Origin of the sequence: Rhodococcus sp. DMU2021 (genome assembly GCF_019641445.1) — a bacterium.
GTDB classification, from domain to species: domain Bacteria; phylum Actinomycetota; class Actinomycetes; order Mycobacteriales; family Mycobacteriaceae; genus Rhodococcus; species Rhodococcus pyridinivorans.
On the sequence record NZ_JAIFKB010000021.1, the window covers coordinates 1 to 50,123 of the forward strand.

The 50,123-nt window shown below is 67.4% G+C and carries 50 protein-coding genes; 22 read left to right on the top strand and 28 right to left on the bottom strand.

Annotated features, from left to right (window positions below; translation table 11 throughout):
* Nucleotides 1-240: DUF6285 domain-containing protein (locus K3M35_RS22265; protein WP_259444362.1), on the top strand; the 240-nt coding region annotated here is incomplete at its 5' end.
* A 4-nt stretch (nt 241-244) separates the two neighbouring features.
* Here K3M35_RS22265 and K3M35_RS22270 read toward each other — a convergent pair.
* Genes K3M35_RS22270 through K3M35_RS22280 form a run of 3 tightly spaced genes read right to left on the bottom strand, consistent with a single transcriptional unit; the run spans nt 245 to nt 2,726 of the window.
* Nucleotides 245-1,861 (bottom strand): cation acetate symporter, encoded by a 1,617-nt coding sequence (locus K3M35_RS22270; RefSeq protein WP_016692584.1) that lies wholly within the window; start codon nt 1,859-1,861, stop codon nt 245-247.
* Complete coding sequence (locus K3M35_RS22275; RefSeq protein WP_006553118.1) at nt 1,858-2,232, bottom strand: DUF485 domain-containing protein; 375 nt, start codon at nt 2,230-2,232, stop codon at nt 1,858-1,860. Before K3M35_RS22275 ends, K3M35_RS22270 begins: the two co-directional genes overlap by 4 nt.
* Nucleotides 2,229-2,726 (bottom strand): nuclear transport factor 2 family protein, encoded by a 498-nt coding sequence (locus K3M35_RS22280; RefSeq protein ID WP_006553119.1) that lies wholly within the window; start codon nt 2,724-2,726, stop codon nt 2,229-2,231. The genes K3M35_RS22275 and K3M35_RS22280 overlap by 4 nt, the downstream gene beginning before the upstream one ends.
* Before the next feature lie 125 nt (nt 2,727-2,851).
* On the opposite strand from K3M35_RS22280, the gene K3M35_RS22285 reads away from it, so the two are divergent.
* The 5 genes from K3M35_RS22285 (at nt 2,852) to K3M35_RS22305 (ending at nt 8,037) form a co-directional block, all read left to right on the top strand.
* The gene (locus K3M35_RS22285) at nt 2,852-3,451 is read left to right on the top strand and encodes a TetR family transcriptional regulator (RefSeq protein ID WP_033097487.1); all 600 of its coding nucleotides are present in this window, start codon (nt 2,852-2,854) and stop codon (nt 3,449-3,451) included.
* Between the two features lie 86 nt (nt 3,452-3,537).
* Complete coding sequence (locus K3M35_RS22290) at nt 3,538-4,734, top strand: acyl-CoA dehydrogenase family protein (protein WP_220666989.1); 1,197 nt, start codon at nt 3,538-3,540, stop codon at nt 4,732-4,734.
* Nucleotides 4,731-5,471 (top strand): hypothetical protein, encoded by a 741-nt coding sequence (locus K3M35_RS22295; protein ID WP_220666990.1) that lies wholly within the window; start codon nt 4,731-4,733, stop codon nt 5,469-5,471. The genes K3M35_RS22290 and K3M35_RS22295 overlap by 4 nt, the downstream gene beginning before the upstream one ends.
* Entirely contained in the window at nt 5,468-6,343 is an 876-nt protein-coding gene (locus K3M35_RS22300) for an alpha/beta fold hydrolase (RefSeq protein ID WP_024102387.1), read from the top strand. Before K3M35_RS22295 ends, K3M35_RS22300 begins: the two co-directional genes overlap by 4 nt.
* A complete protein-coding gene (locus K3M35_RS22305) occupies nt 6,340-8,037 on the top strand; it encodes an AMP-binding protein (protein ID WP_033097484.1) in 1,698 nt (565 codons plus the stop codon). Before K3M35_RS22300 ends, K3M35_RS22305 begins: the two co-directional genes overlap by 4 nt.
* Nucleotides 8,038-8,075: 38 nt before the next feature.
* Here K3M35_RS22305 and K3M35_RS22310 read toward each other — a convergent pair whose 3' ends face one another.
* Together K3M35_RS22310 and K3M35_RS22315 are read right to left on the bottom strand one after the other, a co-directional pair.
* The gene (locus tag K3M35_RS22310; protein WP_019288841.1) at nt 8,076-9,374 is read right to left on the bottom strand and encodes an MFS transporter; all 1,299 of its coding nucleotides are present in this window, start codon (nt 9,372-9,374) and stop codon (nt 8,076-8,078) included.
* Nucleotides 9,375-9,449: 75 nt separating this feature from the next.
* Nucleotides 9,450-9,779, bottom strand: coding sequence for a GYD domain-containing protein (locus K3M35_RS22315; RefSeq protein ID WP_006553126.1), 330 nt, complete (start codon nt 9,777-9,779; stop codon nt 9,450-9,452).
* A gap of 127 nt (nt 9,780-9,906) precedes the next feature.
* On the opposite strand from K3M35_RS22315, the gene K3M35_RS22320 reads away from it, so the two are divergent.
* Nucleotides 9,907-10,314, top strand: a complete 408-nt coding sequence (locus K3M35_RS22320) for a TIGR03618 family F420-dependent PPOX class oxidoreductase (RefSeq protein WP_024102384.1) — start codon at nt 9,907-9,909, stop codon at nt 10,312-10,314.
* 25 nt (nt 10,315-10,339) lie between these two features.
* Here the strand turns inward: K3M35_RS22320 and K3M35_RS22325 are convergent, their stop codons facing one another.
* A complete protein-coding gene (locus K3M35_RS22325) occupies nt 10,340-10,921 on the bottom strand; it encodes an HdeD family acid-resistance protein (protein ID WP_220666991.1) in 582 nt (193 codons plus the stop codon).
* A 98-nt stretch (nt 10,922-11,019) separates the two neighbouring features.
* On the opposite strand from K3M35_RS22325, the gene K3M35_RS22330 reads away from it, so the two are divergent.
* Both K3M35_RS22330 and K3M35_RS22335 read left to right on the top strand, forming a co-directional pair.
* Nucleotides 11,020-11,832, top strand: a complete 813-nt coding sequence (locus tag K3M35_RS22330; protein ID WP_024102382.1) for a DUF72 domain-containing protein — start codon at nt 11,020-11,022, stop codon at nt 11,830-11,832.
* A 31-nt stretch (nt 11,833-11,863) separates the two neighbouring features.
* Nucleotides 11,864-12,343: a hypothetical protein gene (locus K3M35_RS22335; protein WP_024102381.1), complete on the top strand. Its 480-nt coding sequence runs from the start codon at nt 11,864-11,866 to the stop codon at nt 12,341-12,343.
* Between the two features lie 13 nt (nt 12,344-12,356).
* Here the strand turns inward: K3M35_RS22335 and K3M35_RS22340 are convergent, their stop codons facing one another.
* Nucleotides 12,357-12,869, bottom strand: a complete 513-nt coding sequence (locus K3M35_RS22340) for a MarR family winged helix-turn-helix transcriptional regulator (RefSeq protein WP_006553131.1) — start codon at nt 12,867-12,869, stop codon at nt 12,357-12,359.
* A 70-nt stretch (nt 12,870-12,939) separates the two neighbouring features.
* On the opposite strand from K3M35_RS22340, the gene K3M35_RS22345 reads away from it, so the two are divergent.
* Nucleotides 12,940-14,352 (top strand): FUSC family protein, encoded by a 1,413-nt coding sequence (locus K3M35_RS22345; protein ID WP_094979817.1) that lies wholly within the window; start codon nt 12,940-12,942, stop codon nt 14,350-14,352.
* Nucleotides 14,353-14,415: 63 nt separating this feature from the next.
* On the opposite strand, the gene K3M35_RS22350 is transcribed toward K3M35_RS22345, so the two are convergent.
* A complete protein-coding gene (locus tag K3M35_RS22350) occupies nt 14,416-14,814 on the bottom strand; it encodes an Lsr2 family protein (protein ID WP_006553133.1) in 399 nt (132 codons plus the stop codon).
* A 37-nt stretch (nt 14,815-14,851) separates the two neighbouring features.
* Nucleotides 14,852-15,928: a nucleoside hydrolase gene (locus K3M35_RS22355; protein ID WP_033097481.1), complete on the bottom strand. Its 1,077-nt coding sequence runs from the start codon at nt 15,926-15,928 to the stop codon at nt 14,852-14,854.
* 59 nt (nt 15,929-15,987) lie between these two features.
* Here K3M35_RS22355 and K3M35_RS22360 point away from each other — a divergent pair, with 59 nt between their 5' ends.
* Nucleotides 15,988-16,794, top strand: coding sequence for an acyl-CoA thioesterase domain-containing protein (locus K3M35_RS22360; RefSeq protein ID WP_006553135.1), 807 nt, complete (start codon nt 15,988-15,990; stop codon nt 16,792-16,794).
* A 19-nt stretch (nt 16,795-16,813) separates the two neighbouring features.
* Complete coding sequence (locus K3M35_RS22365; protein WP_006553136.1) at nt 16,814-17,464, top strand: cyclase family protein; 651 nt, start codon at nt 16,814-16,816, stop codon at nt 17,462-17,464.
* Nucleotides 17,465-17,513: 49 nt separating this feature from the next.
* Here the strand turns inward: K3M35_RS22365 and K3M35_RS22370 are convergent, their stop codons facing one another.
* Complete coding sequence (locus tag K3M35_RS22370) at nt 17,514-18,185, bottom strand: FadR/GntR family transcriptional regulator (protein WP_220666992.1); 672 nt, start codon at nt 18,183-18,185, stop codon at nt 17,514-17,516.
* Nucleotides 18,186-18,372: 187 nt separating this feature from the next.
* Here K3M35_RS22370 and K3M35_RS22375 point away from each other — a divergent pair, with 187 nt between their 5' ends.
* Nucleotides 18,373-20,157: a 2-isopropylmalate synthase gene (locus K3M35_RS22375; RefSeq protein ID WP_259444363.1), complete on the top strand. Its 1,785-nt coding sequence runs from the start codon at nt 18,373-18,375 to the stop codon at nt 20,155-20,157.
* On the opposite strand, the gene K3M35_RS22380 is transcribed toward K3M35_RS22375, so the two are convergent.
* The gene (locus K3M35_RS22380) at nt 20,126-20,857 is read right to left on the bottom strand and encodes a M50 family metallopeptidase (protein WP_006553139.1); all 732 of its coding nucleotides are present in this window, start codon (nt 20,855-20,857) and stop codon (nt 20,126-20,128) included. The genes K3M35_RS22375 and K3M35_RS22380 overlap by 32 nt on opposite strands.
* Before the next feature lie 53 nt (nt 20,858-20,910).
* On the opposite strand from K3M35_RS22380, the gene K3M35_RS22385 reads away from it, so the two are divergent.
* Together K3M35_RS22385 and K3M35_RS22390 are read left to right on the top strand one after the other, a co-directional pair.
* Nucleotides 20,911-21,609 (top strand): AzlC family ABC transporter permease, encoded by a 699-nt coding sequence (locus tag K3M35_RS22385; RefSeq protein WP_006553140.1) that lies wholly within the window; start codon nt 20,911-20,913, stop codon nt 21,607-21,609.
* Nucleotides 21,602-21,931 (top strand): branched-chain amino acid transporter permease, encoded by a 330-nt coding sequence (locus K3M35_RS22390; protein WP_006553141.1) that lies wholly within the window; start codon nt 21,602-21,604, stop codon nt 21,929-21,931. Before K3M35_RS22385 ends, K3M35_RS22390 begins: the two co-directional genes overlap by 8 nt.
* Here K3M35_RS22390 and K3M35_RS22395 read toward each other — a convergent pair.
* The gene (locus K3M35_RS22395) at nt 21,901-23,139 is read right to left on the bottom strand and encodes a glycosyltransferase 87 family protein (protein ID WP_006553142.1); all 1,239 of its coding nucleotides are present in this window, start codon (nt 23,137-23,139) and stop codon (nt 21,901-21,903) included. The genes K3M35_RS22390 and K3M35_RS22395 overlap by 31 nt on opposite strands.
* A gap of 232 nt (nt 23,140-23,371) precedes the next feature.
* A complete protein-coding gene (gene aztD / locus K3M35_RS22400) occupies nt 23,372-24,613 on the bottom strand; it encodes a zinc metallochaperone AztD (protein WP_019288836.1) in 1,242 nt (413 codons plus the stop codon).
* Between the two features lie 217 nt (nt 24,614-24,830).
* Between aztD and K3M35_RS22405 the strand changes: the two genes are divergently transcribed.
* Nucleotides 24,831-26,018, top strand: a complete 1,188-nt coding sequence (locus K3M35_RS22405; protein ID WP_006553144.1) for an ATP-binding protein — start codon at nt 24,831-24,833, stop codon at nt 26,016-26,018.
* Nucleotides 26,019-26,040: 22 nt separating this feature from the next.
* Here K3M35_RS22405 and K3M35_RS22410 read toward each other — a convergent pair whose 3' ends face one another.
* Both K3M35_RS22410 and K3M35_RS22415 read right to left on the bottom strand, forming a co-directional pair.
* On the bottom strand, nt 26,041-26,715 hold the full coding sequence (locus K3M35_RS22410) for a nitroreductase (protein ID WP_019288835.1): 675 nt from the start codon (nt 26,713-26,715) through the stop codon (nt 26,041-26,043).
* A 110-nt stretch (nt 26,716-26,825) separates the two neighbouring features.
* Nucleotides 26,826-27,833, bottom strand: a complete 1,008-nt coding sequence (locus K3M35_RS22415; protein ID WP_006553146.1) for an NAD(P)H-dependent glycerol-3-phosphate dehydrogenase — start codon at nt 27,831-27,833, stop codon at nt 26,826-26,828.
* Nucleotides 27,834-27,990: 157 nt separating this feature from the next.
* Here K3M35_RS22415 and K3M35_RS22420 point away from each other — a divergent pair, with 157 nt between their 5' ends.
* The 3 genes from K3M35_RS22420 (at nt 27,991) to K3M35_RS22430 (ending at nt 31,336) form a co-directional block, all read left to right on the top strand.
* Nucleotides 27,991-28,440 (top strand): helix-turn-helix transcriptional regulator, encoded by a 450-nt coding sequence (locus K3M35_RS22420; RefSeq protein WP_039958298.1) that lies wholly within the window; start codon nt 27,991-27,993, stop codon nt 28,438-28,440.
* Between the two features lie 5 nt (nt 28,441-28,445).
* Nucleotides 28,446-28,856, top strand: a complete 411-nt coding sequence (locus tag K3M35_RS22425) for a VOC family protein (RefSeq protein WP_006553148.1) — start codon at nt 28,446-28,448, stop codon at nt 28,854-28,856.
* Nucleotides 28,857-28,936: 80 nt separating this feature from the next.
* On the top strand, nt 28,937-31,336 hold the full coding sequence (locus tag K3M35_RS22430; protein ID WP_220666993.1) for an excinuclease ABC subunit UvrA: 2,400 nt from the start codon (nt 28,937-28,939) through the stop codon (nt 31,334-31,336).
* On the opposite strand, the gene K3M35_RS22435 is transcribed toward K3M35_RS22430, so the two are convergent.
* From K3M35_RS22435 to K3M35_RS22475, 9 genes are all read right to left on the bottom strand, one after another.
* A complete protein-coding gene (locus K3M35_RS22435; protein WP_024102367.1) occupies nt 31,326-32,567 on the bottom strand; it encodes a benzoate/H(+) symporter BenE family transporter in 1,242 nt (413 codons plus the stop codon). The genes K3M35_RS22430 and K3M35_RS22435 overlap by 11 nt on opposite strands.
* Nucleotides 32,568-32,579: 12 nt before the next feature.
* Nucleotides 32,580-35,309 carry a LuxR family transcriptional regulator gene (locus K3M35_RS22440; protein WP_220666994.1) on the bottom strand — a complete coding sequence of 910 codons (2,730 nt, stop codon included), beginning with the start codon at nt 35,307-35,309 and terminating at the stop codon, nt 32,580-32,582.
* On the bottom strand, nt 35,306-36,649 hold the full coding sequence (locus K3M35_RS22445; RefSeq protein WP_019288830.1) for an aromatic acid/H+ symport family MFS transporter: 1,344 nt from the start codon (nt 36,647-36,649) through the stop codon (nt 35,306-35,308). The genes K3M35_RS22440 and K3M35_RS22445 overlap by 4 nt, the downstream gene beginning before the upstream one ends.
* Before the next feature lie 101 nt (nt 36,650-36,750).
* On the bottom strand, nt 36,751-37,548 hold the full coding sequence (benD, locus tag K3M35_RS22450; protein WP_064061920.1) for a benzoate diol dehydrogenase BenD: 798 nt from the start codon (nt 37,546-37,548) through the stop codon (nt 36,751-36,753).
* Nucleotides 37,545-39,164, bottom strand: a complete 1,620-nt coding sequence (benC, locus tag K3M35_RS22455; protein WP_064061919.1) for a benzoate 1,2-dioxygenase electron transfer component BenC — start codon at nt 39,162-39,164, stop codon at nt 37,545-37,547. Before benC ends, benD begins: the two co-directional genes overlap by 4 nt.
* A 32-nt stretch (nt 39,165-39,196) precedes the next feature.
* The gene (gene benB, locus K3M35_RS22460; RefSeq protein ID WP_006553155.1) at nt 39,197-39,700 is read right to left on the bottom strand and encodes a benzoate 1,2-dioxygenase small subunit; all 504 of its coding nucleotides are present in this window, start codon (nt 39,698-39,700) and stop codon (nt 39,197-39,199) included.
* Nucleotides 39,701-39,714: 14 nt separating this feature from the next.
* Entirely contained in the window at nt 39,715-41,088 is a 1,374-nt protein-coding gene (gene benA, locus K3M35_RS22465; protein ID WP_006553156.1) for a benzoate 1,2-dioxygenase large subunit, read from the bottom strand.
* Between the two features lie 323 nt (nt 41,089-41,411).
* Complete coding sequence (locus K3M35_RS22470; protein ID WP_174556247.1) at nt 41,412-42,404, bottom strand: 2Fe-2S iron-sulfur cluster-binding protein; 993 nt, start codon at nt 42,402-42,404, stop codon at nt 41,412-41,414.
* A 2-nt stretch (nt 42,405-42,406) separates the two neighbouring features.
* Nucleotides 42,407-43,618: a cytochrome P450 gene (locus K3M35_RS22475; RefSeq protein WP_006553158.1), complete on the bottom strand. Its 1,212-nt coding sequence runs from the start codon at nt 43,616-43,618 to the stop codon at nt 42,407-42,409.
* A gap of 165 nt (nt 43,619-43,783) precedes the next feature.
* Here K3M35_RS22475 and K3M35_RS22480 point away from each other — a divergent pair, with 165 nt between their 5' ends.
* Nucleotides 43,784-44,707 carry an AraC family transcriptional regulator gene (locus tag K3M35_RS22480; RefSeq protein ID WP_138844917.1) on the top strand — a complete coding sequence of 308 codons (924 nt, stop codon included), beginning with the start codon at nt 43,784-43,786 and terminating at the stop codon, nt 44,705-44,707.
* Between the two features lie 77 nt (nt 44,708-44,784).
* Here the strand turns inward: K3M35_RS22480 and K3M35_RS22485 are convergent, their stop codons facing one another.
* From K3M35_RS22485 to K3M35_RS22495, 3 genes are all read right to left on the bottom strand, one after another.
* Nucleotides 44,785-45,279 carry a hypothetical protein gene (locus K3M35_RS22485; RefSeq protein ID WP_024102360.1) on the bottom strand — a complete coding sequence of 165 codons (495 nt, stop codon included), beginning with the start codon at nt 45,277-45,279 and terminating at the stop codon, nt 44,785-44,787.
* 90 nt (nt 45,280-45,369) lie between these two features.
* On the bottom strand, nt 45,370-46,983 hold the full coding sequence (locus tag K3M35_RS22490; RefSeq protein ID WP_024102359.1) for a 4-hydroxyphenylacetate 3-hydroxylase family protein: 1,614 nt from the start codon (nt 46,981-46,983) through the stop codon (nt 45,370-45,372).
* Nucleotides 46,984-47,017: 34 nt separating this feature from the next.
* Nucleotides 47,018-47,584 carry a flavin reductase family protein gene (locus K3M35_RS22495; protein ID WP_019288825.1) on the bottom strand — a complete coding sequence of 189 codons (567 nt, stop codon included), beginning with the start codon at nt 47,582-47,584 and terminating at the stop codon, nt 47,018-47,020.
* Nucleotides 47,585-47,838: 254 nt separating this feature from the next.
* Between K3M35_RS22495 and K3M35_RS22500 the strand changes: the two genes are divergently transcribed.
* Nucleotides 47,839-48,759 carry an AraC family transcriptional regulator gene (locus K3M35_RS22500; RefSeq protein ID WP_039584248.1) on the top strand — a complete coding sequence of 307 codons (921 nt, stop codon included), beginning with the start codon at nt 47,839-47,841 and terminating at the stop codon, nt 48,757-48,759.
* 10 nt (nt 48,760-48,769) lie between these two features.
* Here K3M35_RS22500 and K3M35_RS22505 read toward each other — a convergent pair whose 3' ends face one another.
* Nucleotides 48,770-49,567 (bottom strand): IclR family transcriptional regulator C-terminal domain-containing protein, encoded by a 798-nt coding sequence (locus tag K3M35_RS22505; protein WP_064062030.1) that lies wholly within the window; start codon nt 49,565-49,567, stop codon nt 48,770-48,772.
* Nucleotides 49,568-49,757: 190 nt separating this feature from the next.
* Here K3M35_RS22505 and K3M35_RS22510 point away from each other — a divergent pair.
* The coding region (locus K3M35_RS22510; protein WP_308257106.1) for a dioxygenase at nt 49,758-50,123 on the top strand (366 nt) is incomplete at its 3' end.

A 50,123-nucleotide genomic window follows, 5' to 3' on the forward strand; every position in this document is an offset into this window, starting at 1 on the left:
CGCTACCGCAGCCGGGTGGCGGCGCACGTTCTCGGCATCGCCGCACGGGAGGCCCTCTTCGCCCCGGCGGTGCGGGAGACCTATCGGGTGCGGCTCGCCGGGCTCGGCTACCGCTCCGAAGCCGAACTCGCCCTCGGTGTGCGTGCAGGACGAGATCACCTCGACGACCCGCAGGTCGCCGAGGTGATCAGGGGGTTGGCCGCGAACCGGCTGAAGGTCGCGAACCCGAAATATCGCTGACGGATCAGTGCGTGGCGGCGACCTCCGCGCCGATGCCGGTCTCCGCGCGCACCAGCATCTCCGCGAACTTCTCGTCCTCGAGGCGGCCTCGTCCCCGACGCTTCTCGCCGACGATCGATCCGATCACGCACGCGGCAATGCCGAGCGGCATGGTGACGATCACCGGGAGCTGGATGGTCAGGGGAGCGGGGCCGCTGCCCATCCACAGGGCCTCGGTGAACATCAGGCTCACGACCGTCGAGACGAGACCGGTGAGCACACCCCAGACCGCGCCGGTGGCGTTGAAGCGCCGCCAGTTCAGACTCAGCACGAGAGCGGGCAGATGCGCACTGCCGGCCACCATGAACGCCATGCCCATGAAGAAGGTGATGTTGGTGTCGTCGCCGATGAGCATGGCCAGGCCGATGGCGAGGACGCTGAAGGACACGGCCCCGTACCGGGCGATGCGGGCCTGGGCCTGGTCCTCCCGGGCCTGCTCGTCCGCGTCGAGATTCTCGATCGGTTCCTTCCGCGTGACCGCCGGCCACACGTCGCGGGCGAAGGTGCCGGCCGCGGAGATCACGACACCGGCGACCACTGCGACGATGGACGCGAAGGCGACCGCGGCGACGAGTGCGAGCGCGATGGACCCACCGACCGTGCCGGCTCCGCCACCGAGTTCGGTGACGAGGACGGGTGCCGCAAGGTTGCCACCGGGCCCGACGAGATCGGTGCCGTTCGGTCCGAGCACGGCCGCGGCGCCGAAGCCCATCACGATGACGATCAGATAGAACAGGCTGCACAGCGCGACGGTCCAGCCGAGCGAGCGACGTGCCGTCGTGGCCTCGGGGACGGTGAAGAACCGGATGAGGATGTGCGCCATTCCGGCGGTGCCCAGGGCGAACGCGAGCGCGTAGGAGACGAGGTTGATCGCGCTGGTCTGGCCGAAGATCAGGCCGGGGGACAGGATCGCGTCGCCCGCGACGGCGTTGTCGGTTGCGGCGTCGAGGACCTTCGGGAATGCGAACCCGAACTGCGCCAGGATGCCGAAGCACACGATGATCGCGAGCACCGACAGGATCGTCGACTTGATGACCTGCACCCAGGTGGTGGCGAGCATGCCCCCCACGAAGACGTAGATGCCCATGAGCGATCCGGCGACCACCACCGACAGCCAGAACGGGATGCCCGAGACGGATTCGAGGAGCACACCCGCGGCGACGAGCTGGGCGAGCAGCACGAAGGTGCCGGTGGCGATCGTGCTCAGCGCGACCGCGACCCGCACGTTCCGCGAGTCGGTGCGGAAGACGAGGACGTCGGCGAGGGTGTACTTGCCGAGATTGCGCATCTTCTCCGCGAGGAGGAACAGCACCGGCAGGAACGAGATGACGGACGTGAACAGGATGACGGTGCCGTCGACGCCCTTGGAGAAGATCAGACCGGTGGTGCCGAGGAAGCTACCGGCGGAGATGAATTCGCCCGCGATGGCGAATCCGTTCTGCCAACTCGAGATCGAGCGACCTGCGGCGAAGAATCCGTCGGCGCTCTTCGCGCGCCGGGATGCAGCGAAGGTCACCCATAGGGTCAGGGAGATGACGGCGCTGCAGATCGCGATGGCGAGATAATCGGCGTCACCGGTCATGATGCGACCTCCTCGGATGCGGGACGGTTCCGTTCGACGGCCACCACGGCGTCGTCGACGGCGGGGCCGATGTAGGTGCGGGAGAGACGGAAGTACGCCCAGACCAGCACCCAGGTTCCGGCGAACTGGGAGAACACCACCCACAGCGACAGCGGGATGCCGAGGACGACGGTGGCGCCGAGTTGGTCGGGGAACCCGATGAAGGCGACGAGGAAGGACGTGAACAGCACGACGGTAATGCCACCGAGCGTGTTGGTCACGCGGGCGCGTCGGCGACGCAACTCGGCGATCTCGGGAAGACGGAGCATCCGCGTCCAGACGAGCTCGTCCTCCGGGGACGAGGTGGGGACGCCGTTCACGGTGTCGGTCATGCCCGCACCGCCGCGCCGCGGGCGCTGTCGAGCGCGAAGAGGTTCTCGTCCCACCCGGCCTCGAGCGGTCCGAAGAAGTGGAAACGCACCTGCTTGACCTTGTAGAGCCAGCGGCCGTCGACCTTGACGACCTCGTCGTTGTAGCGACCGGCCGCGATCGCGGGGGTGCCGTCGGTGACGCACGGCTGCCACAGGAACGAGCGCACGGTGGCGCGGTCACCGTCGAGGTCGATCTCGAGGTTCGTGATGAAGTGCCAGAAGGAGGTCAGGCCGCCGTCGGCGAGTCCCGCGAAGAAGGTGCGCATCTCCTCCTTTCCTTGCGGGTGGGACAGGCCGTCGAACTCGCCGTCATCGGTGAACAGCTCCATGAGCGCGTCCCAGTTGCCGTCGTCGAGGTGGCGGCAGTACTGCGCATCGAGCTTCCGGATCGCCTCGAGGTCTTCGAGGTGGGTGATGCGGTCGAGCAGGGACGGTCCGGGATGGGGACTGGACACGGCAGATCCTCCGTTGTGCGTTTTATTAACGTCCGTTCATGTGAGCTGGACCATAACAAGCGTGCGCATGCCCGTCAACGGGAAGGTTCTTGCTGGTCGGCGCGATGTGTGCCTACTGTGCGGGGATGAACAGCCGGTCGAACGGAGCGTCCTCGTCCATTCGGGAACGGATTCTCGAGACCGCGCTCGACGAGTTCTACGAGTGCGGATTCCACGGGGCGACGATGCGCAATATCGCCAACGCCGCAGGTTGCAGCGCTGCCAACGTCTACAACCACTTCGAGAACAAGTCGGAACTGCTCGTGGAAATTCTCCGCCGCGCGAGTGACGAGCAGTTCACGGCGACCCGCAACGCGCTGCGCAAGGTCGGTGACGATCCGGCCGAGCGGTGGCGCGCGGCGGTCGCGGCCCACGCGCTGTACACCGCGCGGAATCCGCGGGCCTGCCTGGTGGCGAATTCGGAACTGCGGTATCTCGGCCCGCTCGACCGCAAGCGCGTGGTGGGCTCACGCGACGCGCAGGAACAACTCTTCGTCGATATCGCGGAAGACGGTGTGGAGCAGGGACTTTTCACGATCGAACGAGTGCATCAAGGGGTCACCGCGGTGCTGACGATGTGCGCCGGCATCCCCCTCTGGTTCCGGGAGAGCGGACCCCTCTCGGCACAGGAGGTCGCCGACGATTTCGCCGGATACGCGCTCAATCTGGTCGGATATTCGCGCTGAACCGTTGACGGGTCATGGGTGCCGTGCTGTACTGGGTGAACAAGCGTTAATGACCTACTCCGGTCCATCGAAGGAGTGCACCTCCCATGACCCACCGCCCCTCGCAGCCGCGCACCGATTCCCCGCGCTATCTCACCGAGGAACGCCTCGCGATCCGCGACCTCGCCCGTGACTTCGCGATGACGAAGGTGCTGCCCGTCGCCAACGAACTCGACCCGGTCCAGGGCGCCATCCCCGACTCCCTCAAGAAGGAGATGGCCGAGATCGGCTTCTTCGGGATCATGATCCCCGAGGAACACGGCGGTCTCGGGCTCGGCGTCTTCGAGTACTGCCTCGTGGCCGAGGAACTGTCGCGGGCATGGATGAGCGTGTCGGGTCTGCTCGCCCGCGGCAACGGAATGGGCGGTGGATTCACCCCCGAGCAGGAGGCGGCACTGCTGCCCAAGGTCGCGCGCGGTGAGTACCTCGGCGCGTACGCCCTGTCGGAGGCCGAGGCCGGCTCCGACGTCGCGAACATCTCGTGCCGCGCCGTGCGCGACGGCGACGACTGGGTCGTCAACGGCACCAAGATGTGGTGCACCTACGCCGACGAGGCCGACTACCTCGTGCTCTTCGCCCGCACCGACCCGAACAAGGACTCGGCCAAGCCGCATCGCGGCATCAGCGCCTTCCTCGTCGAGAAGGAACGCGGCGTGTTCCCCGAGGGCATCTCGGGTACCAAGGTCCGCAAGATCGGCTACTTCGGGTGGAGCACCTGGGAACTGTCGTTCGACAACTTCCGCATCCCGGCCGACAAGATGCTCGGCGAGGAGGGCAAGGGCTTCTACCTCGCCGTCTCCGGCCTCGAGGTGGGCCGTGCCCACACCGCCGCCCGCGCCATCGGCCTCGCCCGCGCCGCGCTCGAGGACTCGATCGAGTACGTGCACACCCGCCGCCAGTTCGGCCGCCCCATCGGCGATTTCCAGCATCTGAGGTTCAAGATCGCGAAGATGGCCGCCGACATCGAGGCCGCACGCCAGCTGATGTACTCGGTCGCCACCGACATCGACACCGGCCGGCGGTGCTCGCTCGAGGCGTCGATGTGCAAGCTCGTCGCCACCGAGATGGCCGAGCAGGTCACCAGCGAGGCCGTGCAGATCCACGGCGGCGCCGGATACACTACCGACTTCCAGGTCGAACGCCATTGGCGCGACGCACGTCTGACGAAGATCTTCGAGGGCACCAGCGAGATCCAGATGCGCATCATCTCCGACGAACTCCTGGGAAGGCCCGAGCAGGCATGAGCGCACACACCGTCACCCGCCCGCTCACCGTCGGGGACCGCACCGCCTCGGAACCCTGCACCGTGGCCGATGTCCTGACCGCCTCCGGTACGGTGGCACCGGCGAACTCACCCGTCCTCGGTGCCCTGGCCGTCGCCTCGCTCGTCCCGTCCGTTCCCGGTGGCGTACCGTCCGGATTCGACTGGAACGCAAACGATCCGGTCTCCGCATCGGACGTCGTATCGGCGGACACCGTGATCACCCGCGTGTCCGGACGGACCGCGCACCGCTACGTCCGGCTCGTGGACCAGGCCGGCACGGTACGCGAATCCGGCACCGAGACATGGACCTTCGACGACGAACAGCCGACGGTTCCCGAACTGGACTTCTGCACACCCGCCTGGGGCGCACTGCTCGCCGAGAGCCTCTCGGAAGACCGGGACTTCACTTCCTCGCTGTCCACCTGGGACGGCACCATCGGACTGCGCAGCGGCGAGACCGAACTGCACCTGCGCATCTACAAGGGGCGGATCGTCGACGTCACCCGGCGCACCCCGCACGGCGCGACGTTCACCTTCGTCGCGTCCGACCACGCCTGGACCGATCTCGTCCTGTCCGAGGAGAACGACTTCATGCGCCGCGCCATCCGCGGCGAATTCTCCTCCACCGGAGACGGATACGAATACCTACGCCTGACCAAGCCGCTCAACACGATCATCGGGCATGCCCGTGCCCTCGCCCGAAAGGCCCGCTCATGATCGAGGCCCGCTACCTGGAGATCGGCGGAGCGCTCGGCTTCGTCGAGATCGTCACTCCCGACGCACGATCCGGCAACGCGCTCGACGCGACCGATCTGCCCACCGTCCTGTGTATCCACACTGCGGGCCAGAGCGGCGTGCAGTGGCGCCACGCGGCCCGGGATCTCGCCGACCGCGGCTACCGGGTGGTCGTCCCCGACCTGCCCGGCCACGGACGTTCCGAACCGGCACCCGGCGGCCCCGTCACGAGCCTGATCACCTACGGCGACTGGTTGTGCGAGGTGCTCGACGCGCTCGGGATCGACCGGCCGTTCGTCATGGGCTGCTCGATCGGGGGCAAGCTCACACTCGAACTCGCGACCCGCCCGGACCGTCCGCTGTCCGGGGCCGTGGCGATGGAAGCCGAGCCCGGCCCGGGCCGCGTCAACGTCACCGGTCTGCGCCGCGAACTCGAGGACGTCGCCGGACCGTCGCGCTCCGAGCGCACCTATCTGGGAACTCTTGCATCCGTGGGACGTTCGGTTCCGGAGGTGAAGGCGCACACGATCGCGCTCATGCACAAGCGGGAGGACCCGGAGATCTCGTCGTCCGACCTCATCGGCTGGGGAACCCACGACGTGCGCGACCGCCTCGACCGGGTGACCGCACCGATCCACCTCGTCGCCGGCGTCGACGACCCGTGGATCGACCCCGACGCCGTGGCCCGGGCAGCGGACACCATCAACGACGCACTTCCCGGACGCGCCCGCTTCACGGCACTGGCCGGTATCGGGCACTATCCGATGGAGGAGATCGACGACTTCGCCGCGCTCGCCGACACCTGGATCGGTGAACTGCGCCGGGTCGCTGTTCCCGAGGAGGCAGCGCTGTGACCACCACCCGCACCGACACCCTGCCCGCACTGCTCGACGGGCTCGTCGCCGCGAATCCGGATGCCCCGATCGCCTACGACATCGTCGACGACGTGGCGGTGGCCCGCAGCCGCGGAGAGTTCCGCGACCGGGTCGAGGCCGTGCGCAGCGAACTCGACGGCATCGGCCTGCGCGCCGGCCAGTGCATCGCGGTGATGTTGCCGAACTGGTCCGACGCACTCGTGTGGCAGTTCGCGGCCTCCGCGCTCGGTGCCCACGTCATCGGTGTCAACACCCGCTACAACACCCGTGAGGTCGCGCACATACTCACCGCCGCACGACCTGCCGTCGTGTCCGTGCCGGCCGCCTTCCACGGACTCGACCTGTTCGGTCGGCTCACCGAGGCCGCGGCGTCCGTGCCCGATGTGGCCACCCCGGTGGTTGCGGTGGTGCCCGGACCGGCGAACCCCTCGGCGTCCCCGGCCGACTTCGATCTCGGTGGAGGCGCGTGGACGGCCGGCAGCGGCGACACGCGTGGCGCGAGCGCTCCCGAGACCCCCGACACCGCGACACTCACCCCGGCCGGGATCGACGACGATCCCGAGGATCGGATCGCGGTGGCGTTCACGACATCCGGTTCCACGGGCGTGCCCAAGCTGGCCGCACATCGCGGCAACGCGGTCGTCCGTCACGGACGCGCCGACGCCGCGATCATGAAGGTCGCCGAGGGCGACGTGGCGCTGTGCGTGCTCCCGGTCTCGGGTGTCTTCGGTTTCAGTACCGCGATGGCGGCGCTCGCCGGTGGGGGAGCGCTGCTCATGGAGACGGTCTTCGATCCGGATGCGGTCCTGCGCCGGATGCGGGAGGTCGGGGTCACGCACGCGGTGGGCGCCGACGACCTGTTCGGCCGTCTCTACGACGCCTGGCACGACGGCGAACGCGTCGATCTGTCGTCATTGCGATGGGTCGGCATCGCCGACTTCCTCGGCCGCTCCCACGAGATCGCCCGATGGCTGCGCGACGAATTCGGCACCCACACCTCCGGTGTGTTCGGTTCGTCCGAGGTCTTCGCCCTCGCGATGCTGTGGAACGCCGACGATCCGGAATCGGTGCGTTGGAACGGTGGCGGACGCGCGGTCGACACGGCGATCGAACTGCGGGTCGCCGATCCCTACGACGATCGGGTCCTCCCGGCCGGCGAACAGGGCGAACTGCAGTTCCGCGGCCCGAACGTCGTCGACGCCTATCTCGGCAACCCCGACGCCGCCGCGCGCGCGTTCACGGCCGACGGTTGGTTCCGCAGCGGCGACCTCGCCGTCGACCTCGGCGACGGGGGGTTCCGTTACGTCTGCCGGATGGGCGACGTCCTGCGCCTGCGCGGCTTCCTCGTCGACCCCGCCGAGATCGAGACGCGTCTGGCGGAGCATCCCGGCGTGGCCACGGCCAAGGTCGTCGGCATCACCGGCGACGGCGGCTACACGGAGGCGATCGGTTTCGTCGTCCCCACCGACGACGCACCCGCGGACACGACGTCGGTGACCCTTCGGGCCTGGTGCCGCGAGACCCTCGCCGCCTTCAAGGTGCCCACGGCGATCCATGTCATCGAACGGATGCCCACCACGGTCGGGGGCAACGGCTCGAAGATCCGCGCCGTGGAACTGCGCGAGTGGGCCCGCGAGTGGGCCGGTAGCGAACGCGACTTCCGAGCCGGATAGCGTCCTGCGTCGTCACGATCCGCACGCGGTCGCGTCGCTCAGTTGCGGCCCATCGGTGCGGTCGTGGCGACGCGGCCCCTGGTGAGAATCGACAGCGACGCGGCGACCGCGCACAGGGACGCTCCGGCCCACCACGCGTAGGTGTAGGTGCCGAGGTTGTCGCGGATGACCCCGGCTCCGAAAGCGGCCGCCGCGGCACCGATCTGGTGGGAGGCGAACACCCAGCCGAACACGATGGTTCCGCGGTCGCCGAAGATCCGGCGGCACAGCATCGCAGTCGGCGGCACGGTGGCGACCCAGTCCAGGCCGTAGACCACGACGAACAGGATCATGCTCGGGTGCACGGACTCCTGCAGCAACCAGGGCAGCAGGAGCAGACCCACGCCGCGGAAGGTGTAGTAGAAGGCCAGCAGCTTGCGGGGGTCGAACTTGTCGGTCAGCCATCCGGAGGCGATGGTGCCGACGATGTCGAAGATCCCCACGGCGGCCATGAGGCTCGCCGCGGTGGTCGTGGGCATGCCGTGGTCGTGGGCCGACGGGATGAAGTGGATGCCGACGAGTCCGTTGGTGGTGGCTCCGCAGATGGCGAAGGCGATCGCGAGGGCCCAGAACGCCCGGTGACGCACCGCGAAGACCAGCCCTTCGAGAGCGCGGCCGACGGCACCACCGGTCGCCCGCGCCGGCGCGATGTAGGTCTCGGGGTCGGCCCCGTAGGGCAGGACGCCGCGCTCGTCGGGATGATCGCGGATCACCGCCCACACCAGCGGGACGACGACGAGCGCCGCCGCGGCGATCACGAGGGAGGCCTGCCGCCACCCGACGTTCTCCGCGAGCGCGGCCACGGGAGGGAGGATCACCAGCTGGCCGGTCGCGGAACCGGCCGTGAGGATGCCCATCACCAGGCCGCGCCGCTCGACGAACCACCGGTCGGCGATGGTCGCCGCCAGGACCAGGGCCATCGACCCCGTGCCGGTACCGATGAGCAGTCCCCAGAACACGAGCAACTGCCACGAGGCGGTCATGGCGACGCTGCCACCGGCGCCGAGGGCCACCAGGAACAGCGCCGACGAGATCACCCGGCGCATGCCGAACCGGTCCATCAGGGCGGCGGCGAACGGTGCGACGAGTCCGAACAGGACGAGGTTGATGCTGACCGCGAGCGACATGACGCTCGTCGACCAGCCGAACTCGTCGTGCAGCGGCACCATGAGCGCGCCGGGTGCCGCCCGGAAGCCGGCGGCGCCGAACAACGCGAGGAAGGCCACCGCGGCGACCCACCATGCCGGGTGGATGCGGGCCGGTCGGTGGTCACTGCGCTGGGCCGGGCGCACACTCATCACGAATTCACTTTCTTCGAGAAAGCAACAGGATGAGCAGACGATACCCAGCAGTGCGTCGCGGGAGGCGAGCGGTCAGCCGTCCTGGCTCCCCGGCGTCCGGTAACTCGCGTCGCGGCGCGCGGCCTCGTCGACCTGTTCGGGGGTGAGCAGGGCGATCGGCGTGGAGCGCGCGGCGCCGGAGGCGATGGTGCGGAGTTCGAGTGTCGCGGCCGCGATCTCGTCGGGCACCTCGCCGAGCACGTACAGATCGTGACCACCGAGCGCGAAGTGCACCGAATCGACCGTCCCGCCCACACTTTCGACCATCCGGACGATGGCGTCGCGCCGGGACGTACCGCCGTCCGTGAGCAACCCGCGTGCGCCGTCCGCGGTGTAGTTCACCTGCCAGAGATATCGCGGCATGATCGTCTCCTTTCGAGGATCCCGACCTCCATGGTCGGTCCTCCCCTCGTCGCCCGGGACGGTTTCGCCGGGAATCGCGGCCTAGTCTCGATATCGAGATCCATCCACCGCATCGAAAGGGAGTGCCGTGCCGAAACGACCCGTGCCCGGGGCCGTCGCAGAATTCCTCACCCAGCCCAACTACGCCACGATCAGCTCTCTGCGCCCGGACGGTCATCCGGTGTCCGTTCCGACCTGGTACGTCTACGAGGACGGCCGCATCCTCGTCAACATGGACTCCACCCGTAAGCGCCTCGACTACCTGCGGAACGATCCGCGGGTGAGCCTGTCGGCGATGGATCCGCAGGACTGGATCACGCACGTGAGCCTCCAGGGGCGGGTCGTCGAATTCACCGACGATCCGTCCCTGGAGGACATCGACCGGATCGCTCGCCACTACACGGGCGAGCCGTACCACGCGCGCGACGGCAAGCGCGTCAACGCGTGGATCGAGATCGACCGCTGGCACGCGTGGGGTCGCCTGCGCAACGCCTGAGATCGATCGGGGAAAAGGCCGGTGGTCAGATGACGCCGGCCTTCTTCGCCGCACTGCGTGCCTGGAACGCCAGGATGATGAGCAGCACGCCGAACAGGATCGCGTAGATGCCGAGCAGGACGATCAGGCTCAGGATGCCCTCGCCGGGGAAGATCAGCAGCACGATGCCGAACAGGACGGCGACGACGCCGGCGAGCACCGACCACACCCATCCGGACTCGGGGACCTTCCGGAACCGGATGCCGCCGACGATGCCGGTGATGCCGAACAGGATGGCGTAGAACGCGATCACGTACAGCAGTGCGAGTGCGGTGATGCCGGGCCAGAACAGTGCGACGAGGCCGGCGAGGACGGAGACGACGCCCATGGCGAGCCACCAGCCCCAGCCCTCGGGCTTGTCACGGACCGACTGGACGACCAGTACGATGCCGTCGATGATCGCGTAGGCCGCGAAGACGACCACCAGCGCCCACACGGTGATGCCGGGCCAGACGAGTGCGACGACACCGAAGAGGACCGCGAGGATGCCGCGCAGCAGCACCACCCACCAGATCTGCTTCAGTAATGATCGGAACGGATCGTTGGAAGAAACCGGGCTCGTGGACATGACGGCTCCTGGCGTGTGATGTGATCTTGTAGCCCAGAGGATAAGCGCGGTCGTGCTGCTTCGCGTGCCGAATCGAAGCCGAGGTTACGCTCGGAAACGTGGCCGGGGCGAGGATCGGGATATCGGGATGGCGCTATCCGGGCTGGCGCGGAGACTTCTATCCGGAAGGACTCGTCCAACGCCGGGAACTCGAATACGCCGCCCAGCGGTTCGGATCGATCGAGATCAACGGCTCGTTCTATTCGCTGCAGCGCCCGAGCAGCTATCTCGCGTGGCGGGACGCCGCACCCGACGACTTCGTCTACGCCGTCAAGGGCGGGCGGTTCGTCACCCACATGAAACGGCTCGCGGGTGTCGACGACGCCCTCGCCAATTTCTTCGCCTCCGGTGTGCTCGCGCTCGGCCCGAAACTCGGTCCGGTGCTGTGGCAGCTCCCGCCGACCCTCGGTTTCGAGGAGGACAGGTTCGCGGACTTCTTCACCCGGTTGCCCCGCACGACGATGGCCGCCGGCGAACTCGCCCGCCGGCACACCGACAAACTCGCCGACGATCGGGTGTGGGTGGAGGTGGACGCCGAGCGTCCGCTGCGGCACGCCGTCGAGGTGCGGCATCCCGACCTCGCGAGCCCGCAGGCCGTGGAGTTGCTGCGCGCGCACGACATCGGGCTCGTCGTCGCCGACACGGCCGGAAAGTTCCCGTTCCTCACCGACGTCACGAGCGATTTCGTCTACGTGCGGATGCACGGCGACAAGGAGCTGTATGCGAGCGGGTACACCCCCGACGTTCTCGACGTGTGGGCCGAGCGGATCCGCGGATGGCTGGGCGACGGCCGGGACGTCTACGTGTACTTCGACAACGACATGAAAGGCTGTGCACCGCACGACGCGCTCGCGTTGCAGGAACGCCTGTGACCGGGCGTCGGAGGAAGGACAGGAGATCGCTGTGTGGCCCGACCACTGGCCGAGAACGCCGCGGGAGATCGCGACGGCCACCGCCGATGCGCTCGCCGCTGCCCGCAGCGAGTCGGCCGAGCCCTTCGACGAGGCGGTCGCGGTACTGGTCGACCTGCCCTACGAGCAGGTCACGGCCGTGCACGCGGGCATGGTCCGGGAGTTGCTCGAGGAACTGCATCCCGACGGTCTCGCCGGTGAGGACGTGCAGGCCGTGCTCGAACGCTCCGTCCGTTCCGGACTGCGATGGCTGCCATCGCTCGAACCCGAAGCCGTTGTTGCTGTGCTCACGGGTGCGCTCGGAGTGTCCGATTCCGACGCCGAACGCCCGAAGATCCGTCCCGAGCAGTATCTGGCCGCGGGCCTGCTCGTCGTCGCCGATCTCGTCGCTGCGCGCCGCGTGGCTCCCGAGGCGTATCTGCGCCGCGCCGTGAGCGAGATCGAACGGGCCGAGACGCAGGAGATGCCCTGACCTGTTCGGGGGATCAGGCCGGATAGTGGTTCTCGACGTTGCGGACGACCTTGCGCAACAGGTCGGACAGGACCTGAACCTCGTCGTCGTCGAGTCCGTCGAGCATCTGCCGCTCGCGTGCCAGGCGTCGCGGGAACTCCTTCTCGACGAGTGCGCGCCCGTCGTCGGTGAGGGTGAGGAGGACGACGCGGCCGTCGCGTTCGAGTCGTGTGCGTTCGACGAGACCGAGTTTGGCGAGTCGCTCGGTGTGCTTCGTCGTCGACGCACCGGAGATCCCCGTGATCGAGGTGACCTCGCTGGCGCGTAACGGGTGGTCGCTGCGGGCGAGCGCGCTGAGTACCTCGAACTCGCTGCGGCTGATGCCGCTCGGTTCGAGTTCCCGATCGAAGTAGGTGAGCGCGAGCGACCCGATGCGGGTGATGCGACCGATCACGTCGATGGGGCGCAGGTCGAGGCCGGGGTAGTGGGCGGTCCATCCGAGACGTACGCGATCGACGTAATCGGGCTGGGGCGTCTCGGAGGGCATGTGGCAAGTCTAACGGCAGCGGACGAACAATTTCATAGATATTTTACCAGTGAAACAATAGGGTGGACGGATGCTGGACCGCCGACTCGACGACCGCCCTCAGCTCCGTCACACCCGGAGAGCGCTCGCGCATCCGCTGTCGGCGAGCGCGTGGAAGGACGCCCTCGAAGTGCGGCGCGGCGATCCGACCGTGGCCGTGGCGCTGCGCGTGGGGTTCGCGACGATGCTCGCCCTCGTCGGCGGCGGTCTGCTCGGTTACGGACAAGTCGCCGGCTTCGCCGCCCTCGGCGCACTCACCAGTGCCTTCCTGCGATACGAACCGTATCCGCGTCTCGCCGTGCGCCTTCCGTGGGTCGGCCTCGGCATCGTCGGTTACACCGCCTTCGGGGCTGCGCTCGGCGCGATGGGCGCCCCGCTGTGGGTGCAGATCGTTGCGCTCTCGCTGGGCTCGGCCGTCGCGTACTGGGTGTTCACGGCCTTCTCGCTCATGGGCCCCGGCCCGGTGATCCTCATCTTCGCGGCCGCCGGCGCCGCCGGTTTCTCCGACGGATGGGGCGATGCGGGGCTGGTCACCGCCGCGGCGACCATCGGTGCTCTGCTCGGATATGTCATCGCGATGCTCCCCGCGCTCTCCCATCCCCACACGCCCGCTCGTCTGGCGGTCGCACGCGCCCTCGCGGCGGTCTCCGCCGTCGAGATCCGCGGTGCGGACGCCGTTCCCGCTGCGCGACAGAGCATCCGGAAGGCGCGCGAGACCGTCGCACTGAACGCCTCGCGACGTCCGGACGCCCATGTCCACGAACTGGCCGCACTGCTCGACGCGGCCGAGACGGTTCTCGACAGCGGGTCGCACGACACCTCCCGCGCACGTTGCGACGATTTCTCCCGATTCGAGAAGGAACTTCGGAAAGCGCGGCGCGACATCGAGATTCCGCGTGTCGATGCCGAGGGGCGGCCGGTGCTGCCCACGCCGCCCGGCTTCGTCCGCGAAGGATGCGGTCGTCTGCTCGACCGTCTCGTGCTGATCGGAGCGGCCCGGATCTTCGTGGCGTCGTTGCTCGCCGCGTCGTTCGCCGCACCGATCGGGCTCGACCATCCGTTGTGGGCTGCGATGGGTGCCATGGCGGCGCTGCAAGGATTGAACTACCGCAACACTGTTCAGCGCGGTATCCAGCGTCTGATCGGAAATGTCGGCGGCGCCATGATCGCTGCCGTGCTGCTCGCGCTCGACCTGGGCTACTGGCCGGTGGTCGCGGCCGCCGTGCTGTTCCAGACGCTCACCGAACTCACGGTGACCCGGAACTACGGGCTCGCCTCGGTCGGGGTGACGACGATGGCGTTGCTGCTCACCGGTCTCGGGCAGCACGCGGGTCCGGGCCTCGCCGTCAACCGGGTCGCCGACACCGTCATCGGCGTGGTCGTGGGCGTGATCGTCGCTGCGGTGACCATCCGACGCGACGACCGGCACCATCTCGTCGCGTGACGAGGCGGCACCGGTCGTCGGTGGCGTTCATGGCCTGCCGCGGGGGAGGCAGCCGGGTGATGCTCAGGAGTGAGCGGCTTCGAACCGCTCGAGGATGTGACGCGGGATCCGGCCGCGCGAGCTGACGTCGTAACCCTTGTTACGGGCCCAGTGCCGGATCGCGGCCAGTTGCTCCGGCGACCGGGTGGGCGGAATCGCCTTGTGAGTCCCCGCCGTCCGTGTGCGGGCCTTCGTTGCCGTCTGCTTCGGCGTGATGGTGCGGGTGCTCGAAGCGGGCTTCTCAGGTGCCTTCTCGTGCAACCACGGGCGGAGTACCGCCAGGAACTTGTCTGCGTTCGCCGGCCGCAGGTCGATTTCGTACTCGTCGTCGTCGACCGTGATGCGGAACGACTGCGCCAGGCCGTCCATGATCGGTTGGCCGTCGATATCGTCGAAATATTGGACGCGCACTTTCTGTGCCACGTTTATCTCCTTGTCCCCGAACTGTGCGCTGTCGACGCTAGTTCTTACTCGGGGGTAGGTTCAAGTCGCGAATGTACGATCCCACCCGCTCGACGAAATGATCGAAGAACTCTGCCGGACGGGTGCCCGCCACGATATCCGCGTTCGGCGTCCTCTGCCACATACCGGACAGATCGGCGACCGTCGTGCCCCGGGTGAGCCGTCCGTCGAGCTCGACGTCGACCGTCGCGGGCCGGGAGGTGTAGGGAACCGTGCCCAGCGCGACCGCCGCGGCGAACGGGTCGTGCACGTGCGCGAGGAAGCCCAGGCCCTGGTCACGGTGGAATTCCATGTAGAACCGCAGTGCATCGGAGATGTGGCGGACGAGAGGGACATCGGCCGTCGACCGCGTACCGCGCGGAGCGTCCGGGGACAGCTCCCCGGATCGGGGCACACCGACGACGTCCCCGATCCGCGCGACATGCTCGGGATGCATCTCGATCGACTCCGTGACGTCGAGCGGGCACACGATCGGTCGCCGGTCCGGAGGGACGATCGAGAACGCGTCGAACACGACCTTGGCGGCCTCCGGATCCACCGCGACGTTCCATTCCGAGGTCGGCGTCGTATTACCGGGATGGTGGAAACACCCACCCATGATCACGAGGCGACGCAACCGCGACGGCAATTCCGGGTCGATGCGCAGGGCGAGGGCGAGGTTGGTGAGCGGGCCGGTGACGAGCCCGGTGAGCTCTCCCGGATGCTCGCGGGTGAGATCGACCCACGCCTGCGCGGCCGATCGCGGCGACCGCGACTGCGACGCAGCGGGGAGTTCCGCATACCCGATCCCCTGTGGACCGTGCGTGTCCTCGGTGGTCATCAGTGGCGCGACCAGCGGAACCTGCGATCCGGCAGCCACTTCGATATCGGACCGACCGCACACCTCGAGCCACGACAGCGTGTTGGCGGTGACCTGGTCCACTGGCACGTTCCCCGCCGTGCACAGGGCGGCGACGATCTCGGCTTCCGGGCTCGCGACGAGATAGAGCAGGGCGAGAGCGTCGTCGATGCCGGTGTCGACGTCGACGATCAGGCGGGTACGGGCAGCCGGAACATCGGGTTCGTGTACATGCACGATCCCATCTTCGGGTATCCCGATGAACGCACCGCGGCCGGTGCTGGGAGAATTCCCGAATGCACGAGCGCAAGAACCGCGGTTTTTTCACCGAGGACGACGGTGTCTACCTGCCCACGAAGTATGCGACCAGCCCGTGGTCGGACACGATGCTCAACGGGCCGTGTGTGAGCGGTCTGGTGGCGCGTGAGCTCGAGATCCACCATGCCGTCGAGGGTTTCGTCCCGTCCCGGTTCACCCTCGATCTCTTCAGGCCGGTCCGCAACGAGCCGATCACCTTCACCACCACCCGGGTGCGCGACGGCAACCGCATCCGCGTCGCCGACGCGAACCTGATGCAGGGTGGAGAGGTGTCGGCGCGCGCGACGCTCACCTTCCTCCGCAAGTCGGCGCCGCCGCCCGGGTCGGTGTGGTTGCGCGGCGAGTCCCCGACGCCTCCTCCCGGTTCCCCGGAGACGCAGCCCGGGCCGCTCGAGTACTCGTCGTGGTACGGCAGCGACGGCCCGGGATGGACGCGGGTGCGGTCGGAACACCAGAACTCCGATCGCAAGCGCCTGTGGTCGCGGCAGCTGCCGATCATCGTCGGCGAGGAGCTGTCGCCGTTCGTCAACACCGCGACCGTCGGTGAGGGCACGTCGTTCGTGACCAACTGGTCGGACAAAGGTGTCGGCTACATCAATTCCGATGTCACCCTGGCACTGTCCCGTCTGCCGGAAGGACCGGAGGTCGGTATCGAGGCCGACAACCACATCAGCAGCGAGGGCATCGCGGTCGGCACGGCGGTGCTGTTCGACCGTCTCGGCGCGTTCGGCACCGGTGTGGTCACCGCGCTCGCGAATGCGCAGCGGCAGGTCGATTTCGGCTGACCCGAACAGGAGTGATGTCATGCGTGTTCGGCGGATCGTCGACCTGACCCACATCGTCTCCCCGGCCATCCAGGTCTATCCCGGGGATCCGGCACCGACGTTCACACCGCACGCCACCGTCGAGACCGACGGATTCGACCTGATGCGCATCGACATGGGATCGCAGACCGGCACCCACGTCGACGCGCCGCGACACGTGCGCAGCGGCGGCGCCGCCATCGACGCGGTACCGCCGGAGAACTTCGTGGGACGCGGAGTGGTGCTCGACGTGCGCGCCCGCGTCGGCGCCGGTGCGCTCGTCACCGCCGACATGTGGGGTGGGCCTGCGATCGGCTCCGGCGACATCGCGCTGGTCCTCACCGGCTGGTCGCGGTATTTCGGCACCGACCGCTATTTCGAGCATCCGGCCCTGAGCGTCGACGCGTGCCGGTGGTTGCTCGACCGCGGCGTCCGCACGGTCGGAATCGACGCGCCGAGCGTGGATCCCACGGGCGACGAGACGCTCGCAGCGCACCACGTGCTCGCCGACGCGGGGGCGATCATCTGCGAGAACCTGCGCAATCTCGACGCGATCGACTTCGCGGATCCGCTCGTGTCCTTGCTGCCGATCCCGTTCGCGGGCGTCGACGGGGCCCCGGTGAGGGCGGTCGCGATGCAGATCGAGAAGTGACCGTCCCGCACCCGGGAGGTCGAGAACCGTCCGCAGAGAACCGGCCCGGCTATCGGCCGAGTGCCGTCGTGAGCGAGGACAAGTGGTCGCGGGTGACGGCGGCGGCGGTCACCCCGTCACGGTCCGCGATGGCGTCGTAGATGCGTCGGTGGGTATCGTGGTCGGCGTCGTCCCCGTGGGTGCCGCCCGTGCGGAGCATTTCGATCATGGCGTGACGGTTACGGGGTGTGAAGCCGTCGAACAGGTCGAGAAGGATCGGGTTGTGTGCGGCGACCACGATGGTGCGGTGGAAGACGATGTCGGTGTCGACGTGTTCCTCGATGGCCGTGCGATGGGTTTCGCGTTCCCGCAGTGACTTCTTCAATGCCCGCAGTTCGGCGGGGGTGCGGCGCGCGGCGGCAAGGGCCGAGGCCTCGACCTCGACGGCGATGCGGGCCTCGATCACGGCGAGGATGTCGGCGCGCGCGACCGTGCGCGTCCAGTCCTCGGGTGCGTCGAGAGCGGTGACGAACACGCCGGCGCCCTGCCGGGTGGTCAGGATGCCGCGTCCGGCGAGCTGACGGATCGCTTCGCGGACGGTGGAGCGGCCGACGCCGAGCTGCGGAGCCAGCGTCGTCTCGCCGGGCAGCTTGGCGCCGAGCGGCCATTCTCCGGATCGGATGCGTTCGAGGAGCAGTTCGGCGGCCTGGTCGGCGAGAGGCTCGCGGCGGACGACGGTCATGGTTCCATCATCGCAGAGTCGCCTACTTCTCTACTTGTCCGAGGAGTTATGTTAGCCTTCGGGACATGCGCTCCTTCGCGTTCCTTCTCCTTCGCCGCCACGGCGGGGCCTAGCCGGACCGGCTCCCCGTCGTGGAGTCGAACACGCGCCGGTCCCTCGTAACGACGATCGACGAAGGACTTCTCCTATGAGCACCAGCACGTTCCCGCGAATCTTCACTCCTGCCGGTCCGGTTCCTGCCGACGCCCCCGTCTGGAACAGGCAGCGGCACTCCGCCATGCCCTCACATCGCTACCGCGATGTGTACTCTCGCGTGGAGGTTCCACTGGCGCAACGGAACTGGCCCACACAACGTCTGACCGCGGCCCCACTGTGGGTGCCGGTGGACCTGCGCGACGGTAACCAGGCACTGGCCGAACCGATGGATCCCGGCCGCAAACGCCGCTTCTTCGAGCTGATGGTCGCGATGGGATACAAGGAGATCGAGGTCGGTTATCCGTCCGCCTCGCAGACCGACTTCGACTTCGTGCGCCTGATCGTCGAGACCGACATCGCGCCGCCGGACGTCACCATCGTGGTGTTCACCCCGGCACGTCGCGACCTCATCGAGCGGACTGTGGAATCCGTCCGGGGTGTCCGCAACGAGGTCGTCGTCCACATGTACACCGCGACCGCTCCCACCTGGCGCGAGGTCGTCCTCGACCGCGACCGTACCGCGCTGACGGAACTGATCGTCGCCGGTGGCCGCGACGTCCTGGAACTGGCCGGCGACCTGCCGAACGTGCGGTTCGAGTTCTCACCCGAGGTCTTCAACTTCACCGAACCCGACTACGCGCTCGAGGTGTGCGACGCGATCACCGAGTTGTGGGACGCGACCCCCGAACGGCCGGTGATCGTGAATCTTCCGGCCACCGTCGAGATCGCGACCCCGAACGTCTATGCCGATCAGATCGAGTACATGCACACCAACCTCGCGCGACGCGACGCGGTGATCCTGTCCGTGCACCCGCACAACGATCGCGGCACAGGTATCGCGTGCGCCGAACTCGCCGTCCTCGCCGGGGCGCAGCGGGTCGAAGGGTGCGTGTTCGGCAACGGGGAACGCACCGGCAACGTCGACATTGCGACACTCGCACTGAACCTCCACGCACAGGGCATCGATCCGATGATCGATTTCTCCGACATCGACGAGATCCGCCGCACCGTCGAATACTGCAATCGCATCGAGATCCACCCGAGGCACCCGTATGTCGGCGACCTGGTGCACACCGCCTTCAGCGGCACTCATCAGGACGCGATCAGGAAAGGGTTCGCCGAGCACCGGGCACGCGCCGTCGCCGAGGGCCGTCCCGAGTCCGAGATCGATTGGCGAGTACCATATCTGCCGATCGATCCCGCCGACATAGGACGTACCTACGACGCGGTGATCCGTGTCAATTCGCAATCCGGTAAGGGCGGGGTCGCCTACCTGCTCGAGAGCGAATACGGCATCGAAATTCCGCGTCGGCTCCAGATCGACTTCACGCGCCACGTGCAAGACCACACCGACACCAGCGGCGGGGAGGTCACTGCGACCGAACTGTGGGAGATCTTCGACACCGCATATCTCGCACGGCCGGACGTCCCGGGTGCACCGGTGCTGCGCGCCTTCGACGTGACCGACGCGGGCACCACGATCATGCTGGGTGTCGGCGGCACCGAACACCGCAGTGTCCACGAGGGCGTGGGTCCCGTCGAAGCATCGACCGACGCTCTCGCCCGTCTCGGCATCGATATCGAGGTGCTCGGCCTCCATCAGAGCAGCGTCGGCACCGACGCACTCACCCTGATCGAATTCCGCAGCGGCGACGACACACGGTGGGCAGCGGGGCGTCACAGCTCCGTGCTCACCGCGAGCCTGCACGCGGTCGTCCGTGCTGCCGCCTGCATCCCGAGGCCACTCAGGACAGCTGGGTCACCACGATCCGTGTGACGCCGTAGAAGGCGGTACCCGCCGTGACGATCGCGAACAGCGCGATCCATACGGCCGCCGGAACGCGGGTCAGTCCGCGCAACTGGTCGGCGTCCGAACCCCGGCCACGACCGCGCGAATGGGTGCGGGCGAGTTCGAGGACCGGGCGGGTCGCGCCGAGGAGCAAGACCCATGTGATCAGGTACGCCGCGGTGTACCGGACGATCGGGTCCCCGAGATAGGCGGCCGCACCGACGAGCGCACCCGCGATCACCACCGAGACGAATCCGTACAGATTGCGGATCAGCAGCAACAGGACGGCGAGCGCGGCGAGGATCGACCACAGCACCGCGGCGGGCCGATCCAGGGTCAGCAGCGTCGCCGCCGCGAATCCCAGCACGGCCGGACCGGTGTACCCGGCGAAGGTGGTCGCGACCATGCCGGGGCCTCGCGGGTTGCCGGACGACACCATCACCCCCGAGGTGTCGCTGTGCAGACGGATGCCCGACAGCTTTCGGCCCACGAGCGCCGCGACCAGCGCGTGCGACCCCTCGTGCGCCTGCGTGACGACATGGCGGGTCTTCAGCCACAGCGGCCGAACGGTGACGAGCACGAGTGCGACGATCGCCGTTCCGACGACGACCACCGTCGGAGCGGGCTGGTCGACGGTCGACACGGCCTGCCAGGCGGAGGACACGACCTCCGTGAACGATGTGGACACAGATCACCTTCCTCCGGGCCGGGCGCCGAGACTTCCGGCCCGGCGATAGCCTGATGAGCATGCCCGACCGTCGTACCCTCGAGATCCGCGCGGGTATCAAGGACTCCTGGGCCGTCGGGCTGGGACTGATCCCGCTGGGGCTCGCGTTCGGTGTGGTTCTCACCCAGGGCGGGTTCGAATGGTGGTGGGCGCCGATCTTCTCCACCGTCATCTACGCGGGGTCGATGGAGTTCCTCGCGATCGGTCTGATCGCGGCGGTCACGCCGCTCGCCTCGGTCGCCGCGGCGACGCTGCTGGTGAACTTCCGGCACGTCTTCTACGGCCTGTCGTTCCCGCTGCACCGCATCCGCAGCCGGCTCGGGCGTCTCTACGGCGTCTATGCGCTCACCGACGAGTCGTACGCGATCGTCGCCCCCAAGGCACGTGAGCCGCTCTCGGGTACCCGCATCCTCACGGTCCAGGTGCTCTGCCAGCTGATGTGGGTCGTGTCGGGCACGATCGGCGCGTTGATCGGGGCAGTGCTCCCCGACGGGCTCGCCGGACTCGAGTTTGCCCTCACGGCACTGTTCGCGGTGCTTGCGATCGATGCCTTCCGCGCCAACCGCGACGTGCCGGCGCCGGTGCTCGCGCTGGTCTGCGGTCTCGTCGCATTGCTGGTCGCGAAAAGCCAGATGCTCGTCGTCGGGCTCGGGTTGTTCGTGGTGTGCCTGTTCGTGCGTTTCGTCTACCGGAACAAGGTGGCCCGTGCCTGAGTCGGTGCCCAGCGCCGGATATGTCCTCGGCGCTCTGGCGGTGATGTTCGTCGTGACGGTCGCGTTGCGCGCGGCGCCGTTCCTCGCGTTGTCGGCGCTGAAGAACTCCGCCTTCGTCGATTTCCTGGGCCGTACGATGCCCGCGGGCGTCATGGTGATCCTGGTGATGTACACACTGCGTGACGTGGGGGAGTCGACCTGGCTACCCGCGACCGTCGGTCTCGCGGGCACGATCGCGGTGCATCTGTGGCGACGCAACGCCGCGCTGAGCACCGTTGTCGGGACGGGTCTCTATCTCGTCGCGTCGGCGTTCTGGACCTGAGCCGGCGCGGCGACGGTCTCCTCGCGCTCGACGGCGTTCTCGGCACCGGGGCGACGATGGCGCGCGGCGACCATCGCGGCGACGAAGACTGCGATCGCGGCCAGGCACTGCGAGGTCCCGAGGACTTCGAGGAGCAACTGCTCGACCCAGCCGCCGGAGGACGCCTCACGCAGCAGGTGGTTGGGTCCGATGAGGAAGACCACGGTGGCGGGCCCCAGCACGGGCCACCAGCGGCGGTAGGCCGGCGCGACGAGCAGCGGCACGAGGAACAGCGCGTACACCCAGTGGTGGGTGACGGCGATCGGAGCGGCGAGCAGCGACGCCAGGCCCACCAGGGCCACCGCGACCACGGGCTCGTCGGCACGCAGGAAGCGGTAGGCGGCCCACGCGGTACCGGCCACGACGACCAGGGCACCGGCCAGCCACAGCGCCTTGGCGGTGCCGTCGGAGAAGTCGAAACGGGCGATGAGACCGGTGAGCGCCTGGTTGCGGAAGAACGACGGGTCGCCGGCGCGGTCGGTCGCGAAGAACTCCGTGGTCCAGAAGTAGACGGTCGAATCGGGGCGCAGCCAGTAGCCGAACGCGACGGTCGCGGCAAAGGCGCTCAGCGCGCGGAATGCCGACGGCCAGTCGCGGCGCAGCAGGAAGATCAGGCCGAAGGCGGCCGGGGTCACCTTGATGGCGGCGGCCAGCGCGATGCCGACACCGCGGAAGCGCTTCGGGATCACACCGAGCAGGTCGGCGACCACCAGTGCCATGAGCACGATGTTGATCTGGCCGAACGTGAAGTTGGAGCGGAACGGCTCGAGCCACAGCACCGGTCCGAGCGACGCGGCTGCGATCAGGCTCGGCTGCGACATGTCGAGTCGCTGGTAGACGACCTCGAGCACCCACCACACGAGAGCGATGAGTCCGATCGTCCACAACACCTGCAGGGCGGTGCTGCCCACCAACGCCATCGGGGCGAAGAGGAACGCCGCGAAGGGTGGGTAGATGAACCGGAAACCGGAATGGCTGAAGAACCCCTCGGTGTACAGCGGGGTGTGGTGCAGGAAGGCCCAGCCGGCATCGCGGAAGACGTCGAGATCCATGAGGTACTCGTTCAGCGCGTCGCGCAGGTATCCCGCGACTGCCAGCGCCGAGACCGTCAGACCGATGGCGATCAACAAGGATCGAACAGGTCGGGTACGGACTTCGGTCAACAGCACGGGCGGTACCTCCCGGTAGGAAACAGGTGCGTCGCCACGTTACACAATCGTTGTCTTCGGGATCAGGCGACGAGAATATCGCCTCCCCAACCGTTTTGGTCGGGAAATCCGTTTCGCGAACTTGGGGAGTGAGGCGGATCACGTTGCGGAAGGATCTCGACCGGCCGGACGTGAGGGGAGTATTCGTCTTTCTAGCTCCACAGCTAGAAAGACGAATACTCCGGTAGCGGAGTCAGGCGACGCCGCTGATCTCGTTCGGGGTGTGCGGCAGTTCGGCAGAGCGGATCTCACCCGAGGTCACGTCCACCGCGTACAGGGAATCGGTGGCGGGATCGGTGACGAACGCCGTATCGCCCCGCACCTCGAGTGCGGGCCGAGGTGCCTGCCACTCGTCGGGCTCGGTCCACGGCTCGAGCACCTCGATCCGCCGGACGATCTCGCCGGAGTCGGGATCGATCACGTGGAGGTTGCCGTCGGTGCCGAGAACGAGTGCTTCCCCTGCCGGTCCGCGACCGAGGGAGCGGAAGGTGTAACTCGTACCGAGGTCGACGAGACGCACCGACGCCGTGCGGGTGTCCACGAGCGCGACGCGCTCGGGACGCTCGAGCTCGGCGTCGGGATCGGTCTTGTAGTCGCCGAGGACGACGGGCGAGTCCTCGCTGCCGGCCTGGTTCCCGATCCGGCCGTAGGGGTCGGGTACCGGCGCCTTCGTGAACGTTCCGTCGCGGAAGATCACCATGCCGTCCTCGCATCCGAAGGCGACGACCCCGTCGGCCGCGACCGTCTCACCGTGCACACCCGGGCACTGTTCGGTGCGCGTGATCTCGGTGCCGTTCTCGTCGAGCAGCGCCACACCGGTCCGATCCTCGGAATCGCCGAGGGTGACGAGCATGCCGCCGTCGGGCATCGGGACGGCCACGCCGTGGTGGGCCTCGGGGAGCGCGCGACTGTCGAGATCCGGCAGGTCGGTCGCCGAGGCGAGATCGGCAGGGTCGAACACGTCGATGCGTCCGGTGCCGTCGTCGAACAGGGCGGTGACCCCGGCGTGCGGCACGACGTGTCCGGGCTTCTCGGCGGCGAACGTCAGGTCGGTGAGCGTGGGTGCGCCGGCGTAGTGGTGACCGTGGTCGCCGTGGGCTTCCGTCCAGCTGCCGGTGTCGAGCACGCGGAATCCGCCTTCGGTGGAGATCAGCACGTGGCGTCCGTCGCCGGCAGGGGAGAGGCGGTTGAAACCGTCGAGTGCGAAGTCGTCGACGACGGTGAGTTCTTCTTCCTCGACGACGAGGACGCCGCCGTCGTAGGTCAGGGCGAGGCGCGGCTGCGCCGTCGCCACTTCGGAAGCGGCGGCGGAGGTCGTCGTCTCGGGGGTGTCGGCCGCAGTGGTGTCGGCCTCGGTCGTACCGCCGCAGGCGGCGGCGAAGGTCGCAGCGACGACGGTGAGGGCGGCGCCGCCGTAGCGGGAGAGCGTTGTCATGGGGAAAGAAATAGCCACTATCGAAAATGAATGTCAAAGTCTGAAATGCGCATGCGTGCATGTCGCTCCGGGCGGCCGAGGTTGCAGTTGTTGTCGAGAAATCGCCGAAATGTCGACAACAACTGCGGTTTCGAGCTCGGACATACGCGAATACGGCCGTCTACGACACGCACTAGATGAGCTCAGAATCCGATGAGTTCGCCGTTAGCATCGACGGATGGATCCTGTCCGCAACCCGTACGCCCCGGGCGCGGGACAGCGCCCGCCCGAGCTCGCCGGCCGCGAGAAGCAACTCACCGCGTTCGAGGTGGTCCTCGAACGGATCGCCCGGGAACGACCCGAACGCAGCGTCGTCCTCACCGGCCTCCGCGGTGTCGGCAAGACCGTCCTTCTCAACCATCTGCGCTCCGCCGCCATCGCGAAGAGCTGGGGCACCGGCAAGATCGAGGCCCGTCCCGATCAAGGACTGCGACGCCCCCTGTCGTCGGCGCTGCACATGGCGGTCCGCGAGATCGCCGCCGCGCATCCGGACCCGGAATCGGTGGAGTACTTCCTCGGGGTGCTCAAGTCGTTCGCGCTGCGGGCTACCGCCGACAAGGGCATGCGCGAACGCTGGCAACCCGGCATCGATGCTCCGGCCGTGAAAGGGCGGGCCGACTCGGGCGACATCGAGATCGACCTCGTCGAACTGCTTGTCGACGCAGCAGGACTCGCACGCGACGTGGGCGTGGGCATCGCGTTGTTCATCGACGAGATGCAGGACCTCGGCTCCGACGACGTCTCAGCGATCTGCGGGGCCTGCCACGAGCTGAGCCAGGACGCCGCGCCGCTCATCGTCGTCGGGGCCGGTCTGCCGCACCTGCCCGCGGTGCTGTCGGCGTCGAAGTCCTACTCCGAGCGGCTGTTCACCTACCACCGCATCGACCGGCTCGACCGTGCGGCAGCGGATCTCGCGCTCATCGCGCCTGCGGCACGAGAGGACGTCGAGTTCACGCAGGACGCCCTCGACCTGCTGTACGAAACCGCCGACGGCTACCCGTATTTCGTGCAGGCCTATGGTAAGACGACCTGGGACGTCGCAGCGGATTCGCCGATCACCGCCGACGACGTGCGGGTCGCGGCACCGACTGCGGAAGAGGAACTCGCCGTCGGCTTCTTCGGCTCCCGCTACGAACGGGCGACCCCCGCCGAACGCGAATACATGCGGGCCATGGCGGATCTGGCGGGCGACGACGGGCCTGTCGCGACCTCGAAGATCGCCGTCGAACTCGGACGGAAGCCTGCCTCCCTGTCACCTGCGCGCGACGGATTGATCAAGAAGGGCCTGATCTATTCCGCCGAGCGCGGGTTCATCGGGTTCACCGTTCCGCACTTCGGGCGGTACCTGCGCGCCCAGAACGACTGACCCGGCCGGGGTGATCGAAAGTTCAGTCGACCCACTCGACGGTCTCGTCGAGCGACGCGCGATTCGTGCGACACGCATTGGCCGGGTGCGCCTCGTCGGCGTAACCGAACGAGATGGCGCAGACGATGTCGCGGTCGTCGCCGATGTTCAGTTCGCGTCGCAGCGCGGTGGCCGTCATCGCGACGGCGGCCTGCGGGACGGCGGCGATGCCGAGCGACTCGGCGGCGAGCAGCAGGGTCGAGACGTAGCCACCGCAGTCGACGGCGCCGTACACGCCGAGGGCCTTGTCGGAGGTGATGATCGCGACGTGCGGTGCGCCGAAGAAGCGGTAGTTCTCGAGCATCTGCTCGGTGCGGCGCTGGTAGTCGTCGCGGGCGATGCCCAGCGCGTTGTACAGGGCGTAGCCGGCGCCGCGGCGACGCTCGGCATAGACGCCGCGGTATTCGGCGGGTCCCGGGATGTCGGGATCCATGTTCCCCGAGGTGGCCTGCGCGTAGACGGCGTCGCGCAGGCGGTTGGTGGCGTCGCCGCTGACGATGTGCACTTGCCAGGGTTGGGAGTTGCACCAGGACGCGGTGCGCTGACCCATCTGCAGCATGCGTTCGATGTCCTCGCGCGGGACCTGTTTCGTCAGGAAGGCGCGGCAGCTGAAACGGGTGTCGAGCAGGGACGACAGCGCGTCGGCGGCAGAAGTCATGTCACCACGATGGCACATCACTTCACCGAGCGTTCGTTCAGCCGGTCGGGAGCACACGACAGGCGACTATTCGGCTTTCTACGATCCGTCCGAGAAAGCGGTAGAGAAGGTCAGACGATGTCCCTCTCGTCGCCGGGTGTGACCCGGCGCAGCCCCCGATAGGCATCGGTGGGGGTGCTCTTCCCGGTCACCACGGCCGCGACCTCGGCGGCGATCGGCATCTCCACCCCGTACTCGCGGGCGAGTTCCATGACCGTCGGCGCGGTCTTCACCCCTTCGGCGACCTGCCCCAGCGCCTCGACGGCCTCGTCGATGCTGAGCCCGCGCGCCAGCGCCTCACCGACCCGGCGGTTCCGCGACGACGGACTCGTGCACGTCGCGATGAGATCACCCATCCCCGTGAGGCCCGCGAACGTGCGCGGATCCGCACCCATGGCCTCACCGAGACGCGTCATCTCCGCCAGCCCACGGGCGAGGACCATCGCGCGGGTGTTGTCGCCGACGCTGAGCCCTTCGGCCATGCCGGCCGCGATCGCCACGATGTTCTTGAGGATCCCGCCCAGTTCGCAGCCGAGCACGTCGGTATTGCGATAGACGCGGAACAACGACGTGGCGAACAGCGGTTGCAGCGCCGCACTCACCGCTTCGTCCTGCATCGCGACCACCGACGCGGCGGCCATGCCGTCGGCGATCTCCCCGGCGATGTTCGGACCCGCGAGCAGCCCGACGGGGTGCCCCGGAAGGCATTCGGCGATCACCTCGGTGGGCCGCAGGCGGGTGCCCGGCTCGAGGCCCTTCACGAGCGAGACGACCGGAACCCACGCGCGGATCTCGTCGACGACCTGCTCGAGTGTCTTGCGCACTGCATGCGACGGCACACCGATCACCAGGACGTCGGCTTCGCGGGCGGCCTCTTCGAGATCGGAGGTCGCGCGCAGGCCCTGCGGCAGTGGCCGTTCGCCGAGATATCGACGGTTGCGGTGCTCGGTGTCGATCTCACGCGCGATGTCGTCGTTGCGGGCCCACAACGTCGTCGGGGTGTTGCGTGCGGCCAACGACGCGATCGTGGTTCCCCACGATCCCGATCCGAGAACGACGACGCGAACCGCACGAGCCATCGGTGACCTTTCGTCCGTACGGGCAGGTATCGACAGAGTGTCAGTTTTCCGGTCCCGGCGGGTCCGGTTTGTGGTCCCGGGATCCTCGCGGGGCGGATGTGCTGTGGAGGCGCACGACGACAGGATCGAGGCGGCGCATCGTGGCACGATCGGACCCGTGCCCGGTAAACCCGTCACCGATCAGCGTCTGCGCGACCTCGCGTTGCTGCGCCGCGTCCGCGACCGCATCGACCGCGAGCACGCCCAGCCCCTCGACGTCGAGGCCCTCGCCCGCGGCGTGAACATGTCGGCCGGCCATCTCAGCCGCCAGTTCAGGCTCGCGTACGGCGAGTCGCCCTATTCGTATCTCATGACCCGGCGCATCGAGCGGGCCATGACGTTGCTGCGACGCGGCGACCTCACCGTCACCGAGGTGTGCTTCGAGGTGGGCTGTTCGTCGCTCGGCACCTTCAGTACCCGGTTCACGGAACTCGTCGGCGTGCCCCCGAGCGTGTACCGCAAGCAGGCGTCCGAGGAGACGAACGGCATCCCGTCGTGCGTGGCGAAGAATGTCACCAGACCGATCAGGAATCGAGAAGCGCGGACGGGTCCGCCGGTCATACCGTGATCGGCATGGACATCACCATTCACCAGACATTCCTTCCGCACACCGATCCCGAGGCGTCCCTCGCGTTCTACCGCGACACCCTCGGCTTCGAGGTCCTCAACGACGTCGGTTACGCCGGGAAACGTTGGATCACCCTCGGCCGCGGCGACACTCCCGGCACGTCCCTGGTGCTGTACCCGCCGGACGCCGACCCCGGCATCACGGAGGAGGAGAACGCCACCATCGCCGAGATGATGGCCAAGGGCACCTTCGCATCGATCATCCTCGCGACGAAGGATCTCGACGGGACGTTCGAGCAGCTGCAGGCCGGCGACACCGAGATCGTCCAGGAACCCACCGACCAGCCGTACGGCGTCCGCGACTGCGCTCTCCGCGACCCCGCGGGAAACATGGTCCGCATCCAGCAGTTGCGCTGACCGATCCCACGATCGGCCTTACTCTCCGATCGTCGCACCCGTTCCGCCCCGCATCCGTACGACCACTGGAGTCTTCGAACATGACCTCGACGAAGGACACACCGGCACATGCAGCGCACGTCGCCGACACCCACGATGCGATCCGGGTCCACGGAGCGCGCGTGAACAATCTCCGCGACATCAGCGTGGAGATCCCCAAGCGGCGATTGACGGTGTTCACCGGTGTCTCCGGCTCGGGCAAGAGTTCGCTGGTGTTCAGCACGATCGCCGCCGAGTCGCAGCGCCTGATCAACGAGACGTACAGCGCGTTCGTGCAGGGATTCATGCCGACCCTGGCCCGCCCGGACGTCGACGTGCTCGACGGCATCACCGCGGCGATCATCGTCGGCCAGGAACGGATGGGATCGAATCCGCGCTCGACAGTGGGCACCGCCACCGATGCCAACGCGATGCTTCGCATCCTGTTCAGCCGGGTTGCGGAGCCGCACATCGGTCCGCCCAACGCCTACTCGTTCAACGTGCCGTCGGTGCGGGCCAGTGGTGCGGTGACGGTGGAGAGGGGCGCGGGGAAGACCCAGGCCGAGAAGGTGACCTTCAACCGGCTCGGCGGCATGTGCCCGCGATGCGAGGGCAAGGGCAACATCTCCGATTTCGACCTGACCGTGCTCTACGACGACGGTCTCTCCCTCAACGAGGGCGCCCTGAAGATCCCCGGCTACAGCATGGACGGCTGGTACGGCCGGATCTACCGCGGCTGCGGCTTCTTCGATCCCGACAAGCCGATCGCGAAGTTCACCAAGCGGCAACTCCACGACCTGCTCTACAAGGAACCCACCAAGATCAAGGTGGAGGGCGTCAACGTCACCTTCGAGGGCCTGATCCCGAAGATCCAGAAGTCGTTCCTGTCCAAGGATCTCGACGCGATGCAACCGCACATCCGTGCGTTCGTCGAGAAGGCCGTCGTCTTCTCCACATGCCCGGACTGTGAAGGGACGCGTCTCGCCCCCGAGGCGCGGTCGTCGAAGATCGACGGCAGGAGCATCGCGGATGTGTGCGCGATGCAGATCAGCGATCTCGCCGAATGGGTGCGCGGACTGGATCTTCCGCAGGTTGCCCCGCTGCTGAAAAACCTTTGTCATCTGCTCGACTCCTTCGCGGACATCGGGCTGGGATATCTGTCGCTGGATCGTCCCACCGGCACCCTGTCCGGCGGAGAATCGCAGCGCATCAAGATGATCCGCCATCTCGGATCGTCGCTGACCGATATCACCTACGTCTTCGACGAACCGACGATCGGCATGCACCCGCACGACATCGCGCGGATGAACAACCTGCTCCTGCAACTGCGCGACAAGGGCAACACCGTGCTCGTCGTCGAACACAAACCCGAGGCCATCGCGATCGCCGACCACATCGTCGATCTCGGCCCGCGCGCCGGCACCGAGGGCGGACAGGTGGTCTTCGAGGGCACCGTCGACGAACTGCGGCGTGCCGACACCCTGACCGGTCGTCACCTCGACGACCGGGCGTCGCTGAAACCGACGGTGCGCACCCCGAGCGGAGCCCTGAAGGTCCGCGGCGCAGACACGCACAACCTGCAGAACGTCGACGTCGATATCCCGCTCGGCGTGCTCGTCGTGGTGACCGGCGTGGCCGGATCGGGCAAGAGTTCGCTGATCCACGGTTCGGTGGCCGACGGCGACGGCGTGGTCACGATCGACCAGAGCCCCATCAAGGGCTCGCGTCGCAGCAACCCCGCGACCTACACGGGTCTTCTCGAACCGATCCGCAAGGCGTTCGCGAAGGCCAACGGTGTCAAGCCGGCCCTGTTCAGTTCCAACTCCGAGGGCGCCTGCCCGACCTGCAACGGCGCCGGTGTCGTCTACACCGACCTCGGGGTGATGGCCACCGTCGAATCGGTTTGCGAGGACTGCGAGGGCAAGCGCTTCCAGACCGCCGTGCTCGACTACACCCTGGCGGGGAAGAACATCGCCGAGGTGCTCGCCATGTCCGTCGCGCAGGCCCAGGAGTACTTCGCCGACGGCGAGGCACGCACCCCGGCGGCGTCGAAGATCCTGCAGCGACTGTCCGACGTCGGCCTCGGCTATCTGCGGCTCGGCCAGCCCCTGACCACCCTGTCGGGCGGTGAGCGGCAGCGGCTCAAGCTCGCCACCGCGATGGCCGAGAAGGGGGAGACCTACATCCTCGACGAACCCACCACGGGCCTGCACCTCGCCGACGTCGAACAGCTGCTCGGTCTGCTCGACCGGCTCGTCGAGTCCGGCAAGTCGGTGATCGTCATCGAACACCACCAGGCCGTGATGGCCTACGCCGACTGGATCATCGACCTCGGTCCCGGCGCCGGCCACGACGGTGGACGCATCGTCTTCGAGGGCACCCCCAGCGAACTCGTGGAGGAGCGGTCGACGCTCACCGGCGAGCATCTCTCCGAGTACGTCGGGGTCGGGGTCAGCGGCTGAAGTCCGGACGCTCCATCAGCCACGACACGGCCACACCCGCGACGAGCCCCCAGAACGCCGCGCCGATGTTCCAGACGGTGATGTTCGAGGCGGTGACCACGAACGCGACGAGCGCACCCATGGTGTGCTTGCTCGCGAACCCGGCCACGAAGGCGCCCTGCAACGCTTTGAGCATCGCCAGGCCGCCGAGAGTCGCGACGAACGAGGCGGGCGCGGCGATCATCCACCGGACGAACAGCGGCGCGAACAGTCCGAAGACGATCGCCAGCGTCCCGCATGTGATCGCCGCGGTGTACTGACGGGACCGTTCGCCCGACGACACGAGCAGCGCGTTGGTCGGTCCGGTCAGACAGGTCGACACGGCGCCGACGCACGCGGCAAGGAAGGACCACAGTCCGCACGCGATCGCCGAGACGTTGACGGGCGGATTGTGCCCGGCCGAGCGCAGCACCGCGATGCCTTGCCCGTTCTGCACGACCAGCACGGTGATCGCGAGCGGCACGACGAGTTCGAGGATCGCCGACCACGTGAACTGCGGGGCGGTGAACACCGGTGCGGCGAAGACCGCGCTGTCGGTCCCGGACGGTGAGAACCGGTCCGACAGCGCGACCGCGCCCACCCCGGCGAGCAGGGCGCCGAGGATGGGAGGCATCCACTTACCGAGGACTGCAACGGAACTGAGCAGGAGGAAGACGATCACCATCGGTGCGGCGATGGCGACGTCGGAACCGAGCGCCGAAACCAGATCGATGCCGAACTTCAGGAACACCCCCGCGACCATCGCCATGACGATGGGCATCGGCAACGCTTCCATCACTCGGCGCACCAGTCCCGAGGCCCCCAGCACCGTCACGAGGGCCGCTGTCACGAAGAATGCGCCGACCACCTCCGCCCAGCTCAGGTGGGTGAGCGACCCGCCGACCAGCACGGTGCCGGGGATGGTCCAGAAGAACCCGAGCGGTTGCCGGTAGGCGACGCTCATCACGATGGTGAGCAGCCCGTTGAGGGCGAACACCCCGAAGATCCACGACGCCAACTGCGGTGCGCTCAGCCCGCCCGCGGCGCCGGCGGCGAGGATCACGGCGACCGGTCCGGTGCACGAGAAGACGAGCCCGATCAAGCCGTTCGCGGCGTATCGTGGGCCGAGATCCCGGAGTATCCCGCGCGGTCCGACGACGGGACGCACGGGGCGTTCGAACAGATCGGTCTCGGCGGTGGGGCGATCGTCCACGGCGGTCAATGGTCAACCTCGATCCTGTTGTCGGAATTTCGCGGCGAGCTCGCTGCGCGAGCGGATGCCGAACTTCGAGTACACGCGGGTCAGGTGGTACTGCACGGTCTTGACGGACAGGAACAGCTCACCGGCGACTTCCTTGTTGGTGCGGCCCGACGCGACGAGTGTGGCCACGGCGCGTTCCTGTGGAGTGAGGGTCGTGAAATCCGAACGCGGGGTCTCGGTCTCGCCGTCGCCGGTACGAAGACCACCGGCCTTGAGTTCCCGGTCGCAACGTTCCACGTACGAGACGGCGCCGAGCGACGCGTACAGCTCACGGGCGGTGCGGATCACCGCGTCGGCGTCGCGGCGACGCCCCGCGCGGCGCATCGTCTGGCCGTACGCGAAGTTGATGCGTGCACGGTCGTAGGGCAGTGGCAGCGTGTCGATCTCGTCGAGTGCGTGTTCGAAAGCGTCGCGGGCGGCGTCGATGTCGCCGCGGGCTCCGAGGATGCGACCGCGCACGTAACCGAGGCGGGCCTTGGCGGAGCGGTGACCGCGTTCGGCGGCGAGTTCCTCGTGCGGCCGCAGGAATTCGTCCGCTTCGTCGACGCGTCCGGTGATCACGAGGGCGTTGCCGTAGAGATCCGGCCACGGCCAGTGGCCGGGTTCGTCGACGGCGCCCCGCTCGCGCATGGTGACGATCGGTTCCAGATAGCGCAACACGCTCGTGTAGTCGGAGACGACCTCGGCGCACTGCGCCAGACACAGGCAGGCCGGTACGAGCATGAGCGGGTAGTCGTTGTTCCCGGCGCGGGCACGGTGGGCGTGTTCCCGTGCCGCGGTCCAGTTCCCGCGCAGCGCCTGGACCTGGGCGCCGGTCCAGTGGACGAGCGGTCGGAGCAGATCGAGTTGTGTCGCGTCGAGCTGCGCCGCCGCGCGATCGACGGTGCGCAGCGCGTCGGACCACGCACCGAGCGCGAATTGTGTTCGCGCGAGCCAGGCCTGCGCCCACAGCGAGATGCGCAGCGACCCGCCGCGGAAGATGGTCGGTTCGGCCGCCTCGAGTTCGGTCCGGGCGAGATCGGGCCGGTCGAGCACCAATGCGAGCCACCCCTCGGCCATGCGGATGCGCTGGCTCTGCGCTCCGAGCCGGATGACGTCGGACAGAGCCGAATACGACTCGACGGCCTCATCGACGCGACCGGTCATCGCCAGCCCGAGTCCGCGGATGGCCCGGGACTCGACGACGGGTGGAGCCGTCTCGGGGAGGGTGTCCGCGGCACGATCGGCCCACAGGACAAGATCGTCGCCGCGCAGCCGTGCCAACGAATGCAACACCATGCGTTGCGAAATCGTCGCGGCGAGTTCGGGTTCGGATTCCGGATCGTCGAGCATCGACCACGCTTCGGTGAGAAGGTGGTGCGCTTCCGCGGCCCGCCCCCGCTGGATCGCGAGATAGCCGAGCACGGCGTTGCGCATCGGTCCGCTCGGCACGCTCTCGATCTCGGGGACGAACGTCTGGGCCTGGGGCAGGTCGGCCGCACCGGTCAGTGCGTCGACACCGCGGATCATCCTGCGGGTCCGTAGTTCTCGGTCGAGAGTGATACGGCTCGCGGTGATGAGCGCTTCGGCCGCTTGGGACCAGGCGCCGTCGGCGGCGCATCGCCGGGCGTAAGCGTCGAGGTCGGCGGCGAGTTCCTCGTTTCCGGTCGGTGTCGCGGACACCAGGTGGAACAACCGGGCGCCCTCGTCGTCGACGAGCGAAGCGGCCCGCGCGTGCAGGCTGTGCCAGCGGGCCGGGCCGATCTCGTCGGCCACGGCGGCGCGGGTCATGGGATCGGGGAACGACAACGACACCACGCCACGCTGTTCACGCATCGTGAGCAGACCGAGCCGGTGGGCCTCGTCGAGCGGCCCGGTCGTGTCGCCGACCTCGGCGAGTTCGGCGACGAGCGCGAGGGATTCGGTGGCTCCCCGTGTCGCGGCGGTGTCCAGGACGGCGACCGATTCGACGAGCGCGCGCGTGTCCGGTGAACACCGGGCAAGGATGCGACCCACTTTCCCCGCGTGTTGTCTCGGTGCTGGGAAACGCGCCTGCCAGCGGTGCCATTCGTCGCGAGGGATCTCGTCGAGAAGCTGCAGGATCGAGCGGGTGTTCCCGAGCGTGTGTTCCTGCAGGCGACGCGCCGTCCACGCGGACAGGTCGACGCCGATGCGATGCAGTGCGAGTTGCGCGACATCCGGGGGCGCCAGCGCGCCGACGTGGAGGGTGTCCACGCGGTGGCTGTTCGAGAGGAGGTCGGCGGTCGCCGGGGCGACATCGTCGGGAAGCACGTCGGGCACGATCCAGATCATGAGCAGGGGACGTCCGTGCGCTCGCCTCAGCGACGACGACAGCGACTGCAACGACTCGGCATCCGCGTAGTGCGCATCGTCGACGACGATCACCGTCGCGTCGTCGATCCGGTCGAGGAGCGTGCGTGCCGCCTCCACCGGGTCGCCCGCCGTGACGGTGTCACCGAGCAGCTGTTCGAGCACGGACCACGGATGGCCGGCTTCCCAGCGGGCCCCGGTCGCGTCGTGTACGGCGAGGTCGTCGTGGCGAGCGACGAAATGCGAAACGAGGGAGGATTTTCCGACGCCGGACGCCCCCTCGACGAGGACCAGCGAGGGGACACCCGCGCGGGCTTCGTCGAGGAGGCGTTCGAGTTGCAACAACTCGGAGTTCCGGCCGATCAGCACAACGTTGTCCGTCACACATCCACGGTAGTCGGCACGGGGCGATCGGAACTGCGGACCGGCGAGACGGACTGGACCGGGCGGGGCACGAACCACGTGACCAGACCACCGGCGAGCGCGATACCCGCGAAGATGTAGAAGTTCACGTTGTTCGCGAAGCCCGCGCCGATGAGAAGACCTCCGATGACCGGGCCGACGATGCCGCCCAGGCGGCCGAAGCCGGCGCACCACGCCACACCCGCGGCGCGGGCGGGGGTGTCGTAGTAGTTGGACACGAACCCGTAGATGAGCACCTGGGTGCCGATCGTGCCCGTACCGGCGATCGCGACGGCGGTGAGCAGCACCGGCAGCGGGAAACCGAGCGTGAGCAGCACGAGGGCCACGGCCGCGAGGAAGAAGGTGGTGACGATGACGGACTGCGGTCCGCGGCCGTCGGCGACCTTCGAGGCGAGCAGGCCGCCGAGGATGGCGCCGCCGTTGAGGACGAGGAGGAAGGCGAGCGAGCCGTTGGCGTTGTAACCGGCGTCGGCCATGATCTTCGGCAGCCAGGTGTTGAGGCCGTAGGTGAGCAGCAGACCGGCGAAGCTCATCATGCCGAGCAGTCCCGTACCGAGGGCGTACTTGCGGGTCGCGAGTGCCGCGAAACCGATCTTCTCGGTGGAAGCGACAGGTGCTGCGGACGGCAGCGGGAAACCGAACTTCTCGCACACACGCTGCGCCTCGTCGGAGCGTCCCCGCGACTGCAGCCAGGCGGGCGACTCGGGAAGCTTCATCAGTGCCAGCGGGAGCAGGATGAGCAGCGGCAACGCGCCGATGAGGAACAGTCCGCGCCAGCCGATCGCGTCGCGCAGCAGGATCGCGAGCAGCGAGGCCATCACACCGCCGGCGGGGACACCGCTGTAGACGATGGCGTTGAACAGGTTGCGCTTGCCGGGCGGAGCGAACTCGGCGACCACGGCTCCGGCGGTGGCGACGAGACCGCCGACGCCGATGCCGGTGAAGAAGCGGAGCGCGCCGAACATCGTGATGCTCGTGGAGAAGGCCGCCGCACCCATGCCGACGGAGAACCAGACGATGTTGATCAACATCATCTTCCGGCGGCCGACGCGGTCACCGAACGCACCGGTCAGCAGCGCGCCGACCATGACGCCGATGAGCGCGTAGGAGCCGAGGGCACCACCCTGCTGGGCAGAGATCTCCCCGAGCTGGGTCGGATCGGCCATCAGGGTCGGAAGGACGGTGCCGTACACGACGAGGTCGTAGCCGTCGAAGATGATCGCGAGGGTGGCGAGCGCGACGATCCAGATGACGCTGCGCCGATGTTGTGGACTGGCCCAGGTCTGCGTGGCGTGGGGCATGCGTTGCTCCGGTCTGTGGGTGGAGTCACAAGAGGATTCGGGGAGAAAAGTGGCCTCACCGGGGGGGACTGGCGCCTCCGGTGAGGCCGAGCGAGGGGCGGTCAGCCCAGATCGCCGCCGGCGACGGGAAGAACCGTGCCGGTGATGTAGGAGGCCTCCTCGGAGGCCAGGAAACAGATCGCGGCGGCCTGCTCGTCGAGCGTGCCGTACCGCTTGAGCAGGGAGGAATCGACGGTCTGGTCCACGATCTGCTGGTACCAGGCCTTCTCCTGCTCGGACTGCGGCGACGGACCGCGCGCGATCCGCCGCTCGGGAGCGACGGTGCCGCCCGGGGCGGTCGCCACCACGCGGACCCCGTAGGGGGCGAGTTCGAGGGCGAGCGACGCGGTGATCGCGTTGACCCCACCCTTCGCCGCCGAATACGGCACGCGGTTGACGCCGCGGGTCGCGACCGACGAGACGTTCACGATCGTGCCGGCGCGTCGCTCGATCAGATGGGGAGCGGCGGCGCGACACGTCCACAGAGTGGGGAACAGCGACCGCCGGATCTCCTTCTCGATCTCCTCCGGCGCATAGTGCTCGTACGGCTTGGCCCAGATCGTGCCGCCGACGACGTTGATCAGCACGTCGATGCGGCCGGTGGTGCGGACGGCGTGGGAGATCGCCTTCTCCGCGCCCTCGAAGGTCTCGAGATCCGCCGTCACCGAATGCGCCTTGCCGCCCGCCTCGCGCAGCTGCTCGGCCACCTCGTAGACGAGATCCGCGCGGTCGACGAGCACGACCTCACCGCCCTCGGCGGCGATGCGGGTCGCCACCGTGAGACCGATGCCCTGCGCGGCGCCGGTGATCGTCAGGCACCGTCCGTCGAACCGGCCCGGGAAGATCTTCGTTTCGATCATGAGGAGACACCTGCTGGGGCACCGCTGGCGATGGCGCGACGCATCGTCTCCTTGGCGTGCTGCGAGTGGACGACGATCAGGTCGCGCGCGGCGGCCTTGTCGCCCTTCTCGAACGCCTCGACGAGCTGCAGGTGCTCGTCGACGATGTGCTCCTCGATCCACTGCGCGTCGCGCAGGACCTGCTTCATCAACCGGGTGACCTCGAGCTTGTTGTAGGCCTCGAGCAGCACCGGGTTGGTGCAGCAGCGGAAGAGGAACTCGTGGAAGGCCGCATTGGTGTCGGTGAACGCCGCGGCGTCGGTGAAGTGGTCGCCTTCGACCGACGCGCCGGACGCCTCGGCGAGGATGCGGAACTCGACGAGCTGCTCCGGCGTGAGCCGGCCGATCGTGAGTTCGACGACCCCGAGTTCGAGGGCCATGCGGGCGTCGAACTGCTCGTCCGATTCGGCGACGGGCGGATGCTCCTCGCCGATCTCGTAATTGCCGGGCTCGGGGTTCTCGAGCACCACCGGACGACCGGTCTCGGCGGCAGCCTTCTCCGCCGCGGCCTTCTCGGCGTCGGTGGCAGCGGGTGCGGTTGCCCCACCCGGGGTGGCCGAGGTGTTGAACTTCTCGAAGTAGAAGTTCGTCGGCTCGATACCGTTCTCGGACAGGTGGTTACGCACCGCCTCCACCATGGGCGGCGGACCGCACAGGTAAATGTCCACATCACCGTCGTTGAGGTGCGACGGCTCGAACAGACCCGTCACGTATCCCTTGTTCGGGGCGGACGACGCTTCGTCGGCGACGCAGTAGTCGAACGTGAAGTTCGGCAGCCGCTTCGTGTACTCCTCGAGCGCGTCGAGTTCGACGAGATCGTGATCGAAGGTGACACCGTAGATCAGGTGCACCGGCTGGTCCGAGCCGTCGGCCTCGATCTTCGACAGGATCGACAGCAGCGGCGCCAGGCCGGTACCGCCGGCGAGCAGCAGCGACGGACGCTTGCGCTCGCGCAGGAAGAAGCTGCCGAATGGGCCGGTGAACTCCAGGGTATCGCCGACCTGCGCGCGGTCGCGCAGGTACTCGGACATCAGACCGTCCTCGGTGATCTTCACGAGGAACGCGAGCGAATTCTCGTGCGGGCCGGTGCTGAACGAGTACGAGCGGGTCGCCGGCTTACCGGTGCCGTCCTCGCTGCCGGGCACGCCGATGTTGACGTACTGACCGGGCAGGAACACCAGATCGTCACGGTTGTCGATCTCGACGGTGAACCCGACGACGCTCTCGGAGTAACGGCGCAGATCTGTGATGGTCGCGCTGTACGAGGCGGCCGCGGTCTTCGCGACATCGGAGGTGCTCGCGATCTGCACCACCAGATCGGATTCCGGCATCATCTGGCACGGCAGGCAGTAACCCTGCTCGGCCTCTTCGTCGGTGAGGGCGTCCTCGATGTAGTCGCCGCCGTCGTAGCTGCCCGATTCGCAGAAGGCCTTGCAGGTTCCGCACGCGCCGTCGCGGCAGTCGAGCGGAATGTTGATGCGTGCCTTGTACGAGGCGTCGGCGACGGTCTCGTTCGGGTTGACCTTGATGAAGCGGGTGACCCCGTCCTCGAAGCTCAATGCCACCTGGTAAGCCATGGCACGTGCCTCCTTTCGTGATCGGGGTGGAACTAGACGACGTAGACGTCGACGATGTGGTGGATGTAGTCGTTCTTCAGGACGATCTTCTTCTTCTTGATCACCGGCTGTGCGCCCGAGACATCGAGGGTGAGGAAGGTGGTCCCGAAGTAGGTGTCGGTGGTGTTGTAGCGGAAGTACAACGAGAACCAGTTGTGCCGCAGGTCGATTTCGGTGCCGCGACGCTCGAGGATCTCGACGTTGGTGATGTTGTGTCCCGTGCGGGGTTCGGGCAGCGAGGTCGCCGACGAACGGTCGGTGCGGATGCGGAACACCCGGTCCTCGAGGCCGCCGCGATTCGGGTAGTAGATCAGCGAGATCTCGGTCTGCGGGTTCTCGGTGAGAGCACCGTCGTCGTCCCAGGCCGGCATCCAGTACTCGGCATCGGGGTGGTAGCACTCGAGCCACTGCTCGAACTCGCGGTCGTCGAGCAGTCGGGCCTCACGGTAGAGGAACTGTTCGATGTCGGTCTGCGTGAATTCGTGTACGGCAGTCATGATTCCGGTTCCTCTCAGAGCGCGGACGGGTCGGCGGCGGAACTCTCGGCGGCGATGGCCTCGCGCATCGCTTCGAGCCAGTAGCCGTGCTGGATCGGGTACAGGCCTTCGTCCTCGGTCTTCACACCGCTCGACAGCACCTTCGTCATGCCGAGATCCTGAGCGACCTCGTCGGGTCCGTTGAGGATGTGGGTTGCACCGCGGCTCATGTCGTTCCAGGGCGCAGCCGATGCGAGGTAGGTCTTCTGGCAGGAGCGGAACTCCTCGAGATCATCCGGGGTGGCCATGCCGGTCGCGTTGAAGAAGTCCTCGTACTGACGGATCCGGTTGGCGCGGGACTCGGCGCTCTCACCCTTCGGTGCGATGCAGTAGATCGTCACCTCGGTCTTGTCCACGGAGATCGGGCGGAAGTGCCGAATCTGCGAGGAGAACTGGTCCATGATGTACACGTTCGGGTACAGGCACAGGTTGCGCGACGCGCCGACCATGAACTCGGCCTTCTTCTCGCCGAACTCCTTCGCGAGTTCGTCCTTGCGCGGGTACAGCGGACGGTCCTCGGGGTTGCCCCACCACATCCACAGCAACAGGTGGCCGTGGTCGAACGAGTAGTAGCCGCCGCCCTGCTTGCCCCAGGTGCCGGCGTCCATCGCCTTGGTCTCGTTGCTGGACTCACCGGCAGTGCGGCGCGCGGTGGTCGCGGCATAGTTCCAGTGGGTGGCCGAGACGTGGTAACCGTCGGCGCCGTTCTCGGCTTGCAGCTTCCAGTTGCCGTCGTAGGTATAGGTGGACGAACCGCGCAGCACCTCGAGGCCCTCGGGGGACTGGTCGACGAGCATGTCGATCATCTTCGTGGTGTCACCGAGGTGGTCCTCGAGCGACTTGACGTCGGGATTCAGGCTGCCGAACAGGAAACCGCGGTAGCTCTCGAAACGAGCGACCTTCCGCAGGTCGTGGCTGCCGTCGGTGTTGAACTGCTCGGGATAGCCGGCGTCGCGGGGATCCTTGACCTTCAGCAGCTTTCCGTTGTTGCGGAACGTCCAGCCGTGGAAGGGGCACGTGAAGGTGGTGCGGTTGTCGGTCTTGCGACGGCACAGCATCGCACCGCGGTGGCTGCACGCGTTGATCAGGCAGTGCAGCTCGCCTTCCTTGTCGCGGCTGATGACGACGGGCTGGCGGCCGATATACGTGGTGAAGTAATCACCGACGTTCGGGACCTGGCTCTCGTGGGCGAGGTACACCCAGTTGCCCTCGAAGATGTGCTTCATCTCGAGTTCGAAGATCTCCTCGTCGGTGAAGACGTCACGGCGGATCTGGTACCGCCCGGTGCTCGGGTCTTCGACGAGTGCGCCGTCGAGGCGAGTGCGCACGTGCTCCACGATGTCGGTCATGGGATCCTCCAGGTATCGGCTTCGTTCCCGGGACGGACGGGGCGGTGTCCGACGCGGCCGAGCCTGTACTGAAGATTCGTGGTGACCGGGGTCTTTCTCCGGTCCGGCTCGACGCGATGTGTCCGGCGATATCTCCACGATGACAGCCTGTGGCTACGGTCACACCAGGCAAATACCTAGGGATACCTAGGACCCCTGGGTGGGGGGTCGGAAGGCCCTCGAGCGACCGGAGGCGGAAAGACCCCTCGACACGGCCGTACCGCTCGTGCGCATCGCGGTGCCGGAGCAGCGCGTGCGTACGAGCGGTACGGGGATGAGGGTATTCAGCCGGCCGGGGTGAACCGTTCGCGCCGGATGCGTCGCGGCGACATGCGGCGACGCTTGAACGCCTTCACTGATGCCTCGACGAACGCGTCCGATCCGCAGATGTAACCGGTGAACTCCTTCGCGGACGCGACGTCCTCGAGGAAGGCGTCGGTGACGTATCCGTCGCGGTCTCCGCCGCTCTCCCTACTCACGCAGGTGATGTAGCGGAAGCCGGGATGGCGGGTCTCCAGTTCGCGGAGGAAGTCGACGTCGTACAGGTCCGCGCAGGTACGGACCCCGTGGTAGAGCAGGATCTGCCGGTCGGGGACGAGGGAGAGCGCCTGCCGGACGATGGCCTCGAGCGGGGCGAGGCCCGTCCCACCGCCGAGCAGGACGATCGGGCCGGTGCCCTCCAGGTCGAAGGTGAAGTCGCCGTACGGGCCGGTGACGGTCACGCGTTCACCCACGTCGATGCGCTCGAAGACCCATTCGCTCGCGACTCCACCGGGTTGCCGGCGGATGTGCAGTTCGAGCTCTTTGGCCTCGGAGGGCGGATTCGCGAGTGAGTACTGCCGTCGGATCTCGGTCCCGGGAACTGTCACCTCCACGTACTGCCCGGCCGAGAACTCGAGCGGTTCGTCGGCGGTGAGCAACACCTTGCGTGTGTCGGCGGCGATGTCGCGTACCTCGGCGACGGTGACGACGACGTCGCGCAGCACGTGCGTGCCGGCGGGTTCCTCCGTTGCGGGGGTCTCGAAGGCGACGTCGCCGCGCGGGGTGGCCTGGCACGCGAGGACGAATCCGGCCGCGAGTTCGTCGGCGGTGAGCGTCTCCTCCGGCGAGTTCCGATGATCGAGTTCGCCGTCGAGGACCTTGATCTTGCAGGTGCCGCAGGTTCCCTGGTTGCAGGAGTTGGGCATCCAGTTGCCGTTGCGCAGGAACGCTTCCAGCACCGTCCGACCGGGTTCGCAGGGAACGACGCCGGTGCCCGCGGTGAGTGTGTACGGCATGGTCAGATCTCCCACCGGGCGTGCAGGGTCTTCGGGCCGCGGAAACCCCAACCCCAGAATTCGACGTCCTCGGAAGTGTCCCGCTCGAGATTGGGGATGGTCTCGAGCAGTTCTTCGAGACCGATGCGGCTCACGTTGTTCGCGAAGTAGATTCCCGCGCAGGCATGCTTGCCGGCACCGAAGGCGAGGTGGGGGAGCGGCGGGCGGGTCAGGTCGTAGCGGCTGGGGGCGTCGAACACGTCGATGTCGTGGTTCGCCGACCCGTAGGACAGCATGACCACCGACCCTTCGCTGATCTCGATTCCTGATACGACGGTGTCGCGCTTGGCGATACGTGCGGTGCCGGACCAGATCGGGGCGGTCCAGCGCATCCCTTCGGCGATCGCGCGGGGGATGAGTCCCGGTTCGTCCACCACGGCTTCGAACTGTTCGGGGCGGGTGAACAGGCCTGCCAGGGTGGAACTCATGGCGTGTCCCGGTTCCTGCATGGCGCCGAGGAGGAAGACGTACAGCGTCGGGTAGATGTAGTCGCGGTCCCGCGTCTGCCCTTCGGGCATCCCGTCGTGCAGCCAGTGCGAGATGGCGCTGTCGTCGGGATGCTCGATCCAGTGGTCGATCAGCGGGTCGACGACGGAACGGATCTCCTCCTTGGCGCGGTCGCCCTCGTCGAAACGTTCCTGGTTCAGAAAGTTTCCGTCCTCGTCCATCGCTGCGTTGGTGAACGAATCCGACAGTTTGTGGAACCATTCGCGCAGTTTGTCCGAACTGACGTCCTTCAGTCCGAGGAGATCACCGAGCGACCGCACACTCACCGGCTCGCAGAACTGGGCGACGAGATCGGCCCTGCCGTCGGACTCGAACGCCTCGACGTAGCGTCGTGCGATCGGGCGGACGAGATCCTCGATCCAGCGGTCCACCTCGGCGGGCTGGAGGGCGGGTTCGACCATCGACCGCAGGTCGCGGTGGATGTCGCCGTTGACGCCGATGATCGCGGGATGACCGAAGGTGCGGCCACCGGCGGGGGTGATGATGCCGTCGAAGTCGTCGCCGGCCGCGACCGCACGGCACGCTTCGGTCGTGGACGCTACGTAGGCGCCGAGGACGGGCACGAAGGCGACCGGAGCTTCGGCGCGCAAGCGCTCGTAGACCGGGTACGGATTGCGCTCGAGTTCTTCCATGGTGATCTCGTCGAGCCACGAAAGGGTGCTGGTCATCGGTGTACCTCCGGGTCGGGAGCCGTCCGGCGACGGCCGGGCCGTTGTTGACGTGGCCAGGACCATACGAGTCGGCCGACGGGCCGGTCGATGCACATTGCGCGGTCCCTGGACGAATCACGCGACTATGTGATCCAGGTCTCGGAAGCGGTTAGTCTCGAAGGCGTGAGTGTGCCCGAGATCGAGGACTGGGACGACGCCTCGCGCGTCGTGGCGGACGTGTACTTCCCGCACCGATTGACGGACCTCGGAAAGGTGGATCGTCCTGAGCTCGAATTGGTCTCGGCCGATCTCGGAGGTGTCACGATCGGTCGGATGGGCTGGGGAGCGGACGTCGCGATCGAATGCGAGTATCCGGGCGCCTACGAGGTGAACATACCGCTGAGCGGGCGGCTCGAATCGCAGGGGCGCTCGGGCACCGTCGTCTCCGAACCCGGCTCGGCGACAGTCTTCCGCGCGGACACCCCGTCGCTCATCACACGGTGGGACGCCGAATGTTCGGTCCTCGGAATCAAGTTCGATCGAGAACATCTCGAACGCGAAGCGGACCGCATTCTCGGTGGTCCGTTGCGGTCGCGCCTCGAACTTCCCGACCGCCTCGATCTGCGGGGGTCGGCGCAGGAATGGCACCGTCTCGTGGCAGCGCTGAGCGAGCAGCTCGCCGGGCCGACCCGGGTGCTCACGAATCCTCTCGTGTCGGCCCAGCTCGGCGGTGCGGTCACCACGGCCTTCGTCCTGGCGGTCGCGCCGGCCGACGAAATGTCACCGGCACCCCGCCCGGGCATGGTCCGGCGGGTGTTGAATGCTCTGCAGGAGGATCCGGGTCGTGTCTGGACGGCAGCCGACATGGCGGAGATCGCCGGAACCAGTGTGCGCAGGTTGCAGGAGGCGTTCTCCGAGTACGTGGGCAGCAGTCCGTCCGCGTGTCTGCGCGACATCCGGCTCGATCGCGCCCACGCGGATCTTACTGCCGGGGGAATCACCGTGGCAGATGTGGCTTTCCGGTGGGGTTTCGGCCATCCGGGGCGTTTCGCCGCCGCCTTCAGGAAGCGGTACGGCGTCACCCCTACGGAAGTCCTGCGGGGCTGAACGCATGCGGATTCGGACGCACGTATGCGGGTGACGACCTCGTGGTCGTCACCCGCTCGTGCGTCCTCCCGGACGGCTCAGCCGAACCAGAGGATGGGTGTGGGCCGATCGAACGAAAGCTCAGGGTAGTCGTCGTCCGCGACCGGCGTCCGCAGCCGCCGCTCGACGTAGTCCAGACCGTTGCTGCGCATGTATTCGATGCAGGACACCGTGTACCCGACGGAGTCCGTGCGCGTACTGACGATGGGGCGGAACAGATTCGGGAAGCCGTGCACCGTCAGGGCATCGCGCTCGAGCGCGGCGCCGTCTCGGCCCTGCAGTGTGAGGCCGCCGTGCCCGTCTACGACGAACTTCGCTCGGCCGACGACGGTGCCGCCGATGAGGATCTCCCACCGATGGTCGATGTCGTCGTAGCGGACGGCGCTCGCGGTGCCGATCTCGTGGACCGCCAGCCGTAGTTCGTCGCGCAACCGGGCCGAGACCCGCTGGGAGGCGAAGGAGCGTCCGAGGACTACCGCGTCGAATTCCGGTGCAGGGGGATGGGACACGGAGGTCGAAGCGGTCGTGGTCATCTCGGACGCTCCTTCGCGGTGGGTGGATGTTGGGGGCCGCGCGCGGACGGGCAGGAGAACGGAGATCATCCGCCCGCGCGCGGGAGTCGGTTACTTGTAGAACGCGCTGACGTCGGAGTTGCCGATCAGGTCGGGCACGGTCCAGCCGTCGAGGTCGTACTCACTCATGAACTGCTCCGCGAAGCCCTTCATGGAGGCGACGTCACCGCGGCTCTCGGCGGCGAACAGCAGCTCGGCCTTGACGTTCTCGTGGTTGCCGGCATAGTTCCGTTCGTACAGTTCGTGGCGGCCACCGAACTCGGAGCCGATCGAATCCCACAGTGCCTTCATGACCTTCACGCGGTCGACCGCCTGGATGCCGTCGGAGCCGCGGACATACTTGTCGAGGTAAGGACGCACGTCCGGGTTCTTGAAGTCGGCGGCGGACGAGGGCAGGTAGATCAGGCCCGAGGCGACGTCCTGCTCGATGATCTCCTTGATGCGCGGGTAGCCCTGCATCGCGAACATGCGGTAGGTGAGGCCGTATTCGAGCTTGGGGATTACAGTGCCGTCGATCCACGGCTCCGGGTTGTTCACCATGGAGTCGGTGAGCGACCAGAACAGGTTGCGCCAGCCGATGACCTCACCGACACGGGTCTGCACGCCGCGGAATCCGCCGGCGCCGGTGGCGTCGAGAGCCTTCATGAGGAGACCGGCGATGAAGTCGAGCTTGACCGCGAGTCGCGTGCAGCCCTGCAGCGTGAAGCGCTGGAGGAAGCCGGAGCCGCCGAGGAAGTTGTTGATCTTCTCGACGTCCCCGTACATGAAGACGTTCTCCCAGGGCACGAGCACCTTGTCGAAGATGAAGATCGCGTCGTTCTCGTCCATCCGCGAGGAGATCGGGTAGTCGAACGGGGAGCCGACGATGTTCGCGTTCTGAGAGTATGAGGCGCGCGAGATGAGCTTGATGCCGGGTGCGTCCATCGGCACCGTGCAGATCAGCGCGAATTCCTTCTTCTTGATCGGCAGACCGTAGTGAGCGATGAAGTTGTAGTTCGTGATGGCCGAGCCGGTCGCGACGACCTTGGCGCCGGAGACGATGAGGCCGGCGTCGGTCTCCTTCTCGACCTTCATGAACACGTCGCCGACCTGGTCCGGCGGTAGCTGACGGTCGACCGGCGGATTGATGATCGCGTGGTTCCAGTACAGGACCTTCTCCTGCGACTCGCGGTACCAGCGCTTCGCGTTGTCCTGGAAGGGCGAGTAGAACTCGTCGTTCGCGCCGAGCGTGCCGAGGAAGGACGCCTTGTAGTCGGGGCTGCGGCCCATCCAGCCGTAGGTCAGCCGTGCCCAGGTGGCGATGGCGTCGCGGTCGGCCCGCAGGTCGTCGGCGGACTTCGGGGTGCGGAAGAACGGCATGGTTACGCCGCCGTTGCCGGTGTCGGTGGGGGTGGTGAGGGTGTTGACGTGCTCACCGGTGTGGAGGGCGTCGTAGAGGCGCGCCGTCATCCGGATCGAGTTGCGGAAGGCCGGATGGTTGGTGAAGTCCTTGACTCGCTCACCGTGCAGGTAGATCTCGCGACCGTCGTCGATGGAGGCGATGTACTCGTCGCCGGTCATGGGGCGGGAGGCGAAGTTCTTCTGCTGGTTGGCCGGGGAGTCCGCGGCGACGTTCACCTTGGAACGATCGAGGGTCTCCGAGGGCCGGGGTTCGGTGGTGGTCATGGGATTTCTCCTTGTCCGGGGGAGTGGAAGATGTTCAGGCGTGGGCTGCGGCGAGGTGGAACGGCACGAAGCGGGTCTGCGAGTCGAACCATCCGCTGTGCGGATCGTCGAGCGAGCCGTTCCACGCGGTGGACGTGCTCGGGGCGCCGAGATCATGGAAAGTGCTGCGGTAGAACAGGAGCGGGTCGACCGTCTCGTCGAAGGTGGCGTCGACGATCTCGCCGATGTAGATGATGTGGTCGCCGCCGTCGTATTCGCGCCAGGGCGTGCACGACAGTGTCGCGGCGGTGCCGGCGAGGATCGGGGCGGTGGGGCCCTGCTCCCAGACCGGCTCGGGCGACTGGGGGCGTCCTGCGAAGTGCAGTGCAGTGTCGAGCTGGTTTGCGGCGAGGATGTTGACCGCGAACGGCGCGTCGGACAGGAACCGGCAGGCCTTGGAGGTGCGGGTCAGGGTGACCTGGCACAGGCGGGGCTCGAGCGAGACGGCGGTGAAGGCGGTGACGGTCGCGCCGTGGGGCTCTCCGTCGCTGTTCGCGCAGGTGATGACGGTGACGCCGCTGGCGAACTGTCCGAAGATATTGCGGAGTGTGCGCTGATCCATGTCTGCGTCCTCCTGTCCGGTGCGGGTTGTGGTGGACTTCGATTCGATGTGACACAGACCATATAGACGTCGTGGAACTTGTGCGATCCAGTGAGCGCGGTCACTATCCACCTAGCGCGGTGAGTGGGCCGAAGGGCCCTGTTTGCCTGGGGCCGTGTTCCGCATCACACTGGATCGCACGCGCTCGAACCACACGGATGCGCAGGTCGGAGCGCCGACGACGAGCTGGAAACGAAGGTGAGGGGCCGATGGCAATGGAGCCGACTCCGGGGCCGGTCGATTGGGAAGAGGTGGAAGAGGCTGTCTCGAATGCCTATTTCGAGCACGAACTGACGCCGCTCGACGACGTCGCGCCCTCGCTCCGGCTCCGAACACTGCCGCTCGGGCCGATCCGTCTCACGCGCCTCGGCTGGGGAGCGGCGGTGTCGATCCGCAGTGAACATCCCGGGGCGTACGCGGTGAACATTCCGATCGCCGGTCGGATCGCCGCCGGCAACGGGTTGGTGTCGGAGGTCGGGCACGCCGCCGTCTTCCGTCCCGACACCGCAGCTCCGGAACAGAAGTGGACGAACGACTGCGAGATCGTCGGGATCAAGCTCGAACGCGACTATCTACAGCGCGAGATGTCGCGCATCCTCGCCCGTCCCGACCTGCAGCTCCCGAATCGGGTGGATCTGACGACGCAGGCGGGCCAGAGCTGGATGACGCTGTTGCGCTCGGTCGTGGAACAGCTCAAAACGGACGAATCGCTCTGGCGGAATCCGCTTGTCTCGGAGCAGTTGTCGGGTGCTCTGACGACCTCGTTCATCCTCGCGGTCATGCCGGAGGACGCGGATCCGACCGGCGGGGCGCGCCCGCGCATCATCAAGCGTGTCCTCGACCGGTTGCACGAGGATCCCGCCTCGGCGTGGACCACCGCCGAGATGGCCGAGGTGGCCGGGGTCAGCGTGCGGCGCCTGCAGGAGGGGTTCCGCGAATATCTCGGGGTGTGCCCGCGCGACTATCTGCTCGACCTGCGCCTCGAGCGCATCCACGAGGAACTCGCGGTGGGCGATGCGGCGGAACTGTCGGTCACCGATGTGGCTCTGAAGTGGGGTATCACCCATACCGGCCGGTTCGCGGCGGCCTACAAGCGTAAGTACGGGGTGGCACCGTCGGTCACGCTGCGTGGGTGATCGAGGGCCGTCAGTTGTGGTGGTAGCCGAGCTCGCTGCTGAGCCTTTCGGCGCAGTTCACGACCCTTTTCGTAGCGAGATCGCGGAACGAGTCGAGGGTGTGCCGACCGGTCGACGTCGAGCACGCGAGCACTCCCACGGCATAGCCGGAGGGGTCGAAGACGGGAGCGGCGATCGTGATGAGCCCTTCCTCGAGTTCGGCGGAGGTGATCGCGTAGCCGCGGTTGCGCACGTGGGCCAGTTCGGCACGCAGGTCGTCGGGGTTGTCGATCGTCGCGCTCGTGAATCGTACGAACTCGGTTTCCTCGAGCACGCGATCGACGATTTCGCGTGGTGACCAGGCCAGCAGCGCCCGACCCATCGACGTCGCGTAGGCGGGGATGCGGGTGCCGACGGAGACGTTGATGCTCATGATCCGGCGGACCGGGACGCGTGCGGCGTAGACGACCTCGGTGCCGTCGAGTACGCCGAGGGATGCGGATTCGTTGGCGTGCTCGGCGATCTCGACGAGTTTCGGCAATGCCGAGTCCACGAGAGTGTGGGATTCGGTGTAGTGCCGGCCGATACTGAGCACGCGTGGAGTGAGCGACCATCTCGTGCCGTGTGAGGTGACGTAGCCGAGTTTCTGCAGGGTCAGCAGGATCCGGCGGACCGCGGGTCGCGACAGGTCGGTCTTGGCGGCCAGCTCGGCCAGGCTGGGGTTCGGGTCCTTGTCGTCGAAGGCGTGCAATACCGCGAAACCACGTTCGATGCTCTGGATGAAGTCTCGATCGTTGCTAGGGCCATTACCTAGGTCGATGCTCGGCATCCTGCCTCCTACCTGCGTACTTGTTGATACTGCCCGATCCGGTGTTGACAAGCTGTGTGACACCACGCACAGTATGTGATGTACGCACTGCGATACACAAGTACGCACAGCGTACTGACCGGTGATCACCGCAGCCCCTGTGTCGCACCGGCCCCACACTTCCGATAGTTCAGTCCCCACGAGGAGAGCCATGACCACCATGGAGAACCCCACCGCCCACGGGTCCGGCAACGCTGCGACCGACAAGTTCAAGTCCGAGCGGGTCACGTCCGACACCTCGGTCGAGCGTGCGTCGGCGATCTACCAGGACGTGATCGGGGCTTTCGCGGACATCATCCAGAAGCACCAGGTGACCTACGACGAGTACCGGGTGCTCAAGCAGTGGCTCATCGACGTGGGTGAATACGGCGAGTGGCCGCTGTGGCTGGACGTCTTCCTCGAGCACGAGATCGAGAAGGTGCACTACAACCGCAAGGGCTTCACCGGCACCAAGGGCTCCATCGAAGGCCCCTACTACGTCCCGGACAGCCCGAAGCTCCCGGCCAAGTGCACGATG

Excerpts from the sequence above, each read along its gene's own strand:
- K3M35_RS22315 (WP_006553126.1), bottom strand. The coding sequence starts at position 9,779 with ATGCCGCGATATCTCTGGCAGGTGAACTACACCGCGGACGGCGCACGC.
- K3M35_RS22290 (WP_220666989.1), top strand. The coding sequence starts at position 3,538 with ATGACCCACCGCCCCTCGCAGCCGCGCACCGATTCCCCGCGCTATCTC.
- K3M35_RS22505 (WP_064062030.1), bottom strand. The coding sequence starts at position 49,567 with ATGCCGAGCATCGACCTAGGTAATGGCCCTAGCAACGATCGAGACTTC.
- K3M35_RS22375 (WP_259444363.1), top strand. The coding sequence starts at position 18,373 with ATGAGCACCAGCACGTTCCCGCGAATCTTCACTCCTGCCGGTCCGGTT.
- K3M35_RS22385 (WP_006553140.1), top strand. The coding sequence starts at position 20,911 with ATGAGCATGCCCGACCGTCGTACCCTCGAGATCCGCGCGGGTATCAAG.
- K3M35_RS22430 (WP_220666993.1), top strand. The coding sequence starts at position 28,937 with ATGACCTCGACGAAGGACACACCGGCACATGCAGCGCACGTCGCCGAC.
- K3M35_RS22425 (WP_006553148.1), top strand. The coding sequence starts at position 28,446 with ATGGACATCACCATTCACCAGACATTCCTTCCGCACACCGATCCCGAG.
- benD (WP_064061920.1), bottom strand. The coding sequence starts at position 37,548 with ATGATCGAAACGAAGATCTTCCCGGGCCGGTTCGACGGACGGTGCCTG.
- benB (WP_006553155.1), bottom strand. The coding sequence starts at position 39,700 with ATGACTGCCGTACACGAATTCACGCAGACCGACATCGAACAGTTCCTC.
- K3M35_RS22495 (WP_019288825.1), bottom strand. The coding sequence starts at position 47,584 with ATGGATCAGCGCACACTCCGCAATATCTTCGGACAGTTCGCCAGCGGC.
- K3M35_RS22285 (WP_033097487.1), top strand. The coding sequence starts at position 2,852 with ATGAACAGCCGGTCGAACGGAGCGTCCTCGTCCATTCGGGAACGGATT.
- K3M35_RS22500 (WP_039584248.1), top strand. The coding sequence starts at position 47,839 with ATGGAGCCGACTCCGGGGCCGGTCGATTGGGAAGAGGTGGAAGAGGCT.
- aztD (WP_019288836.1), bottom strand. The coding sequence starts at position 24,613 with ATGACAACGCTCTCCCGCTACGGCGGCGCCGCCCTCACCGTCGTCGCT.
- K3M35_RS22470 (WP_174556247.1), bottom strand. The coding sequence starts at position 42,404 with ATGCCGTACACACTCACCGCGGGCACCGGCGTCGTTCCCTGCGAACCC.
- benC (WP_064061919.1), bottom strand. The coding sequence starts at position 39,164 with ATGGCTTACCAGGTGGCATTGAGCTTCGAGGACGGGGTCACCCGCTTC.
- K3M35_RS22415 (WP_006553146.1), bottom strand. The coding sequence starts at position 27,833 with ATGGCTCGTGCGGTTCGCGTCGTCGTTCTCGGATCGGGATCGTGGGGA.
- K3M35_RS22295 (WP_220666990.1), top strand. The coding sequence starts at position 4,731 with ATGAGCGCACACACCGTCACCCGCCCGCTCACCGTCGGGGACCGCACC.
- K3M35_RS22345 (WP_094979817.1), top strand. The coding sequence starts at position 12,940 with ATGCTGGACCGCCGACTCGACGACCGCCCTCAGCTCCGTCACACCCGG.
- K3M35_RS22300 (WP_024102387.1), top strand. The coding sequence starts at position 5,468 with ATGATCGAGGCCCGCTACCTGGAGATCGGCGGAGCGCTCGGCTTCGTC.
- K3M35_RS22340 (WP_006553131.1), bottom strand. The coding sequence starts at position 12,869 with ATGCCCTCCGAGACGCCCCAGCCCGATTACGTCGATCGCGTACGTCTC.
- K3M35_RS22275 (WP_006553118.1), bottom strand. The coding sequence starts at position 2,232 with ATGACCGACACCGTGAACGGCGTCCCCACCTCGTCCCCGGAGGACGAG.
- K3M35_RS22310 (WP_019288841.1), bottom strand. The coding sequence starts at position 9,374 with ATGAGTGTGCGCCCGGCCCAGCGCAGTGACCACCGACCGGCCCGCATC.
- K3M35_RS22370 (WP_220666992.1), bottom strand. The coding sequence starts at position 18,185 with ATGACCGTCGTCCGCCGCGAGCCTCTCGCCGACCAGGCCGCCGAACTG.
- K3M35_RS22485 (WP_024102360.1), bottom strand. The coding sequence starts at position 45,279 with ATGACCACGACCGCTTCGACCTCCGTGTCCCATCCCCCTGCACCGGAA.
- K3M35_RS22405 (WP_006553144.1), top strand. The coding sequence starts at position 24,831 with ATGGATCCTGTCCGCAACCCGTACGCCCCGGGCGCGGGACAGCGCCCG.
- K3M35_RS22410 (WP_019288835.1), bottom strand. The coding sequence starts at position 26,715 with ATGACTTCTGCCGCCGACGCGCTGTCGTCCCTGCTCGACACCCGTTTC.
- K3M35_RS22365 (WP_006553136.1), top strand. The coding sequence starts at position 16,814 with ATGCGTGTTCGGCGGATCGTCGACCTGACCCACATCGTCTCCCCGGCC.
- K3M35_RS22325 (WP_220666991.1), bottom strand. The coding sequence starts at position 10,921 with ATGTCCACGAGCCCGGTTTCTTCCAACGATCCGTTCCGATCATTACTG.
- K3M35_RS22475 (WP_006553158.1), bottom strand. The coding sequence starts at position 43,618 with ATGACCAGCACCCTTTCGTGGCTCGACGAGATCACCATGGAAGAACTC.
- benA (WP_006553156.1), bottom strand. The coding sequence starts at position 41,088 with ATGACCGACATCGTGGAGCACGTGCGCACTCGCCTCGACGGCGCACTC.
- K3M35_RS22270 (WP_016692584.1), bottom strand. The coding sequence starts at position 1,861 with ATGACCGGTGACGCCGATTATCTCGCCATCGCGATCTGCAGCGCCGTC.
- K3M35_RS22490 (WP_024102359.1), bottom strand. The coding sequence starts at position 46,983 with ATGACCACCACCGAACCCCGGCCCTCGGAGACCCTCGATCGTTCCAAG.
- K3M35_RS22445 (WP_019288830.1), bottom strand. The coding sequence starts at position 36,649 with ATGCCCCACGCCACGCAGACCTGGGCCAGTCCACAACATCGGCGCAGC.
- K3M35_RS22360 (WP_006553135.1), top strand. The coding sequence starts at position 15,988 with ATGCACGAGCGCAAGAACCGCGGTTTTTTCACCGAGGACGACGGTGTC.